The 55720-nt window shown below is 65.4% G+C and carries 57 protein-coding genes and 1 tRNA gene (2 of these 58 only partly in view); 23 read left to right on the top strand and 35 right to left on the bottom strand.

Annotated elements, in window-relative coordinates; all coding sequences use genetic code 11:
• The 5 genes from IVB23_RS26175 to IVB23_RS26155 form a co-directional block, all read left to right on the top strand.
• Positions 1 to 338, top strand: the final stretch of a protein-coding gene (locus tag IVB23_RS26175; RefSeq protein ID WP_028178742.1) for a LysR family transcriptional regulator. Its footprint begins 586 nt before the window's first position; only the last 338 of its 924 coding nucleotides appear in the window; its start codon lies beyond the left edge, outside the window; its stop codon occupies positions 336 to 338.
• A 398-nt stretch (positions 339 to 736) separates the two neighbouring features.
• Positions 737 to 1488 (top strand): IS5 family transposase gene (locus IVB23_RS26170; protein ID WP_247800519.1). Its coding sequence is split into 2 segments (ribosomal slippage): positions 737 to 1067 and positions 1067 to 1488, totalling 753 coding nucleotides; the frame shifts between segments, so codons are not numbered across the junction.
• A 118-nt stretch (positions 1489 to 1606) separates the two neighbouring features.
• Positions 1607 to 2515: a 4-hydroxy-tetrahydrodipicolinate synthase gene (locus tag IVB23_RS26165; RefSeq protein ID WP_247800518.1), complete on the top strand. Its 909-nt coding sequence runs from the start codon at positions 1607 to 1609 to the stop codon at positions 2513 to 2515.
• A 170-nt stretch (positions 2516 to 2685) separates the two neighbouring features.
• Positions 2686 to 2835 (top strand): hypothetical protein, encoded by a 150-nt coding sequence (locus tag IVB23_RS26160; protein WP_247800517.1) that lies wholly within the window; start codon positions 2686 to 2688, stop codon positions 2833 to 2835.
• Between the two features lie 129 nt (positions 2836 to 2964).
• Positions 2965 to 3111, top strand: a complete 147-nt coding sequence (locus tag IVB23_RS26155) for a hypothetical protein (RefSeq protein WP_197488731.1) — start codon at positions 2965 to 2967, stop codon at positions 3109 to 3111.
• A 159-nt stretch (positions 3112 to 3270) separates the two neighbouring features.
• Here the strand turns inward: IVB23_RS26155 and IVB23_RS26150 are convergent, their stop codons facing one another.
• Positions 3271 to 3948 carry a ParA family protein gene (locus tag IVB23_RS26150; RefSeq protein WP_061880428.1) on the bottom strand — a complete coding sequence of 226 codons (678 nt, stop codon included), beginning with the start codon at positions 3946 to 3948 and terminating at the stop codon, positions 3271 to 3273.
• 339 nt (positions 3949 to 4287) lie between these two features.
• Positions 4288 to 4623 (bottom strand): hypothetical protein, encoded by a 336-nt coding sequence (locus tag IVB23_RS26145; protein WP_247800516.1) that lies wholly within the window; start codon positions 4621 to 4623, stop codon positions 4288 to 4290.
• A 493-nt stretch (positions 4624 to 5116) separates the two neighbouring features.
• On the opposite strand from IVB23_RS26145, the gene IVB23_RS26140 reads away from it, so the two are divergent.
• The 3 genes from IVB23_RS26140 to IVB23_RS26130 all read left to right on the top strand — a co-directional run bounded on the left by IVB23_RS26140 (position 5117) and on the right by IVB23_RS26130 (position 8197).
• The gene (locus IVB23_RS26140; protein WP_247800515.1) at positions 5117 to 6283 is read left to right on the top strand and encodes a CaiB/BaiF CoA-transferase family protein; all 1167 of its coding nucleotides are present in this window, start codon (positions 5117 to 5119) and stop codon (positions 6281 to 6283) included.
• Between the two features lie 2 nt (positions 6284 to 6285).
• On the top strand, positions 6286 to 7209 hold the full coding sequence (locus tag IVB23_RS26135; protein WP_247800514.1) for a CoA ester lyase: 924 nt from the start codon (positions 6286 to 6288) through the stop codon (positions 7207 to 7209).
• 583 nt (positions 7210 to 7792) lie between these two features.
• Positions 7793 to 8197, top strand: a complete 405-nt coding sequence (locus tag IVB23_RS26130) for a nuclear transport factor 2 family protein (protein WP_247800513.1) — start codon at positions 7793 to 7795, stop codon at positions 8195 to 8197.
• Positions 8198 to 8313: 116 nt separating this feature from the next.
• On the opposite strand, the gene IVB23_RS39360 is transcribed toward IVB23_RS26130, so the two are convergent.
• The 7 genes from IVB23_RS39360 to IVB23_RS26100 all read right to left on the bottom strand — a co-directional run bounded on the left by IVB23_RS39360 (position 8314) and on the right by IVB23_RS26100 (position 12774).
• Positions 8314 to 8448 (bottom strand): hypothetical protein, encoded by a 135-nt coding sequence (locus tag IVB23_RS39360; protein WP_256456200.1) that lies wholly within the window; start codon positions 8446 to 8448, stop codon positions 8314 to 8316.
• Between the two features lie 231 nt (positions 8449 to 8679).
• Complete coding sequence (gene tenA / locus IVB23_RS26125) at positions 8680 to 9354, bottom strand: thiaminase II (protein WP_247800512.1); 675 nt, start codon at positions 9352 to 9354, stop codon at positions 8680 to 8682.
• 451 nt (positions 9355 to 9805) lie between these two features.
• Complete coding sequence (locus IVB23_RS26120; protein WP_247800511.1) at positions 9806 to 10264, bottom strand: GNAT family N-acetyltransferase; 459 nt, start codon at positions 10262 to 10264, stop codon at positions 9806 to 9808.
• 63 nt (positions 10265 to 10327) lie between these two features.
• A complete protein-coding gene (locus IVB23_RS26115; protein WP_210343448.1) occupies positions 10328 to 10750 on the bottom strand; it encodes an RES family NAD+ phosphorylase in 423 nt (140 codons plus the stop codon).
• Between the two features lie 60 nt (positions 10751 to 10810).
• On the bottom strand, positions 10811 to 11527 hold the full coding sequence (locus tag IVB23_RS26110; RefSeq protein ID WP_247800510.1) for an antitoxin Xre/MbcA/ParS toxin-binding domain-containing protein: 717 nt from the start codon (positions 11525 to 11527) through the stop codon (positions 10811 to 10813).
• A 433-nt stretch (positions 11528 to 11960) separates the two neighbouring features.
• Positions 11961 to 12037, bottom strand: a tRNA-His gene (locus IVB23_RS26105).
• A gap of 302 nt (positions 12038 to 12339) precedes the next feature.
• Positions 12340 to 12774 (bottom strand): phasin, encoded by a 435-nt coding sequence (locus IVB23_RS26100; RefSeq protein ID WP_061877483.1) that lies wholly within the window; start codon positions 12772 to 12774, stop codon positions 12340 to 12342.
• Between the two features lie 650 nt (positions 12775 to 13424).
• On the opposite strand from IVB23_RS26100, the gene IVB23_RS26095 reads away from it, so the two are divergent.
• Positions 13425 to 16898, top strand: coding sequence for a PAS domain S-box protein (locus IVB23_RS26095; RefSeq protein ID WP_247800509.1), 3474 nt, complete (start codon positions 13425 to 13427; stop codon positions 16896 to 16898).
• Between the two features lie 5 nt (positions 16899 to 16903).
• Here the strand turns inward: IVB23_RS26095 and IVB23_RS26090 are convergent, their stop codons facing one another.
• Positions 16904 to 17464 (bottom strand): nuclear transport factor 2 family protein, encoded by a 561-nt coding sequence (locus IVB23_RS26090; RefSeq protein ID WP_247800508.1) that lies wholly within the window; start codon positions 17462 to 17464, stop codon positions 16904 to 16906.
• Positions 17465 to 17556: 92 nt separating this feature from the next.
• Here IVB23_RS26090 and IVB23_RS26085 point away from each other — a divergent pair, with 92 nt between their 5' ends.
• Entirely contained in the window at positions 17557 to 18537 is a 981-nt protein-coding gene (locus IVB23_RS26085) for a LysR family transcriptional regulator (protein ID WP_247800507.1), read from the top strand.
• Between the two features lie 66 nt (positions 18538 to 18603).
• On the opposite strand, the gene IVB23_RS26080 is transcribed toward IVB23_RS26085, so the two are convergent.
• The 11 genes from IVB23_RS26080 to IVB23_RS26030 form a co-directional block, all read right to left on the bottom strand.
• Positions 18604 to 19776 (bottom strand): acetyl-CoA C-acyltransferase, encoded by a 1173-nt coding sequence (locus IVB23_RS26080; RefSeq protein ID WP_197967554.1) that lies wholly within the window; start codon positions 19774 to 19776, stop codon positions 18604 to 18606.
• A gap of 303 nt (positions 19777 to 20079) precedes the next feature.
• Positions 20080 to 21669, bottom strand: coding sequence for a phosphoglycerate dehydrogenase (serA, locus tag IVB23_RS26075; protein WP_247800506.1), 1590 nt, complete (start codon positions 21667 to 21669; stop codon positions 20080 to 20082).
• A gap of 219 nt (positions 21670 to 21888) precedes the next feature.
• Positions 21889 to 23061 carry a phosphoserine transaminase gene (locus IVB23_RS26070; RefSeq protein ID WP_197967552.1) on the bottom strand — a complete coding sequence of 391 codons (1173 nt, stop codon included), beginning with the start codon at positions 23059 to 23061 and terminating at the stop codon, positions 21889 to 21891.
• A gap of 79 nt (positions 23062 to 23140) precedes the next feature.
• On the bottom strand, positions 23141 to 23332 hold the full coding sequence (locus IVB23_RS26065) for a hypothetical protein (protein WP_247800505.1): 192 nt from the start codon (positions 23330 to 23332) through the stop codon (positions 23141 to 23143).
• A gap of 173 nt (positions 23333 to 23505) precedes the next feature.
• Complete coding sequence (locus IVB23_RS26060; RefSeq protein ID WP_061877477.1) at positions 23506 to 23970, bottom strand: GNAT family N-acetyltransferase; 465 nt, start codon at positions 23968 to 23970, stop codon at positions 23506 to 23508.
• Positions 23971 to 23988: 18 nt separating this feature from the next.
• Positions 23989 to 24579 carry a glutathione S-transferase family protein gene (locus IVB23_RS26055; RefSeq protein WP_247800504.1) on the bottom strand — a complete coding sequence of 197 codons (591 nt, stop codon included), beginning with the start codon at positions 24577 to 24579 and terminating at the stop codon, positions 23989 to 23991.
• Positions 24580 to 24648: 69 nt separating this feature from the next.
• A complete protein-coding gene (locus tag IVB23_RS26050) occupies positions 24649 to 25530 on the bottom strand; it encodes an outer membrane beta-barrel protein (protein WP_061877475.1) in 882 nt (293 codons plus the stop codon).
• 167 nt (positions 25531 to 25697) lie between these two features.
• Positions 25698 to 26528 (bottom strand): outer membrane beta-barrel protein, encoded by an 831-nt coding sequence (locus IVB23_RS26045; RefSeq protein WP_061877474.1) that lies wholly within the window; start codon positions 26526 to 26528, stop codon positions 25698 to 25700.
• A 227-nt stretch (positions 26529 to 26755) separates the two neighbouring features.
• Complete coding sequence (locus IVB23_RS26040; protein WP_247800503.1) at positions 26756 to 28006, bottom strand: MFS transporter; 1251 nt, start codon at positions 28004 to 28006, stop codon at positions 26756 to 26758.
• 156 nt (positions 28007 to 28162) lie between these two features.
• Positions 28163 to 29506: a phosphoglucosamine mutase gene (gene glmM / locus IVB23_RS26035; protein WP_061877473.1), complete on the bottom strand. Its 1344-nt coding sequence runs from the start codon at positions 29504 to 29506 to the stop codon at positions 28163 to 28165.
• A 224-nt stretch (positions 29507 to 29730) separates the two neighbouring features.
• On the bottom strand, positions 29731 to 29898 hold the full coding sequence (locus tag IVB23_RS26030; protein ID WP_165935878.1) for a hypothetical protein: 168 nt from the start codon (positions 29896 to 29898) through the stop codon (positions 29731 to 29733).
• 114 nt (positions 29899 to 30012) lie between these two features.
• Between IVB23_RS26030 and IVB23_RS26025 the strand changes: the two genes are divergently transcribed.
• Positions 30013 to 31149, top strand: a complete 1137-nt coding sequence (locus tag IVB23_RS26025; protein ID WP_247800502.1) for an alpha-hydroxy acid oxidase — start codon at positions 30013 to 30015, stop codon at positions 31147 to 31149.
• Between the two features lie 261 nt (positions 31150 to 31410).
• Here IVB23_RS26025 and IVB23_RS26020 read toward each other — a convergent pair whose 3' ends face one another.
• From IVB23_RS26020 to IVB23_RS25990, 7 genes are all read right to left on the bottom strand, one after another.
• Complete coding sequence (locus IVB23_RS26020; protein WP_061877502.1) at positions 31411 to 32037, bottom strand: hypothetical protein; 627 nt, start codon at positions 32035 to 32037, stop codon at positions 31411 to 31413.
• A gap of 65 nt (positions 32038 to 32102) precedes the next feature.
• A complete protein-coding gene (locus IVB23_RS26015) occupies positions 32103 to 32942 on the bottom strand; it encodes a shikimate dehydrogenase (protein ID WP_247800501.1) in 840 nt (279 codons plus the stop codon).
• Positions 32943 to 33008: 66 nt separating this feature from the next.
• A complete protein-coding gene (locus IVB23_RS26010) occupies positions 33009 to 34751 on the bottom strand; it encodes a SulP family inorganic anion transporter (RefSeq protein WP_247800500.1) in 1743 nt (580 codons plus the stop codon).
• 93 nt (positions 34752 to 34844) lie between these two features.
• Complete coding sequence (locus IVB23_RS26005) at positions 34845 to 35117, bottom strand: helix-turn-helix transcriptional regulator (protein ID WP_124160417.1); 273 nt, start codon at positions 35115 to 35117, stop codon at positions 34845 to 34847.
• A gap of 332 nt (positions 35118 to 35449) precedes the next feature.
• Entirely contained in the window at positions 35450 to 37498 is a 2049-nt protein-coding gene (locus IVB23_RS26000) for an elongation factor G (protein ID WP_247800499.1), read from the bottom strand.
• A gap of 154 nt (positions 37499 to 37652) precedes the next feature.
• Complete coding sequence (locus IVB23_RS25995; RefSeq protein WP_061877466.1) at positions 37653 to 38132, bottom strand: DUF992 domain-containing protein; 480 nt, start codon at positions 38130 to 38132, stop codon at positions 37653 to 37655.
• Positions 38133 to 38468: 336 nt separating this feature from the next.
• On the bottom strand, positions 38469 to 39671 hold the full coding sequence (locus IVB23_RS25990; RefSeq protein ID WP_247800498.1) for a pyridoxal phosphate-dependent aminotransferase: 1203 nt from the start codon (positions 39669 to 39671) through the stop codon (positions 38469 to 38471).
• A gap of 566 nt (positions 39672 to 40237) precedes the next feature.
• Here IVB23_RS25990 and IVB23_RS25985 point away from each other — a divergent pair.
• The 6 genes from IVB23_RS25985 to IVB23_RS25960 all read left to right on the top strand — a co-directional run bounded on the left by IVB23_RS25985 (position 40238) and on the right by IVB23_RS25960 (position 44117).
• Positions 40238 to 40888 carry a glutathione S-transferase family protein gene (locus IVB23_RS25985; RefSeq protein WP_197967545.1) on the top strand — a complete coding sequence of 217 codons (651 nt, stop codon included), beginning with the start codon at positions 40238 to 40240 and terminating at the stop codon, positions 40886 to 40888.
• A gap of 152 nt (positions 40889 to 41040) precedes the next feature.
• Positions 41041 to 41217: a hypothetical protein gene (locus IVB23_RS25980; protein ID WP_162832045.1), complete on the top strand. Its 177-nt coding sequence runs from the start codon at positions 41041 to 41043 to the stop codon at positions 41215 to 41217.
• 73 nt (positions 41218 to 41290) lie between these two features.
• Complete coding sequence (locus IVB23_RS25975; protein ID WP_061877464.1) at positions 41291 to 41449, top strand: hypothetical protein; 159 nt, start codon at positions 41291 to 41293, stop codon at positions 41447 to 41449.
• 128 nt (positions 41450 to 41577) lie between these two features.
• Positions 41578 to 42390: a PAS-domain containing protein gene (locus IVB23_RS25970; RefSeq protein WP_061877463.1), complete on the top strand. Its 813-nt coding sequence runs from the start codon at positions 41578 to 41580 to the stop codon at positions 42388 to 42390.
• 72 nt (positions 42391 to 42462) lie between these two features.
• Positions 42463 to 42918, top strand: a complete 456-nt coding sequence (locus IVB23_RS25965; protein WP_247800497.1) for a GNAT family N-acetyltransferase — start codon at positions 42463 to 42465, stop codon at positions 42916 to 42918.
• A gap of 257 nt (positions 42919 to 43175) precedes the next feature.
• Positions 43176 to 44117, top strand: coding sequence for an aldo/keto reductase (locus IVB23_RS25960; RefSeq protein ID WP_247800496.1), 942 nt, complete (start codon positions 43176 to 43178; stop codon positions 44115 to 44117).
• A gap of 12 nt (positions 44118 to 44129) precedes the next feature.
• On the opposite strand, the gene IVB23_RS25955 is transcribed toward IVB23_RS25960, so the two are convergent.
• From IVB23_RS25955 to IVB23_RS25945, 3 genes are all read right to left on the bottom strand, one after another.
• Positions 44130 to 44453 carry an antibiotic biosynthesis monooxygenase gene (locus IVB23_RS25955; RefSeq protein ID WP_024340421.1) on the bottom strand — a complete coding sequence of 108 codons (324 nt, stop codon included), beginning with the start codon at positions 44451 to 44453 and terminating at the stop codon, positions 44130 to 44132.
• Between the two features lie 176 nt (positions 44454 to 44629).
• Positions 44630 to 45847, bottom strand: coding sequence for a DUF1501 domain-containing protein (locus IVB23_RS25950; protein WP_247800495.1), 1218 nt, complete (start codon positions 45845 to 45847; stop codon positions 44630 to 44632).
• A 2-nt stretch (positions 45848 to 45849) separates the two neighbouring features.
• Positions 45850 to 47394 carry a DUF1800 family protein gene (locus IVB23_RS25945; protein ID WP_247800494.1) on the bottom strand — a complete coding sequence of 515 codons (1545 nt, stop codon included), beginning with the start codon at positions 47392 to 47394 and terminating at the stop codon, positions 45850 to 45852.
• 113 nt (positions 47395 to 47507) lie between these two features.
• Here IVB23_RS25945 and IVB23_RS25940 point away from each other — a divergent pair, with 113 nt between their 5' ends.
• Positions 47508 to 47708, top strand: a complete 201-nt coding sequence (locus IVB23_RS25940) for a cysteine-rich CWC family protein (RefSeq protein WP_061877459.1) — start codon at positions 47508 to 47510, stop codon at positions 47706 to 47708.
• Positions 47709 to 47899: 191 nt separating this feature from the next.
• On the opposite strand, the gene IVB23_RS25935 is transcribed toward IVB23_RS25940, so the two are convergent.
• The 3 genes from IVB23_RS25935 to IVB23_RS25925 all read right to left on the bottom strand — a co-directional run bounded on the left by IVB23_RS25935 (position 47900) and on the right by IVB23_RS25925 (position 49726).
• A complete protein-coding gene (locus IVB23_RS25935; RefSeq protein WP_247800493.1) occupies positions 47900 to 48598 on the bottom strand; it encodes a glutathione S-transferase family protein in 699 nt (232 codons plus the stop codon).
• 121 nt (positions 48599 to 48719) lie between these two features.
• Positions 48720 to 48950 (bottom strand): hypothetical protein, encoded by a 231-nt coding sequence (locus tag IVB23_RS25930; protein ID WP_028176669.1) that lies wholly within the window; start codon positions 48948 to 48950, stop codon positions 48720 to 48722.
• Positions 48947 to 49726, bottom strand: coding sequence for a sulfite exporter TauE/SafE family protein (locus tag IVB23_RS25925; RefSeq protein ID WP_197967537.1), 780 nt, complete (start codon positions 49724 to 49726; stop codon positions 48947 to 48949). Before IVB23_RS25925 ends, IVB23_RS25930 begins: the two co-directional genes overlap by 4 nt.
• Positions 49727 to 50052: 326 nt before the next feature.
• Here IVB23_RS25925 and IVB23_RS25920 point away from each other — a divergent pair, with 326 nt between their 5' ends.
• The 4 genes from IVB23_RS25920 (at position 50053) to uvrB (ending at position 54643) form a co-directional block, all read left to right on the top strand.
• The gene (locus tag IVB23_RS25920) at positions 50053 to 50967 is read left to right on the top strand and encodes a LysR substrate-binding domain-containing protein (RefSeq protein ID WP_061877455.1); all 915 of its coding nucleotides are present in this window, start codon (positions 50053 to 50055) and stop codon (positions 50965 to 50967) included.
• 114 nt (positions 50968 to 51081) lie between these two features.
• The gene (locus IVB23_RS25915) at positions 51082 to 51303 is read left to right on the top strand and encodes a hypothetical protein (RefSeq protein WP_061877454.1); all 222 of its coding nucleotides are present in this window, start codon (positions 51082 to 51084) and stop codon (positions 51301 to 51303) included.
• A gap of 54 nt (positions 51304 to 51357) precedes the next feature.
• Positions 51358 to 51585 (top strand): hypothetical protein, encoded by a 228-nt coding sequence (locus IVB23_RS25910; RefSeq protein WP_247800492.1) that lies wholly within the window; start codon positions 51358 to 51360, stop codon positions 51583 to 51585.
• Between the two features lie 94 nt (positions 51586 to 51679).
• Positions 51680 to 54643 carry an excinuclease ABC subunit UvrB gene (uvrB, locus tag IVB23_RS25905; RefSeq protein WP_247800491.1) on the top strand — a complete coding sequence of 988 codons (2964 nt, stop codon included), beginning with the start codon at positions 51680 to 51682 and terminating at the stop codon, positions 54641 to 54643.
• 104 nt (positions 54644 to 54747) lie between these two features.
• Here uvrB and IVB23_RS25900 read toward each other — a convergent pair whose 3' ends face one another.
• Positions 54748 to 54897 (bottom strand): hypothetical protein, encoded by a 150-nt coding sequence (locus IVB23_RS25900; protein WP_197488641.1) that lies wholly within the window; start codon positions 54895 to 54897, stop codon positions 54748 to 54750.
• 400 nt (positions 54898 to 55297) lie between these two features.
• On the opposite strand from IVB23_RS25900, the gene IVB23_RS25895 reads away from it, so the two are divergent.
• A protein-coding gene (locus tag IVB23_RS25895; protein ID WP_247800490.1) for a nuclear transport factor 2 family protein crosses the window boundary here: on the top strand, positions 55298 to 55720 show its 5' portion. 24 nt of this gene lie beyond the right edge of the window; only the first 423 of its 447 coding nucleotides appear in the window; its start codon is at positions 55298 to 55300; the stop codon falls past the right edge of the window.

Here is a 55720-nt window from a genome sequence, read left to right as displayed (position 1 = left end):
ACCGCATCATCACGCTCAGCGACGGCAGCTTCGCGCCGCATCTTCAGAACCGCAATTGGCTGATCGAAGCCGGGCGCAACGGCTCGGGCCCGCGCGAAGCCTATTTCAAGGTCAACAACATCCTCGGTCTCGTGCGCGCCTGTCAGCAGGGCCTCGGCATCGCCGCGCTGCCGGACTATCTCGTCGAGGAGCAGAACAAACTCGTGCAGCTGTTCGGCGAGTCGGATTCGATCCAGCTCGACACCTACTTCGTCTATCCCGAGGAATTGAAGACGGTCGCGCGCGTGCAGGTGTTCCGCGACTTCGTGGTGAGCAAGGCGCAGCGCTGGCCGTCCTGATTTCCGCATGACTGACATGCGGCCTCGGCTGTTGCTGCATGACGCTGGCCAAGCCCATAATGTTTGCACGCTGAGCCTTCGCGTTGCGCATTTGTCCCCCTCCTCCAGTGGCGCGGGAGTTCAGTAATCCCTCTTGGAAGGTGATTGTGTCGGCCTCACGTGGCCAATACCTAAGCCGGGCCCTTCGGGTCCGGCTTTTTTTCTGTCGCATCCGGCCTTCGCCCTCCGCGTGTATTGACAGTTCCAGGCATACCTCGCATCATTTGCGCGTGATCACGAAGTCGTGCGCAGTCGTCTCGAAAAAAGGTCCCCATCCGGGGACCTCGGATTTTTGCGCGCACTAGGGCCTGTTTGGATTCAGGATTCTCATTTGGGCTTGGCTGTGATTCAAGCTTGGGATGAACCGATTCGTTTTGACTGACGCCCAATGGGCGAAGATGGAACCACATTGTCTTGGCAAGCCGGCTGATCCCGGCCGGAGCGGCAAGAACAACCGGCTATTTGTCGAAGCAGTCTTGTGGATCGCCCGGACAGGCAGCCCATGGCGCGATCTGCCGCGCGCCTTCGGCAACTGGATAACCGTATACACGCGTTTCCGCGACTGGGCGAAGGCAGGTGTCTGGAAGCGTCTGTTCGATGCGGTCTCGGACGAGCCGGACATGGAATACGTCATGGTCGATGCCACCATCGTCAAAGTCCACCGCCACGGACAGGGCGCAAAAGGGGGACGCAAAACCAAGCCATCGGCCGCTCGAAAGGCGGTATGACCACCAAAATCCTGGCACTTACCGACGCGCTCGGTAATCTCGTGCGTTTCGTGCTGCTGCCCGGCCAGCGCTTCGACACGGTCGGCGTCTCGCCGCTTATCGAAGGGCTGGCCTTCGATGCGCTGATCGCAGACAAGGCGTTCGACAGCAATGCCATCATCGCCGACCTCGACAAGCGCGGCGCCAAGGTGGTCATTTCCCAGCACCCACGTCGCGCCAAGCCTCTCGCCATCGACAAGGAAATGTACAAATGGCGGCATCTGATCGAAAATTTCTTCTGCAAGCTCAAGGAATTCAAGCGGATCGCCATGCGCGCCGACAAAACCGATTTGAGCTTCGAAGCAATGATCAATCTGACCGCCGCCGTGACAAACTCAAGATGAATCCAAACAGACCCTAGCTGACTTCGTCATCGCTGCAAATCCCGAAACCCCGCCGCCTGGACGGGGTTTTTTTCATGTGCCCTCCGTCTCAGGCTTTTTCCCCGGAAGGAGATGGAACATGACCGGACTTGAAGATCACTTGCACGGGCTGTGGCTGCCGCTGGTGACGCCGTTTCAGGACGGCGCGCTCGACGAGAGATCGCTGCGGCGGCTGACACGGCACTACGGCGCGGGAGCCATCGACGGCTTCATCCTCGGCGCGACCTCAGGCGAAGGCATGACGCTGCGCGAGGCCGAGCTCGAACGCCTCGTCGCCGTCGTGCGCGACGAGATGGCGGCGAGCGGCCGCACCACACCGATCTGCCTCGGGCTCTCGGGCGCCGACACCTCCCGGCTGAAGGAGCGCCTCGACGAGACCGCGGACTGGCCGATCGACGGCTACCTGATCGCGAGCCCCTATTACGTGCGGCCGTCGCAGCGCGGCTTGCTGGCGCATTTCGAGGCGCTCGCCGATCACGCGGCATGGCCGATTGTGCTCTACAACATCCCCTATCGCACCGCCGTGAACATCACCAACCAGACGCTGCTGCGGCTCGCCGAGCACAGGAACATCGTCGGCCTGAAGGATTGCGGCGCGAGCCGCGAGCAGTCGATCGCGCTGCTGCGCGATCGTCCGAAGGCATTCCGCGTGCTCACCGGCGAGGATGCCCATTATTTCGAGGCGCTCGGCGACGGCGCCGACGGCGGCATCGTGCTGTCGGCTCATGTCGAGACCGCGACGTTCGCAGCCGTCCATGCCGAGCTGAAGCGCGGCAATCATGATGCTGCGCTGGCGCGCTGGGACGAGGTCGCCGAGCTGACGCGTCTCTTGTTCGCCGAGCCGAGCCCCGCGCCGGCGAAGTACTGGCTGTGGCGCAGCGGCCTGATCGACAGTCCCGAAGTGCGCCTGCCGATGGTCGAAGTGAGCAGCGAGCTCGCAGCCGCGATCGATCGCGAGATCGAGCGACGGACGAAGGTCGCGGCGTAGCGGCTCTCTCTCAACGCGCTCGCTGCGCTGCCCTCTCCGCTTGTTGGAGAGGGCAAGAGGAGACTGTGGTTAACCGCGCATCAACGGCCTTCGCTGTTGCCGCATGGCGCATCCACGGCTCGTTTACACAATCGCGCCTACCCTCCGGGACCTACAGAGGGGGAATGACCATGGGACATCGCATCCGGCCGACGGCCGCGCGGCAATTCGCGCCGACCGATCTCTTGCAGGGAATTCTGGTGGTGTCGTCGTTCGGATTCTGGGCGGTGATGCTCGGCCTGATGCCGGTGCTGCTGTTTCGCCTCTGGCTGGTCGGCTGACGGACGCGGCGCGGGATGGTTAACCCGCGGTAGCGCCTGTGTTCAAAAAGCAGGGACAGCTGCGATCCGGATCTTAAAACATCCCCGCTAACACGGACGCCCATAAGCGAAGAAATCGCGGAGGCGTTTGTGAATAATCATAATGAACTGGCGTCGCATTACGACGCCGGACAGCAGGCCTTTACCACCGAGGACATTCTCTGGGCCGCCGGCATCTGGTCGGTGATCCTGACCCTGTCGCCGGTCATCGTGTTCTACATGCTGATGGTGGCGTGAGGTTTCATCCCGTCATTCCGGAGCGCCCGAAGGGCGAATCCGGAATCTCGAGATTCCGGGTCTGGCGCGTGCGCGCCATCCCGGAATGACGGGCCAGGCAGAAACGCAAAACGCGCGGCTTGTCCGCGCGTTTGTCGTCCGGGGAATGAACAATGAAAATTAAGCTGCCTGCTTGTGCATTGCGCCGGAAGCCGACGCCGTGCCGCGAATAGCCTTGACCGAACGCTCGATCGCCGCCCACAGCCTTGCAATCTCCTGGGCTGCACGGCTCTCGGCCTGATACTCGCGCGCACCCTCGCCGTGGCTCAGCGCCATCAGCAGGTCCGAACGATTGGTGATCTGGCCGCCCCACACCGGAGCACGGAATTTCGCCAGCGCTTCGCGGGCGATGGTGACGATCGGGCTTTCGGATTCGTCGCGCTTGGCCGGCGCACCGTTGAGCACGACCGCATAGGGCTTGCGCGCGGCGCGGCACATCTGGATGGTTTCCTGCACCGCGTTGACGTCGAACACGCCGGGACGGGCGGGGATCACCACCATGGTGGCGTTCTTGATCGCGTCGTCGACGACGGCCGACAGGTTCGGCGGCGTGTCGATCAACACCCATTCGTAGCCGTCGCGCTTGGCGGCGGAGACGATGCCGCTGACGGAGTTCACGGCAGCCTTGATCGGCGGCTCGTTGGTGCCACGCAGCTTGTGCCACAGCGTGAGCGAGCCCTGCGGATCCGCATCCACGAGCATGACCTGCTTGCTCGCCTTGATCTGCGCGGCGAGATGTGCAGCCAGGGTACTCTTGCCCGAGCCGCCCTTACGCGATGCAAAAACAATAACGTTCATACCTTCGGCCTCCAGATTGACCCCAGGCCGCGAAAATGAATCAGCGCGCTGATTCGGGAAAGAAAAATTTATCAGGGGTTGCGTTACGGCCACGAAATAACAAGGCGTGTTGGCTTTTGAGTCACACTGCATCGCCGGACGGAGACGCGGACCCAGGCGAAACACCGCTCGCGCGGGCATTTGTGCGTTATTTGAGCAACAAGCGGGACAACGCAACCTTGCCGGGCAAACCTGCGGGCGCCTCTTTTCCGTCGCCCGGGGCTGTCATGGCCGCACGCCTCGCGCGGCCTCGCGTGAACAAAAGGAGTCCGGTGGCTGTCGCGAAGCCGGCGTCCGCGCTCAGCCTTCGCTGGATTTCTTCCTGGCCACCTTCGGCGCCGGCTTCTTCTTGGGCGCGATGTTGGTCGGCTTGCCGGCGCGGGCCTCGCCCGGCTCGGGACCGGGGCGGAAGAACACCCGGCATTGTGGCGAGAGCTGCGACTTCTTCTTGATCATGCAGGCGGTGATGGCATCGACGTTCGGAACGAACTCGCTGCACAGCCGCATCGCATCCGGCGAGCAGGCCTGCTGCTCCTCCTGGGTGTAGGCGAAGCCGGGGCGCGGCAGGGCCAGGACGGCCAGGGCAAGCGAGAGGCTTGCAGCGGCCAATGACGTCTTGAAGCGAAATGCCGGCATCGATGTCCCCATGTGATGAGTCCTTGGGAATAGTGGGTGAACGGCGGTGCGTTGGCAACGAGGGCAGATGCGAAAGCCGCGACGTGTGCGGTCTCGGCAACAGGGGCGTCAGCTTGCCGTTCTCCGCTGTCGTCGCCCGGCCTTGTGCGCAATCGCGCACTGGACCGGGCGACCCAGTATTCCAGAGACGCCTGAAGTTCCTCGATAGGCCGCGGCGTACTGGATCCCCGCCCCCAGTGCGCACTTGCGCACAAGGCGGGGATGACAGTTGTGGGTGGGGAAGCGCCAAACACAAACTGCGAAAACAACCCCATGCACAGTAGCCAAGTGACGGCAATCCCTCGGCATTTTCATTCTTAGGATTTAGCGAATCCGAATTTGACTTGTCGGGCAAAACAGGGGCATGATGGCATCATCAAAAAAGCATGCGCGTGGGGTGGTCGGCCTGTCTCCTGCGCCGGTCGAAAGCGTTGGCGGGAGTGGAGACGATCGCATGGAGGGGAATGAGGCGGAACTGCCGCTCGCGGGCGTAACGGTTGTCTCGCTCGAACAGGCCATCGCCGCGCCGCTGGCCAGCCGGCATCTGGCGGACTGGGGCGCGCGTGTCATCAAGATCGAGCGCCCCGGAAGCGGCGATTTCTGCCGGGACTACGATCATGTCATGAACGGCCTATCGAGCCAGTTCGTCTGGACCAACCGTTCCAAGGAAAGCCTCGCCATCGACCTCAAGAGCGAGGGCGGCCGCAAGGTGCTCGACGCGCTGCTGCCGCGCGCCGACGTGTTCATCCAGAACCTCGCGCCCGGCGCGGCGGAGCGGCTCGGCCTCGATGCGGCATCGCTGGTGCGAAAATTTCCGCGCCTCATCGCCTGCGACGTTTCGGGCTATGGCACCGGCGGCCCCTACAGCAGCAAGAAGGCCTATGATCTGCTGGTGCAGTGCGAGGCCGGCGTGCTCGCGGTCAACGGCACCGAGGCGGAGCCCGCCAAGGTCGGGCTATCGGTGGTCGACATCGCAACCGGCATGTACATCCTGAACGGCGTGCTGATGGCGCTGTACGCCCGCGAGCGGACCGGCAAGGGCACGGCCTTTCAGGCCTCGCTGTTCGATTCCATCACGGACTGGATGAGCTATCCCGCGTTCTACACCGAGAGCACCGGCCGGCCGCTGCCGCGCACCGGCGCAAAGCATGCGACGATCGCGCCTTACGGCCCGTTCCGGGTCGGCGACGGCAACACCATCTTCTTCGGCATCCAGAACGACCGGGAATGGCGGTCGCTGTGCCGCATCGTCCTCGGCGATGCCGGCTTTGCCGACGACCTGCGCTTCCGCACCAATCCGCTGCGCATGCAGAACCGCGACGAGCTGCAGGCGCATATCGAGCAGCGCTTCGCCTCCATGACCAGCGAAGAGGTGCTGCGGCTGCTGGATGACGCCGCGATCGCCAATGCGCATCTGAACTCGGTCGAGGCCTTCCTGAAGCACGAGCAGCTTCATGCACGCGGGCGCGTGCAGAGCGTGGGATCGCCGAGCGGGCCGGTGATGAGCTTCCTGCCGGCGCTGACCCTTCCCGGCGTGACGCCGCGGATGGATCCGGTGCCCGATGTCGGCGAGCACAACGAGGCCATCCTCGCCGAACTCGGCCTGGCCAGGGAGACGTGACGATGGCTTTGCAGCGCCCGAGCCGGGCCTATCTGGCTGTTCCCGCGCATCGCGCCCGCCTCGTCGCCAAGGCGGCGGCGTCAGGCGCGGATGCCGTGTTCATGGACCTCGAGGACGCGGTGCCGCCCGCCGAGAAAGGCGTTGCGCTGGGGGAAGCCGCCGGCGCGCTGTCCTCGCTCGACTGGGGCAACAAGCGCGTTACGGTCAGGCTCAACGCCGTCGACAGCCCGTTCATCGCAGAGGAGATCCGCACGCTGGCGGCACTGCCGCGGCTGGATGCGGTGATCGTGCCGAAGGCGGAGCGCGCCGGCGACATCGCCGCCATCGCCGAGCAGCTGCGCGCCGCCGCGCCGGATCGCGCTGCGCCTGTTACGCTCGAACTGCTGATCGAGACGGCGCTCGGCCTCGTCAATGTCGACACGCTCGCAGCCGCGCACGACAGCGTCGTCGCGCTGCATCTCGGCGTCGGCGACTTCGCGGCCTCGCTCGGCGCCCGCACCTCCGACGTCGGCATTTCGCCGGACGGCTACCGCCACGTTGGCTCGGCGCAGAGCGGCTACGCCACAGCGCCGCTCGACCTGTTCGCCTATCCCATGATGCGCCTGCTCGTGGCCGCCCGCGCGTGCGGCCTGCGCGCGATCGACGGCCCCTGCGGCGCATTCCGTGACGCCAGGCTGACTGAGGCCAGCGCGCAGAAGGCCGCCGCGATGGGCTTTGACGGCAAGCAGGTCATCCATCCCGACCAGATCGACCCGACGCTGCGCGCGTTCACGCCGTCGGCCGAGGAACTGGCCCAGGCGCGGCGGGTGGTCGAGGCGATGGAGCAAGCCGAGGCGCAGGGCCAGGGCGCGGTGACGTTGGATGGCAAGATGATCGACTATGCCAATGTGCGGATGGCGCGGAGGATTATTGGGTTGGGGTCGTAAGGCTCATAGGAGGTTGAGTCCCTTGCGGCGCATCCTTCGAGACGCCCGCTTCAAGCGGGCCCTCAGGACGAGGGCGGAGTGCGCGGCGGCAATTTCGCGGGCGCACTGCCGCTTAGCCTCACCCTGAGGAGGCCGCCACCGGGTCCGCGAAGCGCGGCCCGATGACAGGCTCCGCGGGTCATCTCGAAGGGCGAGGCGCTGGGCACGCCGCGCGAAGGTAACAGCGCTGATCGTTACGAAGTAACGCGACCAAGGCGCGGGCGATGCCGCGCGGCCTCGGATATCATTGCCCCGATCAGCGCAGACCCAGGAACGAGAGCACCGCACCAATCACGACAACCAGCCCGATGATATAGATGATACCGTTCATAGCTCAGCTCCTCAGCGTTGTCCGTCCTGCCGCTGCTACAAACAGCCGGGGGCCCGAAAAGGTTCGCCGGTAAAACTCGCCATTTTCTGTCCAAAGCGGGGAACGAAAACGCGCCATCTGCTCCGCCGCGCCGGGGGCCGTGCCACCTCCAGATGATTTTGCCTTTGCACGCAAAGGTCGCTAGTCTCTCCTGATACGTTCAGGGAGGGTAGCATGGCACAACGCGAAGAGTTGCTCGCACTGGTCCGGCGCGCCTATGCCGCACGCGACAACGATGACGCCGAGAGTCTGGTCGCCGCTTTTCATCCCAAGGGTCTGTTCGCCTTGATGGGCGACAAGACCGCACTCGAATTGACAGGAAGCGTGGAGGGACACCCAAGCCTGCGTGGGGCCTTCAGCAAATTGATCGAAGACTTCGGTTTCGAAGGCCGCGAGATTCTGGCTGAGCTGGTTGACGGAGATAGAGTCGCCATCCATTCCCGCGTCGACGTTCGATATCGTCCGACCGGCCAGGTTTCCAGCACCGAGATCCTGGACCTGTTCAGGCTTCAGGACGGCAAGATCGTCGAGCTGATTGAGTTTGCGGATACGGCGCAGGTCAAGATGATGATTTCGTGAGGACGACTTCGTAAAGTTCAGTGCACTGTCGCGGTAATCTCGCGCCGACAGAAACTCAGCTGCTGGGGTTACGGTGCTCGGCATGACCAATCGAAGGCGAGCATTTTGACTTTAGCCTAGGCAGCCCAGTCCATGATCGCGTCGATGAAGGTCTGAGCCTGGCGGATCGCGTCGAGCCTCGTCGCACAGACACCGACCGACACTGTTCGGCCCTTTCCGACAGTCCACTTCCAACCAGCCGGGTAGCTCATTTCAACGATCGAGAAGCTTACGCCGCGATGTTCCACGGAGAACCTCCGCTAACATGTTGCTGTGTCCGAAAAGGCTACTCCAAATGGCGAATTTGTCCAGCCGAACGCAGGCCCACAATTCGCTCGCGCGGCTTGGATATAAGCGTTCAGGAGAGCGCATGGAGACTTATCGCGGTGGTGGTGTTGATGGTGGCGGGAGGAAGTAGGGCCGCCTGACGATTGCCGACACCGCTATTCAACACGTTGGCCCGCGCGCCAGGCCATCTCCCAGAAGTCTGCCTCGAGGCGGGTGGCTTCCTTGAAGATCGCAATCAGCTCGGCCTCGCGGGCCGGCGTGGCGTAGAGATCGGCGAGCTGCTCCATATGCGCCCGCGCCTTGGCAGCGACCTCCTGGTACGGCGCGCCGGCGTACTCGGCGATCCAGACGCGATAGGTGTTCCTCGCGGTGTCAGCGTCGGGGCGCGAAGCGAGCCGCGTTGCGATCTCCGCGTACCCGATCACGCAAGGCGCGAGCGCCACCTTGAGCGCCAGCAGATCGCCGCGCATTCCCGCATCTAACACGTAGCGCGTATAGGCCAGCATCTCGGCCGCCGGAGGGGCTTGTTCAAGGTCGCTCGGGGACAAGCCCCATTCGGCACAGAGCTTCACATGCAGATTCATCTCGACATCAAGGATGGCGGAAAGGCCGGCCGCGGCTTCACGCATGTCGGCAAGTCTGGGCGACTTGTAGACCGCGAGCGCGTAGGCGCGCGCAAACTCGATCAGGAACAAATAGTCCTGAACGAGGTAGTGACGAAACGCCGCTTCGGGGAGCGAGCCGTCTGCCAATCCGTTCGTGAAGGGATGCTCGGTATAAGCCCGCCACTCAACGGATGCTTCTGTCTTGAGACGCTCGAAGAAACTCACGATGTTTTTCGCCTAGCTTGCTTGTCCATGAACGTCCGTGGCCCGCTACCGATAGCGCATTGCGAACCGAGGAGCTACGGTGACTGTGCGTAAAATTGGCTGACCAGCGCTTCAGATGGCGCGCCGTGCAGATTAGTGCACTGTCACCGTAATTCAGGATGGCAAGATCGTCGAGCTGATCGAGTTTGCGGATACGGCGCAGGTCAAGGCCATGGTCTCCGCGTGATGAAGCTGGGTCGAATCGTCTCCGCGGTTGGTGAGGAGCGCGGCGTTCGCGATGCCGGCGGCGGTGACGTTGCCGGTGGCAGTGTGGGTGTGGCGGGGTGAGCACTTGCACATGGGGCCCGACGGGTTTGCATTCACACGCGGACACGGCGCAGATTGAGGCGATAAATCCCTGACGGGCGATACGATGGGGCGGGACGACCTCGCGCTTAAGGCGGCGAGAAGCTCAACCTGACGAAGGACGGCGCACTTCGAAATACGTCTTGCCGCCACGAAGAAAGCCCGCCCCCTCATAAAAGCGCAGCGTCGTCTCCCGTTTCGAACCTGTCGCCAGCAGAACCTTGTAGCAGTCGGCTTGCCAGGCAAGATCGAGCGCGTGCGCGAGAACCCGTCGGCCAAGGCCGAGCCTGCGGTAGTCGGCATGGGTAACGACATTCTCAATCACCCCGTATGACCGCGCGCCGCGAGACAGGTTGGGTACGATCGCGAGCGTGCACGAAGCTACAAGCGCTTCGGCTGCCTGCGCCACGATCACGGTCATGAAGCTGGAGGACAGCAGCGTCGTCCAGACGCGCTCGGCAGTGGCGGCCTCCAGCGGGGGATCGTGCGGGTGAAGATGCAGGTAAAGGTTCAACACCTCGGGCAGATCGCGTTCCGCCGCAGAGCGGACAATGGCTTCGGTCATGGGGTCGACATCCGGGGGCATTCCTTTACCTGGCATGTTATCAGATGCTACGGCCAGATACACTCAGACGCCGGTCCTTTGCCCGAAAAGCCGCAGGTCGTGGGGATAGCGCCCGACATGTGCGATGCGGATGTGCGATGCGTCCTTGTGTTTGGGATTGATGAGATAGTTTTGCGCGAACGGCACAATGACCGATGGCACCGACGCCACCGCGGTGCGCGCCTCGTCAAACCAGGGCCGCAACATACCACGTGTCATCCTGGGATCATCGGCCCAATCCTGTGAAATCTTCTCGATGTCGACCAGGCTTACCGTTTCGACGGCGAGGTCATCTGGCACGTCGATGCCAAGCAGCTGGTAGCTCGTCGGCAAATCCTCGAAATCGATTTCCAGATGCACCATCACTTCGAGCAGCGCCGAAGCCGGATGATCCGCGGCGTAGACCACATGTCGGCCGCGATCATGCCAGCGTCCGTCGGCCTTCAAACCGCCGATGCCCGATAGATCGTCGAAATTGGAGATTCGCCAGATCCTCACACCAGATCCTCAACTGAGGATGCCGTGATCGATCCGTTGCAACATCTCCTCGACGACACGCGCGCCTGCCTCCGTCGCGAGGTAGGCAAGCGGCGTCTCCCCGCGAAGCGCTTTCTTGGGCTTGCGGAGCCAGCGGTGCGCCTTCTGGGGCTCGCCGAACACGTTGGCGGCGAGACGATCGACCCTCGCCAGCCGCACCGCCTTGTCGGTCTCCTCGACCGTCAGTGGCTCGCCATCCGATAGTCGCCGCGCGAGCGTCCGCTTCGGCACGACGAGCGCGAAAATTTCGTCGTCGCTGTAGTTGGCGAGACGCTTCAGCGCGGCGGGCTCGATGCGAAACAGATGGTTGGCGTCGATGACGACATTGAACAACTCGGCCGAGGGCCCCGTTTCATCCGCACGACCGGCAAACTGGAGCGAAGGCGCATCCGTGACGGTCGAGAGGCCGGTCACCGCATCGAAATGCCCACGCACGACGGTGGCGCCGGGCTGCGCTTGATAGGTCTGCTCCGGCTCGGCGGCGGACAGACGTGCGGGCTTTGCCAGCTGGCGCTTGCCGGGAGGGGATTTGTGCGCAGGCCTTGACGACGACGTGCGGCCAGGTCGCTGCGGCAGGGCCGATGCCGCAATCGACTTAATTTGCTTGTCGGTTGACGAGCCGGGGGCACGAGGTCCTCGCGAAACGATTGAACCAACGCCTTTGCCGGTACGTTCATTCTTTCTCATCGGAGCCCGCTCAATAGCGCTGTGCCAAGTGCCTGAAGAGTGCAGCCAAGTGGCATTTAAGCATATGGGCCAGTGGCTTCAAGCAGGATTTCCGAGGAACTGAGGGCTCCTGCCCCGGGGTTCGTGCACTGTCATCGTAGCCGGCGATGCCAGGGTCTTACGCTTTGAAAACTGATGACGAAAAGATCGGAATGATGCGGGCGATGGTCCCTGCTGCCGCTCACTGTTGCTGCAATTCCGAGGCGGCAAAAGCGCGCTTAATCTTCCAGATACAGCCAGCGCGAAGCCTATCGCCATGACTGTTCTCATGCTCCCCCCGATGCAGCAGAACGGGTTCGAACCTGGCGGTAGAGCCAAGGAATTCAAATCTTCCTTCGAGCTAAGTCAAAGAAAGAGCCAAGATTCTCGGTTGGCCGGCTTACCAATGAGAAGCTGGTACAGTTGGGTGGGCTCGAACCACCGACCTCCTGTTCCACAGACAGGCGCTCTAACCAACTGAGCTACAACTGCATCCTGGCGAGCCGCCGCTTCGGGCGCCCTTGATAAGGGCCGATCACCGAGGGGGCTGGACGGGGCGGAAACTAGGTGCAACAGGCGTTTTTGGCAAGGCCGCAAAACCCGATATTTGCCCGTCTCCGGCGCAAGAAAATGAGGTTGATCGGCTCCGTTCTTCACCTCTCCCTTTGGGAGAGGTGGTCGGAGGTCTTGGCGAGCGTCGATTGAACCCCAGGCGAATTCGCCCGCAGCGCTATTTCCAAAGAAAAAACCCGGGCGCCAGGCCCGGGTTTCGTCGTCAATGCCAGTCCGATCGCTCAGGCGGCGGACGGATAGTACTTCGAGGCGCTGGCCTTGATCGGCTCGGCGGTCTCATTGGCGACGCGCTGGCTGAGCTCGACCAGCTCCTTGGCCTGGGCCTGGAAGGTCTCCAGCTGCTTGCGGGCGTGGCCGGTCCACAGCTCCATCGCTTCGGTCGGCGACTTGGCGCCGAACAGCTGCTGGGCGAAGTCGAGCTGGGCGCTCGAATTGGCCTTCATGAACTCGACCAGCTTGGCGGTGTACTCGCTCGCGCCCTTGGAGGCGCAGGTGAAGACGGCCTCGACGGTGCCGTTGTGGGTCTCGGCGGCGTCCTTGAACTTGGCGTAGTTCTCACGGGCCTGCGACACGCCCTTCTCGGCGAACGCACGCATCTGCTCGGGAACCTCGAACGGGATGATCGAGGCAGAAAACGGATCAGTCGCACCTGTCATGGTTGTCCCTCACGCTAATGAAAAAATCGAGTGAGCCTTCTGGCGCGCCCGCCGGCCCCGATCGCGGGCCCTCGCATTCAGCGGGTACGAAAGTCTGGAAACGCGAAACGAATGAGATGGCTCGCCCAGCGCCCAGCACTGTAATTGCCTATCATGTCAACATTGTGCATCGCAATGCGTCACGACGGTGCGCCGCGAAATTTAATCTAGGTTAGGGCGAGGTTCCCGGTCAGGGGAACCGTGGGTTGAGGTAGTCGGGTGTGTTGGGCAGGTGGCTCTTCACCTCTTCCGCTTGCTTGCGGGAGAGGCGGATCGCACAAGCGATCCGGGTGAGGGCTCTTTTCTCTGGGGGAGTCTTCGCTGTCGAGACACCCTCCCCAACCCTCCCCCGCAAGCGTGGGAGGGAGCGCACCTTCGTCGGGGCTCTCAGCGAATCTCACTCGTCAGGCCGGCCTGACCCGCTGCTCTTCGAATCCCTTGGATGCAGCGGCGCTGCGGCTTGCGGGGTTGGCACCATTAAGGTTATCGCCGCTTGGGGCGCCCTTCCGGGCTTGCGGCCGTGGACCTGCCCGCGCCTCTCGGGCGATAACTCTTTCTTAAGGCTGCCATTCCGGCAGCCGCCACCTGATGCGTGAGCGACAGCCGGCCTCATGAAGCGTTCGGATTTCCAGTTGCGAGGTGTGGGCGATCCGCGGCTGGCCGTGCATGCGACCTCGCCGCTGGCCACCTGGCTGTGGTCGGTCGACGGCTCGCGCGTGCTGTGGGCCAACCCGGTCGGCGCGAGCCTGTTCGGCGCGGCGACCAGCGCCGGCCTCTCCGACAAGGTGTTCGGCCCGGCGGACAGCCATCGCCGCCAGGTCGCCCGGCTCGCGGGCCAATTGCCGGCGAACGGCACGGTGCGGCTCGAACGGCTGCGCGGCTTCGGCGCCCGGCTCGGCACGCTGATGACCTGCGCCTGCGCGCGGCTCGACTTCGCCGATGGCGGCCATGCCCTGCTGGTCACCGCCATGGATCCCACGTCGCGTCCGATGCCGCTGGTCGAGCGGCTGTCTCGCCTGGTCGCAGGCGCCAAGGTGCCGATGGCCGCGTTCGCGCCGGACGGATTGTTCGTCGGCGCCAGCGAGGCCGCCCGCTCCCTGCTCGGCTTCCGCGATCTCTTCGAGGCCGGCCTCGACCGGGCACGCAGCGATGCGCTGGCAACCGGCCGCGCCGCGACGCCGATCGGCATCGGCCAGATGGTGCTGCAACGGGTCGGCACGGGGGCCGATGTCGGCCTGGTCGCGCTGATCGAGCCGGCCGCCCGGACAGCGGCGGCGCGCGAGGCCGCGCCCGAGGTGGCGCCCGATATCGCACAGAGCCAGCCGGCTCCGCCCGCGCCCGAAGTCACCCCCGTCGAGCCTGCGGCAGCGTCGAACGCGGCGCCGTCCGCGTTCGCGCTGTTCGACGCCGTCACCGAACCGGCCGAAACAGCTGCGCCAGGCGAGACGATCGCGCACACGCCCGCGCAGCCCGGCTGCGGGGCGGCACCGGAGGCCGCGCCGGTCCGGACCATTGAAGAGCCGATCGTCCCCGCCGCGGCCGACGCCGCGCCCGAAGCCACGCCCGAAGCCACGTCCAAGACTCCGGTTGAAAACCCGGCAGGGGCCATTGTGTCGCCGCAGGTTGTGCCGATCACTCGAGGCATGGTCGAGCCGGAGTCGGAGTCCTCGGGCCAGCAGGAGCCGCCCGCACCGCGTCAGCATCCGCTGCGCTTCCTCTGGCAGATGGATGCAGAGGGCCGCTTTGTGCTTCTCTCCGATGAATTCATCCGCCTGATCGGCCCGCACACGGCCGCCGGCTTCGGCCGGCCCTGGCGCGAGATCGCCGAAACATTCTCGCTCGACCCGGACGGGCGCGTCGCGCAGGCGCTTGCGAGCCACGATACGTGGGCCGGCATCACCGTGAACTGGCCGGCCGACGGCGGCGAACGTCTTCCGGTCGAGCTCGCGGGCCTGCCGGTCTACGACCACGAGCGTAACTTTGCCGGCTTCAGGGGATTCGGCGTCTGCCGCGATCTCGACGGCCTCAACCGGCTCGAGGCGCTCCGCCGCTTCGAGCTGCTCGCCGCGCCGCCGGCGCAGCAGGATCACGCCGCTGACGCCGCCGAGCCCGAGGTTGAGCCCGAAGCCAAGCTCGAGACAGAGCCCGCAGCCGAGCCGGAAGCGACGGCAGCGCCTCCGCCGATCGAGCCGCCCGAGCCCGAGCCGACACCCGAGCCTGAACCTGCAGCCGCCACAGCCGATGCGAATTCACACCCAACCGATCTGGAAACGCCCGTGGAAACGCCCCCCAATGTCGTGCCGTTCCGACCGCCCGGCGACACGCGACCGCCGACGCTGACGCCGGTCGAGAACAGCGCGTTCAACGAGCTCGCGCGGCAATTGTCCGAGCGGCTCGAACGCGATCGCGAGACGATCGCGGCCGACGCGGCCGAGCCGGCGGCGGAGATCGCGGCCGAGCCATCGGCGCCGGAGCCCGAGGTGCCGCACACCGCGGCCGAATGGCTGAGCGAGCCCGCAGCCCCGGCGCGCGGCATCAGCGCGCGCGACCGCACGCTGCTCGATCTGTTGCCGACGGGAATCCTGATCTACCGGCTCGACCGCCTGCTCTACGCCAATCCCGCCTTCCTCGCGCGCATGGGCTATGCCGGCCTCGGCGCGCTGGAGAATGCCGGCGGGCTCGACGCGCTCTATGTCGAGCCGGGCGTGTCGTCGGCGAGCAGCACCTCGCAAGGCGGCACGCCCGTCACGATCAGCGCGACGGTCGCGAACGGCGAAGCGCCGCTTGCGACGACCGACGCGCATCTGCACACGATCGACTGGGACGGCGAGAGCGCGCACGCTCTGATCTGCGCGCTGCCGCAGGCGACACCGGTCGCCGCGGCGCCTGTCATCGCAGAGACCGTGATTGCCGAATCCGTCGTCACCGAATCCGTCGTCGCAGCGTCCTACACCTACGAACCCGAGTCCGCGGCCGGCGAAGCCGAGGCCGAGGATCTCGCCGCCATCCTCGACACCACGGCCGAGGGCATCGTCATGTTCGATGCCGAGGGCAACATCCACGCCTGCAACCGCAGCGCCGAGGCGCTGTTCGGTTATGACGGCGAAGCGCTGCTCGAGCAGAACCTCTCGACGCTGTTCGCGCCGGAAAGCCAGCAGATCGTCGCCGACTATCTCGAAAGCCTGAAGAGCCAGGACATTGCCAGCCTGCTCGATCACGGGCGCGAGGTGCTGGGACGCGAGAAGAAGGGCGGCGTCATTCCGCTCGCGATGATCATGGGCCGCACGCGGCCCGACGGCCCGAACTTCTTCGCCGTGTTCCGCGACCTCTCGCAGAGCAAGAAGGGCGAGAGCGAGCTGACGCTGGCCCGCCGCCTCGTCGATGGCGCGGCCAATGCCAAGGCCGACATGCTGGCGCGGATCAGCCACGAGATCCGCACGCCGCTCAACGCCATCATCGGCTTTGCCGAGGTGATGATCTCCGAACGCTTCGGCGCGCTCGGCAACGAGCGCTATGGCGAATACATGAAGGACATCCGCGCCTCCGGCGAGCGCGTCATCGCCATCATCGACGACCTGCTCGAACTGTCGCGGATCGAGACCGGCAAGCTCGACCTCACCTTCGACAACCTCAACCTCAACGACCTCGTCGAAGCCTGCGTCGCGGTGATGCAGCCGCAGGCCAACCGCGAGCGCATCATCATCCGTACCTCGCTCGCCCATGCGCTGCCGCAGGTGAACGTGGATGCGCGCGCGATGCGGCAGATCACCATGAATCTGATCTCGAACTCGATCCGGCTCGCCAGCGCCGGCGGCCAGGTCATCGTCTCGACCGCGCTGACCGACCACGGCGAGATTGCCTTGCGCATCCGCGACACCGGCCATGGCCTGTCCGAGCGCGAGGTCGCCGCCGCGATGGAGCCGTTCCGCACCCCGCCGCCCGGCGATGCCGCGGACAGCTCGGCGCTGAGCCTGTCGCTGACCAAAGCGCTGGTCGAAGCCAACCGCGCGCGGTTCAACATCAAGAGCGCGGGCCACGGCACGCTGATCGAGGTGGTGTTCGCACCAGCGCTGGCGGGGGCGTGAGGCGCTCACTGGCTTGCGGGCAGACCGCGCGCAAGCGCCGCCGCCTGCTGCAGGCTGATGCCGTTGGCCAGCGGGTCGGCATGACGATGCGCCAGGTGCCACTCGGTGCCCACGCGCCGGTAGACGAGCGTCACGCGCAAGGCCCATTCCTGCGCCGGCAGCCCTCCGACCTCGACGCTGTCCCGCTCGATCAGCGCCAGAACGACCATGTCCTGCGAACCGTAGGTCTGGACGACCTCCTGCCTGTGCGTGCCGTTCCTGAAGAACCGGCCCATCCGCTCCCACCTTTCGGGCGTGTACTCCGCGGCCTTTGACGGCACCCCGCCGAACGGCGACATCAGCACGAAGTCGTCGGTGAGGGAGACCATCTGCCGGTAGGTGCCGGCGTCGCCGCGCATCAGCGCCGCGTTCGCCTGCTGGGTATGGTCGATCAGTTTCGCGATGACGTCGTCGGCCGTGGCCGCCTCGGCGACGACGAGCGGCATGCATGCCATTCCTGCGAGCGTGTGACGCCTGGACACCGCCGCGGGCGCGGCTGCGCGATGCAGATCTTGATCGTTCTTCATCCGAGGGCTCCGGTGTTGACGGTTCATGCGGTTGCACAAGATGCTGCATGCCGCTTTGACCGTGATGAAGCCAGTGATAAGATCTCAGGATCATGCTGAATCCTGCTCAGCTTGCCCGGATCGACGTCAGCCTCCTCGTCGTGTTCAGCACCGTGCTGGAGGAGCGCCAGGTCTCGCGCGCGGCGGACAAGCTCAAGCTCACGCCTTCGGCGGTGAGCCACGGATTGGCCCGGCTGCGGCGCATCTTCCACGATCCGTTGTTCCTGAAGACGCCGAGCGGCGTGAAGCCGACGGAGCGTGCGCTCGCGCTTGCAGGTCCCGTCGCCGAACTCCTGTCGCGCCTCGATGCGATCGTGTCGGCCGCCGAGCCCTTTGACGCGCGAACGGCGAGGCGATCGTTCACGATCGGCACACCGGATGCGTTGGCCGCGGTGTTTCTCGCGTCTCTCCTCGAGACCCTCGTCCGGGAAGGCCCGGGGATCGACATCCGGCTGCTGCAGCTGATGCCGCAACGTCATGGCAAGGCGTCGAGTCAGGTCTGGCAGGACACGCTCTCCGAGCTTGATTCGCACCGGCTCGACCTCGCCGTGCTGCCGGTCGGTCCGCTGCCGTCACGTTACGCCGAACGGCTGCTGTTCGAGGAGGACTTCGTCGTCGCCATGCGCAAGGGCCACACGATGGCCCGCAAGGTCACGCTCGCGACCTATCTGGCAGCACGGCACATGCTGGTGTCGGCGACCGGTGATGCGCTCGGGATCGTCGACGTCAGGCTTGCCGAACGGGGCCATTCCCGGCGCGTGGCGCTGACCGTGCCCAACTTCATGTTGGCGCTGGCGCAGCTCGCCGAGAGCGATTTCATTGCGACCCTGCCGCGCCATCTGGTCGAACGCCATGCCGCGCGATTCGACCTGGTGATACGTCCCGTGCCGTTTCCGTGGACGCCCGACCCGGTGCGTGTCGTCGCCTCGCAAGCCGCGATGGCGGATGCCGGTGTCGCCTGGCTGTTCGAGACAGTGGCGCGCTGCTTGGGTCCGCCGACGCCGACAGCGCCCAGGCGTCGCGTCTCCTCCTGATGCCCGAATGACAAAAAGGGCACGGCGCTTGCGGCGCCGTGCCCTTTCGCATTCCTGTCGCTGGCCTCAGCTGTAGATCTCGAACAGGCCGGCGCCGCCCTGGCCGCCGCCGATGCACATCGTCACCACGCCCCACTTCGCCTTGCGGCGGGCGCCTTCCTGCAAGAGGTGGCCGGTGAGACGGGCGCCGGTCATGCCGAAGGGATGGCCGATCGCGATCGAGCCGCCGTTGACGTTGTACTTGGCGGGATCGATGCCGAGCTGGTCGCGGCAATACAGGCACTGGCTGGCGAAGGCCTCGTTGAGCTCCCACAGATCGATGTCGTCGATCTTGAGGCCGGTGCGCTTCAAGAGCTTCGGAATCGCGAACACCGGGCCGATGCCCATCTCGTCGGGCTCGCAGCCGGCGGTCGCCCACGCGACGAAGCGGCCGAGCGGCTTCAGCCCGCGCTTCTCCGCATCCTTGGCTTCCATCAGCACCACGGCGGCGGCGCCGTCCGAGAGCTGGCTGGCATTGCCGGCGGTGACGAACTTGCCGGGACCCTTCACCGGCTCGAGTTTTGCCAATCCTTCCATCGTGGTGTCAGGGCGATTGCACTCGTCGCGATCGACGACGTAGTCGACGATGCTCTCGGCCTTGGTCTGCTTGTCGACGACCTTCATCTTCGTCTTCATCGGGACGATTTCGTCCTTGAACTTGCCGGCCTGCTGCGCCGAGGCCATGCGGCGCTGCGATTCCAGCGAGAACTCGTCCTGATATTCGCGGCTGAGCTTGTAGCGCTCCGCGACGATGTCGGCGGTGTCGATCATGGCCATGAAGATGTCGGGGGCGACCTTGAGCAGCTCCGGATCGACCGATTCCTTCGGCGTGGCACCGCCCGGAATCGAGATGCTCTCGACGCCGCCAGCGACGATGCAGTCCGCGCCATCCGAGCGGATCGAGTTGGCGGCCATCGCGATGGTCTGAAGCCCCGAGGAACAGAAGCGGTTCACCGAGACGCCGGCGGTGGTCTTCGGCAGCCCGGCGAGCAGCGCGGCCTGGCGGCCGATGTTCGGCGCGCCATGGGCGCAATTGCCGAGATAGCAGTCCTCGACATAATCCTTCTCGACGCCGGCGCGATCGACGGCGTGCTGGATGGCGTGGGCAGCCAGCGACATCGGCGGGGTGATGTTGAACCCGCCGCGGCCGGATTTTGCCAGGCCCGTGCGCGCATAGGAAACGATGACGGCTTCACGCATTGTTTTCTCCCTTGTCGAACGATTTGAACGGAACGTAGTTACGAGGCGTTCTGGGCGCCATTGGTACACAAAGTCAGCAGATCGCGGGAAAATAAAAATGCCGCCCCCGGTGACGGAGGCGGCGTTGTTCCGCGGGTCGGAATATCAATGTGAGCGTCACTCTATCCACACGTCATGCCCGGGCTTGTCCCGGGCATCCACGATCTTGGTCATGCGTGGGAAGGCGTGGATGGCCGGGACATAGGCGAGCGAAGCGACGCCGTCCTTTGGACGGCTATGCCCGGCCATGACGACGGTGAGAGTTCAGAACGTCAGCGCCTTGGCCTGCTTGACCTGCGGCAGGGCCTGCACCTTGGCGAGCAGGTCCGCCGGCACCGCGCCGTCGACCTCGACCAGCGCGATGGCATCGCTGCCGGGCGCGACGCGGCCGAGATGGAAGGTGGCGATGTTGATCTTGGCGTCGCCGAGCAGGCTTGCGAACTTGCCGATGAAGCCCGGCTTGTCCTCGTTGGTGACGTAGATCATCGACTTGCCGAACTCGGCATCGACGCGGATGCCCTTGACATCGACGAGGCGCGGCTTGCCGTCGTGATAGACGGTGCCGGAGACCGAGCGCTCCTGGCGTTCGGTCGCGACGGTGACGGTGATCAGGCTCTCATAGTCGCTCTGGGCGGCGCGCACGATCTCGTCCACCACCATGCCGCGCTCCTTGGCGACGACGGGTGCGGAGACGACATTGACCTCGCCCAGCATCGGCCGCAGCATGCCGGACAGCACGGCGGAGGTGATCGCCTTGATCTTCATCTCGGCGACATGGCCCTCATAGGTGATCTCGACCTTGAGGATGCCGGTCTCGGTGAGCTGGCCGGCGAAGGAGCCGAGCTTCTCGGCAAGCGCGATGAACGGCTTCAGCTTCGGCGCTTCTTCGGCCGTGATCGAGGGGAAGTTGACGGCGTTCGAGATTGCGCCGGTGAGCAGGTAATCCGACATCTGCTCGGCGACCTGGAGCGCGACGTTCTCCTGCGCTTCGGTCGTGGACGCACCGAGATGCGGCGTGCAGATCACGTTGGGATGTCCGAACAGCACGTTCTTGGTCGCGGGCTCCTCGACGAACACGTCGAAGGCGGCGCCCGCGATCTGCTTCGCGTTGAGCGCATCGACCACCGCCTGCTCGTCGACGAGGCCGCCGCGGGCGCAGTTGATCAGGCGCACGCCCTTCTTCATCCTGGCGATCGCGGCCGCGTCGATGATGTTCCTGGTCTTGTCGGTGAGCGGGGTATGCAGCGTGATGAAATCGGAGCGCTTCAGCAGGTCGTCAAGCTCGACCTTCTCGACACCGATGTCCTTGGCGCGCTCCGGCGAGAGGAAGGGATCGAACGCGACCACCTTCATGCGCAGGCCGAGCGCGCGGTCGGCGACGATCGAGCCGATATTGCCGCAGCCGACGACACCGAGCACCTTGCCGGTGATCTCGACGCCCATGAAGCGGTTCTTCTCCCACTTGCCGGCCTGGGTCGAGGCGTCCGCCTGCGGGATCTCGCGGGCCAGTGCCAGCATCAGGGTGATGGCGTGCTCGGCGGTCGTGATCGAATTGCCGAACGGCGTGTTCATCACGATGATGCCCTTGGCCGTGGCGGCGGGGATCTCGACATTGTCGACGCCGATGCCGGCGCGGCCGATCACCTTCAGCTTCGCCGCCTTCTCGAGGATCTTGGCGGTTGCCTTGGTCGCCGACCGGATCGCAAGGCCGTCGTAGTTGCCGATGATCTCGGCCAGCTTGTCCTTGTCCTTGCCGAGGTTCGGCTGGAAGTCGACCTCGATGCCGCGATCCCTAAAGATCTGTACGGCGGCGGGCGAGAGCGCGTCGGAAATGAGAACTTTGGGTTTGGTCATGGGGATGTGTCCTTCACCGTCCCTGAGGGAGGATCGGCCCCGAGGGCCGGAATGAGGAATTGCGCAGAAGCACTTTGCTCTCCCTCTCCCCGTTCTTACGGGGAGAGGGTTGGGGTGAGGGGCAGCCACAGGCGAGGTGCTCGTGGAGAGAGTCCCTCACCCGGATCGCTGCGCGACCCGGCCTCTCCCCGTAAGAACGGGGAGAGGCGAAGAAAGCAATCACGCTGCCTTGGGCAGAGCGGCCTTGGTCTCGGCAAAAGCCCAGTCGATCCACTGCGTCAGCAGCTCGACGTCCCTGGCTTCGACGGTGGCGCCGCACCAGATGCGCAGGCCGGCCGGCGCGTCGCGGTAATAGGCGAAGTCGTAGCCCGCGCCTTCCTTCTCGACGAGAGCCACCAACTTCTTCGAGAACTCCGCTTGCGCGTCCTCGGACAGCGACGTGATCGCGGGATCGGTGAACTTGAGGCACACCGAGGTGTTGGAGCGGATCGAAGCGTCCTTGGCGAGGAAGTCGATCCAGGGCGTCTTCGCCTTCCAGTCGGCGAGCACCTTGGTGTTGGCGTCCGCACGCGCGATCAGCGCCTTGAGGCCGCCGATCGACTTGGCCCAGTTCAGCGCATCGAGATAATCCTCGACGCAGAGCATCGAGGGCGTGTTGATGGTCTCGCCGACGAAGATGCCCTCGTTGATCTTGCCGCCCTTGGTCATGCGGAAGATCTTCGGCAGCGGCCAGGCCGGCTTGTAGGTCTCGAGCCGCTCCACCGCGCGGGGCGACAGGATCAGCATGCCATGCGCGGCCTCGCCGCCGAGCGCCTTCTGCCAGGAGAAGGTGACGACGTCGAGCTTCGGCCAATCAAGAGCCTGCGCGAATGCGGCAGACGTCGCGTCGCAAATGGTTAGGCCTTCGCGGGTTGCGCTGATCCAGTTGGCATCAGGCACGCGCACGCCCGAGGTGGTGCCGTTCCAGGTGAAGACGACGTCGCTCTTGGGATCGACCTTCGACAGATCGGGGATCTCACCGTAAGCCGCGTTCAGCTTGGTGACGTCCTTGAGCTTCAATTCCTTGACGATGTCGCTGACCCAGCCCTCGCCGAAGGATTCCCAGGCGAGCGTGGTGACGGGGCGCGCACCGAGCAGCGACCACAGCGCCATCTCGACCGCGCCGGTATCGGAGGCCGGCACGATTCCGATGCGGTAATCGGCGGGGACCTCGAGCACTTCGCGCGTCAGGTCGATGGCGAGCTTGAGCTTGGTCTTGCCGATCTTCGCGCGATGCGAGCGGCCGAGCGCTGCGTCCTTGAGATTTTGGGCGTTCCAGCCGGGGCGCTTGGCGCAGGGACCGGAGGAGAAATGCGGCACGGTCGGCCGCGAAGCGGGCTTCGCTACAGTCATGATCTACCCTTCCAGATAGTAAGCCTCCCGTTGGGGGGAGGTGTCCCGCCGCGGCTGATACGGGAATCGGGAAGACCAGTCAAGGAAGTTCCGGGGCCTCACGTGCGAGTGATGGCGCCTCGGGTGCGATCTCCGGGGATTGGACGACGGCGAGCGCATTCAGCAAGTCCGTGGCATCGCTGATCAATTGCGCGGCCCTGCGCCGGCTGCCGACCTTCAAAATGCATTTGTCATGGACCTGCACGACGTAATCGTTGCCGACCTTGATCATTGAATAGCTTGTCATCGAAATCCCCGAACCAACCGAGCCCGGTGCCAGAAGCTGCCGTAGCACTGTTCGTTCCCGATTCAACGTGAACGACGGACGGGTAGTTTACCGCCCATTAAGATGAACGAATGCGCGATCCGAATTTGCTGATCGTGCAAGGCTCGCGGGAAGCTGCCTCAAAAGCGGACAGTCATGCCCACATGACTCGCGGCAAATCCGAGCCGCTTGTAGAAGCGCTGCGCGTCGACGCGGGTCTGATGCGTCAGCAGCTCGACGAGATTGCAATTGCGCGCCTTCGCTTCCGCGACCGCCCATTGCACCAATTGCTCGCCGATGCCGCGGCTGCGACAATCGGAAGCAACGCGAACGTCCTCGAGCAGGCCGCGCACGCCGCCTTGGGAACTCAGGCCCGGCAGGATCGCGAGTTGCAGGCAGCCGACCACCCTGCCCGCGCTCTCGGCAACGACGAGCGTGAGATTCGGATCGCGCTCGACCCGCGCGAATGCGTCGTAATAGGACGCGGGCAACGGATCCTCCACGCGCTCGCGCGCGCGGCCGAGATGATCGTCGGCGAGCATCGCCACGATCGCGGCGACGTCCTCGCGGCGCGCGGGACGGATGGAAACGGTTTCGGCATTCATGTCAGACAACTCCGCACCTCAGCGCGCCGGCGCAAGGCCGAGAAACGCTTCGACTTCGCCGATCCAGCGGCGGACGGACGCATGGCGGCCGAGATCGAAGCCGCCTTCATGCGCGAGGCGCGTATAGGCGAGCAGCGACACGTCGGCGAGCGAAACCTCATCGCCGGCGAAGAAGCGGCTGCCGGAGAGATGCTGCTCCATGCGGTCGAGCGCCGCATAGCCGCGCTTGACCTTCTCGGGATCGAGCTCGGATGCGTCCTTGCCCAGGTAGACCAGGAGGAAGCGGCACACCGCGATATAGGGCTCGTGGCTGTACTGCTCCCAGAACAGCCATTCGTCCATCTTGGCCGCGGCAAAGGCGTCGCGCGGAATGAGCGTACTGTCGCGGGCGAGATAGCGGATGATGGCGTTGGACTGTGCGAGCGTGCGGCCGTCGTCGAATTCAATGGTCGGCACCTGGCCGGCGCCGTTCATCCTGAGGAATTGCGGCGTGCGCGTCTCGCCCTTGCGCGTGTCGATCTCGATCCACCGGTAGGGCACTGCGAGCTTGTCGCAGACCCACTTCACCTTCAGGCAGTTTCCGGAATTGCCGTCGCCATAGATCTTCATCGCTGCCGCCCCGCCTTCGGGCGACAGAGCATCAGGACAGAGGGAATCTGTCAACAGGAAGCGGACGGCTCAGAACTTGTATCCGAGCCCGACGCGCGCGTTGTTCAGCGTGACCTGCGTGTTCATGACGGGCGAGAATCTCACATACTCGTATTCCACGCGCGCGAACAACCCGTCCCAAATGCAATATTCGAGCCCGAGGCCCGCGGTCCAACCCACAGCGAAAGTGTTGGTCCTGTGCTGGCTCTGAGTCTGCGACTGCACCGGAACAGCATACGTATTGCTCGTGGTCGTCGTAACGCCGCCGATCGTTGTCGATACGACCTGCGTGAGCGTCACGTCGCTCGTCACCGTGCGGGAGACGTCCATTCGGCCAACCGCGGCGCCGAAGAAGGCGTACGGCATGAAATCGCCGCCATCCCAGCCTACGCGGCCACGGAGCGAAATCATGTCCTTGACCTTCGCCGCGGCGGTGCCGATCAAGGTCACGTTGTAATTGTTGGTCGTGCCCTCTGGCGGGTTATCCCCGGGCGGGTTGGTGATAACGAGCGAGTTGTAACCGCTGGTCTGCGTGTAGAGAGTGTCGAAGTAGCTGTAGGTGCCTTCAAGACCGAGAATGGCATCGTACCATTGCCAATTGCGGCCAATGAAGCCGCCGAAATTGACGCCTTGCGTGTTGGCCTTGTTCAGGAGCGACCAGTTCGCGGTTGGTTGCTGCAGGACGCTGTCGCGGAAGATGTAGTTGGTCAGGCCGACCACGCTCTGGCTGAAATCGGTCGCGTCGGTCGTGTAGCCGGCGTTGCCGCCGATATAGACGCCATCCCAATTGCGGGTCGTCTTCGACAGGCCCTCGGTGTAGCCGCCGCGCAGGACGGGCAGATCCGGCATGTCGGCCGCGTGCGCGGCAGACACCGTCCCCAACATCGCCGCCCCCAACAAAAGCCCACGCATCGCAACGCTCCATCGACACTAACTTTCGCCCGTGATCATGGCTCGTTAACCTTAACCAATGGTTGCGGTAGGCAATTTCGTCAGTGCGAGCCGTGAAAAATACGCAAAGCAAAACGGCGCGGGATGATCCCGCGCCGTTAAGAGACGTTAAGCGATGAGGCCGACGATCAGCCCTTGGTGACGAGCGGCGGCGGCATGTAGGCCGGCGGGCTGCTGAGATCCCAGCGCACGCCGAGCTTGATGTCGTGCGAGGTGATGTCCTTGATCTTGATCGAGGTCGGGCCGGAGGCACTGTTGTCGAACAGGCGGTAGTTGCCGGGCGCGGCGTCGCCGAGGTCCATGTAGCTGTAGGCCAGTTCGACCGTGAAGCCGGGGTTGACCTTGTAGGCGAGACCGGCGTGAGCGGCCCAGGCGAAGTTCCACTTTCCGTTGTCGGCGAAGTAAGCAACGCTGTTGTTGAGCCCCGGGCTGTACGAGACGCCGTCGTCGCGGAAGCCGCTGATCTTGTTGTAGGAGCCGCCGACACCGGCGCCGATGAACGGCGTAATGCACCACCAGGTGCCGAGGTCGACATAGGCGTTGGCCATGACGACCCACTCGGACTTGCTGCCGCTGTAGTTGTTGGAGCCGACGAAGCCCGGCCCGATGACGTTATCGGCACCATGCAGGGTGGCCTTGCCGCGGTACTGGCCGATCACGTCTGCACGGAACCAGTTGTTGAAGCGATAGCCGACGCCGAGACCGAACAGCGGCGACGAGTCGAAGCCGAACCCCTCCGTCGTCTTCTGATACCCGGCCGGCAAGGCGGCGTCGATGCTCTTGGCGCGCTGGTTGGTCATGCCGATGTCGCCGCGCAGATACCAGCCGCCGAAATCGGCGGGCGGGGCGGGCGGCGCGTACATGGGAGGGGGCGCCGCGATCGGCATATCGGCGGCGAACGCCATCGACGAGATCAGGGTTGCCGCACCCGCGGCAAGGAAAGACTTAACGCTACGCATTGCTTCGTCCTTTTGGCCGGTGAGGCAAAGACGGGCGCCCCACGTTCTGGAAACTCACGACCCGGACGATGGCAGCAAATGTTTAAGCGCCACTTAACCCTAATTTTTAAGGTTGATTTTTTCTGTACCCACACGCCGATGCGGCGGCAGCGTTGCAAAAATGCGGCGCGGGGCTGGCCGCATTTCCTAACGATGTATGAAGCTGCAATGCAGCGAATAGTAATGCGTTAACGCGCGTGCCGCGGCAGCTTGGGCAGGAACACCGCGAGCAGCCCGATCGCCGGCAGCCAGGCGCAGACCTGGTAGACGAACTCGATCGAAGTATGGTCGGCGAGCTTGCCCAGCACGGCTGCCCCGAGACCGCCGATGCCGAACGCGACGCCGAAGAACACGCCGGAGATCATGCCGAAGCGGTGCGGCACCAGCTCCTGCGCGAACACGATGATCGACGAGGTCGTCGAGGAGATGATCAGGCCGATGACGACGCTGAGCACGGCGCTGGCAACGAGCCCGGCGTAGGGCAGCGCCAGCGTGAACGGCAGCGCGCCCAGGATCGAGATCCAGATCACGATCTTGCGGCCGAAGCGGTCGCCCAGGGGGCCGCCGAGAAACGCACCCACGGCGTTCGCGGCGAGGAAGATGAAGAGATAGATCTGGGCTGCCTGCGTCGACACGCCGAAACGATCGATCAGGTAGAAGATGTAGTAGCTCGACAGGCTCGAGACGTAGAGCTGCTTCGAAAACAGCAGTCCGACCAGCACCGCCAGCGCCACTGCGACGCGGCGCGAGCTCGGCGCGTCGGGATGGGCCTGAACCGTGGCCGACTTCCTCGCCTTGATCTGCGGCGCATACCAGTTGCCGATGCGCCAGAGGATGAGGATCGCGAGGAACGCGATCGAGGAGAACCAGGCGATGCTGCCCTGACCGAACGGCACCACGATCAGCGCGGCGAGCACCGGTCCCATCGAGGTGCCGAAACTGCCGCCGAGCTGGAACACCGACTGCGCAAAACCGTAGCGGCCGCCGGACGCGAGCCGCGCGATGCGCGCCGACTCGGGGTGAAACACCGCCGAGCCGAGGCCGACCAGGGCGGCAGCGACGAGGATGACGAGATACTGGTGCGCGGCGCTGAGCAGCAGCAGGCCGAAGAAGGTCGAGGCCATGCCGATCGCCAGCGAATAGGGCTGTGCCTTCTTGTCGGTGTAGTGCCCGACCACCGGCTGGAGCAGCGAGGCCGTGAACTGGAAGGCCAGCGTGATCATGCCGATCTGCGCGAAGTCGAGCGCATAGGTGTCCTTCAGGATCGGATAGACCGAGGCGATCAGCGACTGCATGGTGTCGTTGAGGAAGTGCGAGACGCTGATGCCGGCGAGCACGACGTAAGCCGGCCCTGCCGCCTTGGCGGCGGCGGGCGACACGTCGCTGACGACGACGGGCTCGGTCAGCGTTGCCTCGGAGACGACGACAGGCTTGTTCAATGGAGCGATCCCGGCGGGCGCGGCGAACCGCCGCATCCGCTAGTTACGACGCAAGCGGCGGTCGAACCACCGTCAATCGTCGATGGCTGGGATGCGCGGGTGTTCCCGCCGCTTACCCTCCCCTGGAGGGCCCTCCAGGGGAGGGTAAGAAAAACATCAAGCCGCGGCCTGGCCGAGCGCCAGGACGATGGTGTCGACGACGTCCTCGACCAGGATGCGGTCCTCGCCCTCGCCCATGACGCGGATCACGGGCTCGGTGCCGGAAGAACGGATCAGCAGACGGCCGTGGCCGTTGAGGCGCATCTCTCCGTCGGAGATCGCCGACTTGACGTCGGAATCGTCGAGCGGCTTGCCGCCCTTGTGACGGACGTTCTTGAGGATCTGCGGCAGCGGGTCGAATCGGTGGCAGACCTCCGAGACCGGCCGGCGCAGCTTCTGCACCACGGCCAGCACCTGCAAGGCAGCCACGAAACCGTCGCCGGTGGTGGCGTAGTCGGAGAGGATGATGTGGCCGGACTGCTCGCCGCCGAGATTGTAGCCGCCGTTCAGCATCTGCTCGAGCACGTAGCGATCGCCGACCGGCGTACGCACGAGATCGAGCCCCTGCCCTTTCAGGAAGCGCTCCAGGCCGAGATTGGACATCACGGTGGCGACGATGCCCGGGCGCGACAGGCGTCCGTCCTCCTTCCAGCTCTGCGCGATCACCGCGAGCAACTGGTCGCCGTCGACGATGTGGCCGCGCTCGTCGACCAGGATGACGCGATCGGCGTCGCCGTCCAACGCGATGCCGATGTCGGCGCGCATCTCGCGCACCTTCTTCGACAGCGCTTCCGGCGAGGTCGAGCCGCATTCCTTGTTGATGTTGAAGCCGTCGGGCTCGACGCCGATCGGCACGACGTCGGCGCCCAGCTCCCACAGCGCCTCCGGCACCACCTTGTAGGCGGCACCGTTGGCGCAATCGATCACGACGCGCAGGCCGTCGAGCGACAGATCGCGAGGCAGCGTGCGCTTGGCGAATTCGATGTAGCGGTCGTGCACACCGTCGATGCGGCGGGCGCGGCCCAGGCTCGCACTTTGTGCCAGCCTCCTGTCGAGAGATTCGTCGAGCAGCTGCTCGATCTGCTTCTCGACGTCGTCGGAAAGCTTGAAGCCCTGCGGGCCGAACAGCTTGATGCCGTTGTCCTCGAACAGATTGTGCGAGGCCGAGATCATCACGCCGAGATCGGCGCGCATCGACTTGGTCAGCATCGCGACCGCCGGCGTCGGCATCGGGCCGACCAGCAGCACGTCCATGCCGACCGAGGTGAAGCCTGCGACCATCGCGTATTCGATCATGTAGCCGGACAGGCGGGTGTCCTTGCCGATCACGACCCTGTGGCGGTGGTCACCGCGCTGAAACGCAAGGCCTGCGGCCTGGCCGACCTTGAGCGCGAGCTCCGGCGTGATCAGTCCGTTGGCGCGGCCCCGAATCCCGTCCGTCCCGAAATATTTGCGGCTCATATCGTCCCCCAAAGGCAACAACCAGGGGATCCCCTCTACAACCACGGGATGCCCGAAAGGGCCCCGCATCCCTGATTTGCTGGGGTTCTTATAATGCTATCGCGGCTAACTTGGCTTCAAGAAATATGATGAATCATTACGGAACCGGGCGCGGTACCGGCTCAGTAAGATCTTGTTAACACTATATTTCCGGCCGAAGCGCGGTGCCGAGGCGGAACCCGCCCCTACCGGGTGCGCTTCACATGGCCGTCCTCGCGGCTCGGCGCCGGCTGGGTGACATTGACGGGATCCGAGCCCGGAAACGTTTCTTCCAATCCCTCTTCCAGCGCCTCCTCGAGATCGTGCTTCTCCTTGATCTCTTCCGGCGAAGGTCCAGCGTGCGGCCTCGTCATCGCGCCCTCCTGCAAAACGTCCTGCAAACGACTTGGCTATGCATCCAACCATGCTAGATGACCCCGAAATCTTCCGATGCAAGACTTCCAAGCAAGACGGGCCGGGGAAAAGACATGAAGCACATCACCTGTATCGATGATCTTCGCGCGCTGCATCAGCGCCGCGTGCCGAAGGCGTTCTTCGATTATTGCGACCGCGGCTCCTATGCGGAGGAAACGCTGCGCGCCAACCGCGAGGACATGCAGGCGATCAAATTCCGCCAGCGCATCCTGGTCGACGTCTCCAAGCGCGACACCTCGACCACGATCCTGGGCGAGCCCGCGACCATGCCGCTGATGCTCGCGCCCGTCGGCCTTCTCGGCATGCAGCACGGCGACGGCGAGATCCACGCCTGCCGCGCCGCACAGGCCGCCGGCATCCCGTTCACGCAATCGACCATGTCGATCTGCTCGATCGAGGACATCGCCGCCAATGTCGAGAAGCCGTTCTGGTTCCAGCTCTACGTGATGAAGGACCGCGGCTTCATCAAGGCGTTGATCGAGCGCGCGATCGCGGCCAAGTGCAGCGCATTGGTGCTGACCGTCGACCTGCAGGTGATCGGCCAACGCCATGCCGACATCAAGAACGGCATGACGGTGCCGCCGGAATGGTCGCTGTCGAAGCTGCTGGACTTCGCCAGCAAGCCCGCCTGGGTCTCCGGCGTGCTGCAAGGCAAGCGCCGCACCTTCGGCAATCTCGCCGGTCATCTGAAGGTCAGCGACGACATCACCTCGCTATCGACCTGGATCAGCTCGCAATTCGACACCTCGCTGAACTGGAACGACATCGACTGGATCCGCTCGATCTGGCCGGGCAAGCTGATCCTGAAGGGCATCCTCGACGTCGAGGACGCCGAGCTCGCCGCAAAGACCGGTGCGCAGGCGATTGTGGTCTCCAACCATGGCGGCCGCCAGCTCGACGGCGCGCCGTCCTCGATCGAGGTCCTGCCCGAAATCGTCGACATCGTCGGTGACAAGATGGAGATCATGTTCGACGGCGGCATCCGCTCCGGCCAGGACGTGATGCGCGCGCTCGCGCTGGGTGCAAAATCCTGCATGATCGGCCGCGCCTATGCGTATGGCCTCGGTGCCGGCGGCCAGGCCGGCGTCGCCAAGGCGATCGACATCATCCAGAAGGAGCTGCTCACGACCATGGGCCTGTGCGGCGTCAACCGGATCGACGAGATCGACGATCATATCATTGCGATGTGAGCATCGAGGCGCGGAAGCCGCGCCTCAATCACCGCTGTCGTCCCGGACAAGCGTAGCTTCTGGCGACGCGTAGCGTTGTCGGGAGCGGAGCGCAGATCCGGGACCCATAGCCACAGGCAGGTGTGGTGACGGGGGCTCGGAGTGAACTGCTTCGCGCGACAACTTCATCCTGGGGTTATGGGTCCCGGATCTGCGCGCGCCTTCGGGCGCGCTTGTCCGGGACGACGAGGGAATTTGTGGCGGTAGCTGCGTGCACCCCCCTCACATCGGCGGCGCCAGGCCGTCGCGGCCGACGCTGACGCGGTTGGTCTCGAACGAGCCGTCGGGCAATTGCTTCATGAAGGCGATGACCTTCGCACCCGGCTTCAACTCGGATTTGTCGCTCGGCACGAAGGTCACCACCGGCGTGTTGTCGGCGACGAACACCTTCTTCTCGCCGTCCTTGTACTTGACCAGCAGCGTGTGACCGTCATTGCCGACGACGCTTTCGGCCACGGTCGCATTGGTCATGCTGGAGTTCGGCTTGAGGTCCCAGGGCCGGGAGCCCTCGCCGGTGCCGCGCATGCTCTCCGGAAACACGTGAACCTCGACCGCGTTCTGGCCGCCGTCCGGTCCCGGCACGGTGGTCGCACCGATGAACGAACCCGGCTTGATGTCGGCGAGTGAGATCCTGGTGATCCCCGAGACGTTCACGTCGGAGGCGATATGAAGCTTGACGTCTTCACCGCTGCGCGACTTGACCTGCATGGTGTCGCCATTGACGCTCTCGATCGTGCCGCGCACGCGCGTCGGCACCGGCGCCCTCTGGGCAAAGGCGCAGTAGGTTGAGACGGCCACCATCGCGACGGCGATCAGCGGACGTGTGAAAGTTGCACGTTGAACAGGCATGACGATCTCCGATTGCCCCACGACGGTAGAACTCCAGAGATGGTGTGCTATTCGCCGAGCCCCTCTCAAGTCTTTGTGAGATCGGCCTCGACCAATGCGCGCAGCTCGGCCGTGACCTCGGGCCGGCGGCCGAACCACAGCTCGAAGCCGCGCACCGCCTGATGCAGCAGCATGCCGAGCCCGTCGGCGGTCTTCAGGCCGCGCGCCGTTGCTGCGGCCAGCAGCGGCGTCACCAGGGGAACATAGACGAGGTCGGCGACGACCGCCGCCTGCGGCAGGCGCGCGACGTCAACATCGAGCGGAGGCTGGCCATGCATGCCGAGCGAGGTCGTGTTCACGAGAAGTTTCACGCGCGGCAGCACGTCGCCGATCGCGTCCCAGGACAGCGGACGCACGTTCGGCCCGAACTGCCTTGCCAGCGCCTCGGCCCGTTCGACGGTGCGGTTGGCGACATGCACGCATCTGATGCCGCGTTCCAGCAGGCCGAACACCACCGCGCGCGAGGAGCCGCCGGCGCCCAGCACCAGCGCCTGCTCGGCCGCGCCCCAGCCGGGCGCGCCGGCGTCGAGATTGTTGATGAAACCTTCGACATCGGTGTTGGTCGAACGCAGCTCGCCGTCGGCAAACCACAGCGTGTTCGCGGCGCCGACCGCCTTTGCGCGGGCGTCAGGCGTCGACAGCGCCAGCACGGCTTCCTTGTGCGGGATGGTAACGTTGGCCCCGACGAAGCCGCGGAGCGACAGCCGCAGCACGAAATCGCGCAGATTCTCGGGAGGCACCGCCTCGATGACGTAGCCGCCTGCAATGCCGAGCGTGCGCAGCCAGTAATGATGGATCAGCGGCGAGCGCGAATGCGCGGCCGGCCATCCGATCAGACAGGCTGCGGGAGTTCTTGGCGCGGTCATCTTTCCCTCGGGTCGTTTCCGAGGCGATCCATTTCGCGTCGCGCCCGCTCTGTCAAGCGTACGTCGTCAGCTCGCAGCGGCCTCGTCGGCGGCCCGGCTCTTGATGTCGGCGATGGCGCGCTCGAGGCTCGTGCGATAGCGCGCGCGCGGCGGCGTCACGCCATGGGTGAGCAGCGCGCGGCGGACCGTGGGCGAGGCTCCCGTGATGAACAGCTTGATGCCCTGGCGGTGCGCCTTGGCGGCGACGCGGCCAAGCACGTTGGCCGCGGTCGAATCCAGGAACGGCACCGCGGCGAAATCGACCACGAAGGCCTTGCGCTTGTCGGCGATGCCATCGAGCACGCCGCCGATCGCCGAGGCCGCGCCGAAGAAGAACGCACCGGTGATGCGATAGACCAGCACGTCGCGGTCGACCGCGAGGGCGGAATCGTAGGGAACGCGATCGCCATTGCCATCGTCGGGGCGATCGGCCGCCACCAGCGGCGTGCGCTCCTCGATGCCGGTCATCTCCGCCATGCGGTGGATGAACAGCACCGCGCCGAGCGCGAAGCCGACCAGGATGCCCTCGGTGAGATCGCGGAAGACCGTGAGCAGGAAGGTCGCGAGCAGCACCACGGCATCGCCCCATGACGAACGCAGGAGCGTGGCGAATTCGTGCTTCTCCGCCATGGTCCAGGCCACCACGACCAGCACCGAGGCGAGCGCGGCCAGCGGAATGTAGCTCGCCAGCGGCGCCGCGATCAGCATGAACAGCAGCAGGAACACGGAGTGCAGCATGCCCGCCATCGGTCCGTGCGCGCCGGCGCGGATGTTGGTGGCGGTGCGTGCGATCAGGCCGGTGACGCAGATGCCGCCGAACAGCGCCGAGCCGATATTGGCCGCGCCTTGCGCCACCAGTTCGCAATTGGAGCGGTGACGGCGGCCGGTCATGCCGTCGGCGACCACCGCCGACAGCAGCGATTCGATGGCGGCCAGCAGCGCGAAGGCGATCGCATCCGGCAGCACGGCCCGGGCCTTCTCCAACGAGAACGCGGGCAGCGCCGGCGAGGGCAACTCGCGCGGAATGCCGCCGAAGCGAGAGCCGATGGTCTCGACCGGGAGCGACAGCACGCTACTGGCGACCGCCGCAAACACGACCGCGATCAGAATGCCGGGCCAAGACGGCCGCCAGCGGCGCAAGCCGGCGATGATGGCGATGCTGACGATGGCGACTGCGACGGCGGACGGATTAACGGTGTCGAGGCCGCCGGCGAGCGCGACGAGCTTTGGCACGAACTCGCTGGGCTCCCTCCCTGCGAGCGTGATGCCTGAGAGATCGCGGAGCTGGCTGGCGAAGATGATCACGGCGATGCCGGCGGTGAAGCCGACCGTCACTGGATAGGGAATGAACTTGATGTAGGTGCCGACCCGCAACAGGCCCGCAGCGACCAGGAACAGGCCCGCCATCATGGTGGCGAGGATGACGCCATCGACGCCGTGCCGCTCCGCGGTCGCCGCGACCAATACGATGAACGCGCCCGCAGGCCCGCCGATCTGGAAGCGGCTGCCGCCGAGCAGGGAGGCGATCAAGCCGCCGACAACGGCGGTATAGAGACCGCGGTCCGGCGTCACGCCCGAGGCGATCGCGATCGCCATCGACAGTGGCAGCGCGACGATCGCAACCGTCAGGCCGGCGAAGACGTCGGCACGGAAATCCGCGATGCCGTAGCCTTCGCGCCAGACGGTGACGAGTTTCGGCAAGTACAGTTCGGCAAAGGTCGGCTGACGCAGCTGGTGCAGCCGGCTTGCCTGGTCGGTCGTGATGCTCATGCCCACAATGCTCCACAGCACCGTGCGCCCCTTCGTTGCCGAGGTGCGACGATGCGCTAGCCCATCCTGATCCCGGGCACGATCAACGCGCGATCATGCTCCGACGCGGCGCGGCTGCCCCGGCTCCTTCAGGCGAACGCCACGCCCGCCGCCGTCGCTGCGGGCCTGCTCGCCGATCAGCTCGACGCCGGCCCGGTCGAACGCCTCGACCACCTTGATCAGGGTTTCGACTACGCCACGAACATTGCCGGTGCTGGCCTCCATCCGCTGGATGGTCGGCAGCGAAACGCCGGCGAGCTCGGCCAAGGTTTTCTGGTCAATGCCGAGCAGCGCGCGGGCTGCCCGCATCTGGAATGACGTGATCACCTTGGCCTCACTTACCAGAACGCATAAATGATATCTAGTGCATATACAATGATATAAAATACATCATCCCGCGGCGAGCGCAAGTGGCTGCCCGTCTGTCTCCTCCGTCATTGCGAGGAGCTCTTGCGACGAAGCGATCCAGGCTATTTCCGTAGAGACAGCCTGGATTGCTTCGCTTCGCTCGCAATGACGGTGGTTTGGGCGCCGGCCTGAATGAGACGCCGAACTCGCGGAGGCAGCCCCAACCCGCCCTCGCCCCGTAAGAACGGGAAGAGGGCGTGAGAGAGCGGTGCCTCCCTTACTGTCCGTCTGTCACCGCGCGAGCGGCAGATTCACGCCGCGTGCTGATGCGCGGCGATGATCTGGTCGGCGGCGCGGCCGGTGACCTCGGCCATGTGGTCGAACTGGCGGGTGAAGCTGCCGGCGCCGGCGGTGGCCGAGCGCAGCTCGACGATCAGTTCCCCGATTTCGGCTTCGGGCATCATGGCGCGGACGCAGTCCCAGCCGCTCCAGCCCTCGCGGGTATCGAAGCCGAGAATCTGGCCGCGCCGCGCCGACAGGATCGCGTTGATCTTGGCTGTGGCGTCGGTCGGGCAGACGATCTCGACCATGTGGATCGGCTCCAGCAAGACCGGCTGGCATTGCGGCAGGCCTTCGTTGAGCCCGATCCGCGCGGCCGTGCGGAAGGCGAGATCGGAGGAGTCGACGCTGTGATAGGAGCCGTCGGTCAGCGTCACCTCCACGTCGGTAACGGGGAAGCCGAGCGGGCCGCGGGCCAATCCGTCGACGACGCCTTCTTCCACCGCCGGGATGTAGTTGCGCGGCACCGCGCCGCCCACGACCTTCTCGCCGAACCTGAAGCCGTCGCCGCGCGGCAGCGGCCTGATGTCGAGCACGACGTCGCCGAACTGACCGTGGCCGCCGGACTGCTTCTTGTGCCGCCCGCGCTGGGTGATCGGCTTGCGGATGGTCTCCTGGTAGCCGATCCCCGGCGGATGCGAGGTGACCTTGACGCCGAAGCGGTCGCGCAGCCGCTCACCCGCCACGCGCAGGTGCATCTCGCCCTGCCCCCACAGCACGGTGTCATGGGTCTTGGCGTTCTGCACGACGACGAGTGACGGATCCTCCTCATGCAGCCGCGCCATCGCCTGGCCGAGCTTGACGTCGTCCTTGCGATCGACGGCGGCAATCGAGATCGCGAGCACCGGCGGCGTCGGCTCGATCGTGATCAAGGCCGCGGGCGGCGTCTTGCCGTTCGACGCCGTATCGCCGGTCTTGATCGCATCGAGCTTGGCGAGCGCCACCGTGTCGCCGGCTTCGGCCGAGGCACGCTTGGTGTCGTAGGCGCCGTTGACGGCGAGGACGCCGGAGACGCGCCCCAGGCCCCCGGAGGCGGATTGCAGCGTCGCTCCGTCGTCGAGATGGCCGGCAAGCAGGCGTGTCAGCGACAGCTTGCCGCCGTGCTGCGAATGCACTGTCTTGAAGACGTAGCCGAGCGCGTCCTTGGACTCGGGGACGCCGAGACGCTTCGCCGTCTCCGCGATGCCGGGCGCCTCGTGGCGCAGCGCCTTCATCAGGCGCAGCACGCCGTTTTCGCGCGCAGCCGAGCCCAGCAGCACCGGGCAGATCAAGCCTTCGCGCAATTCGCGGGCGAGATCGTCGAACACGGCATCGCGCGGCGGCTGGATGTCCTCGAGAAGTTGCTCCATCAGCGCATCGTCGTGATCGGCAAGCTTCTCCAGCATCGAGAAGCGGGCTTCCTTCTCGCGATCGAGATCGCCGCCTTCGAGCGCCATCACCTCGGACGCCTTGTGCTCGCGATAGATGAAGGCGCGTTCCAGCGCGAGATCGACGAAGCCCTCGATCAACTCGTCCTTCCAGATCGGGATCTGGCGCAGCACCAGCGGCACGCGCGAGGCGGGCTGCAGCATGGCGAGCGTCTCGCGGATGCGCTGGCTGGCGCGATCGATCTTGTTCAGGAACAGGAAACGCGGGATCTTCAGCTCCTCCAGCTCGCGCAGGATGATCTGAAGCTGCGGCAGCTTCTTCTCGTCGGCCTCACAGACCACGATTGCGGCATCGACCGCGGGCAACGCGGCGCGCATGTCGTGGGCAAACTCGACGGAACCGGGACAATCGAGGAAGGTGTAGCTGTCGCCCATGAAATTCGTGGTCGCGGCGGTCAGCCCGACGGTCATCTTGTGCTGACGGGCCTCTGGCGTGGCGTCGCCGACGGAGGTTCCGGCATCGACGCTGCCGGCACGCGGGATCGCGCCCGTTCGCGCCAGGATTGCGTCTAAAAGTGTGGTTTTACCGCTTTGGAAAGGGCCCACCAGCGCGATGCACCGTGGACCTCGGGGACTTCTGACGTCTTGTCCCATTCGCCGCCTCCTTGGTGTGGAGCTCGGCCCATGATTGGGTCGGCAAGCGCCGATGCTCTGCCCGTCCCCGAGATTTGGCAAGCGTCAAAAGTCGCTGCGGTGCGTCGTCAGTAAAATCGCGCCGCTTCGCGCGGCGCGATCACACGCGAAAGTGTTACCGCCCCGGACGCAGTTCCAGGCTTTCGAGTCCGGCGGCGATGTTGAGGCCGACCTGGCCCTGCACGCTGAGCGGCTGGAGCGCGATCGAGTTGTTGGAGCCGCCGACCAGAACGTTGCCGCCGAGACCGACGCCGACCGAGGCGCTGCCCTGCGCACCCGCGTAATTGCCGGAGAGGTCGCCGGGGCCGAGCCGGTCGACCGGTGCGAACACACCCCAGGCCAGGGCCGTCTCCTGGGTAATGCCGATGTCGAGGCCGACCTTGCGGATGGTCGCGACATAGCGGTCATCGGGCAAGCCGTCGGCGCGCAGCACGCAGCCGAGATGGGTCACCGAACCCACGATGAAGCCGACACTGGCGCCGCCGCGGCACTCGAGCACGCCGACCCGCGTCATCCGCTGCTGCGCGCTGCCGCTCGCGACGGTGGCAAGAAGGCTGGCGGCAGTGAGCCCTGCGAGGAGGAATGAACGGCGCATGAATGTCTCCGGCGATGATGTGATGCGAGCAGAGAGAGCGCCCCACCCGTGTTGCGTGATGGTCTATGCCACAACAGCCGTGGTGGTGCCAGATCGCGCACGACGAATTGGTGCGCTGTCTTCCTTCTCCCCTTGTGGGAGAAGGTGGCATAGGCGGCCTTCGGCCGCCGTTCAACAACGCCGAAGCGGAGCTTCGGCTATGGCGCCGGATGAGGGGTTGTCTCCGCGAATTGAACTGGCAGACGGACTCGCGGAGAGAGAACCCCGTCTCGCCGCTTCGCGGCGATCCGCCCTCTCCCACAAGGGGAGAGGGGTTCACCGCATTCCGCGAGAGCCTCAGCGCAGATTGCCGCAGAAGCGCTGGATGCGCTTGCAGGCGTCTTCGAGGTCCGAGGTCTTGGTCGCGTAGGAGATGCGGAACGCAGGTCCCAGGCCGAAGGCCGAACCCTGCACCACGGCGACGCCTTCGGTCTCCAGGAGCTCCGTGACGAACTGCTCGTCGTTGGAGATCACATTGCCCGACGGCGTTTTCTTGCCAATGGTGCCGGCGCAGGACGGATAGACGTAGAACGCGCCTTCGGGGCGCGGGCACTCGATGCCGCTCGCCTGGTTGAGCATGGAAACGACGAGGTCGCGGCGCTCCTTGAAGACCTTGTTGTTGGCGGGAATGAACTCCTGCGGACCGTTCAGCGCCTCGACCGAGGCCCATTGCGCGATCGAGCACGGGTTCGAGGTCGATTGCGACTGGATCGTCGCCATCGCCTTGATGAGATGCGCCGGACCGCCGGCATAGCCGATACGCCAGCCGGTCATGCAATAGGCCTTGGAGACACCGTTCACGGTCAGCGTGCGGTCGTACAGACCCGGCTCGACCTGCGCGACGGTGGTGAACTGGAAGTCGTCATAGACGAGATGCTCGTACATGTCGTCGGTCATCACCCAGACATGGGGATGCTTCACCAGCACGTCGGTGAGCGCCTTCAGTTCCGAACGCGTGTAGGCAGCTCCCGTCGGGTTCGACGGCGAGCACAGGATGACCCATTTGGTCTTCGGCGTGATCGCGCGCTCGAGCGCCTCTGCCTGGAGCTTGAAGCCGGTCGCCGCGGTGCAGACCACCGGCACCGGCTCGCCGCCGGCGAGCGCGACCATCTCGGGATAGCTGACCCAATAGGGCGCGGGAATGATCACCTCGTCGCCCGGATTGATGGTCGCCATCAGCGCGTTGTAGAGCACCTGCTTGCCGCCGGTGCCGACGATGATCTGGTTCGGCTTGTAGGCGACGCCGTTCTCGCGCTGAAACTTGGCGATGATGGCTTCCTTCAGCTCGGGGATGCCATCCACCGCGGTGTACTTGGTCTTGCCGGCCTCGATGGCGTGGATCGCCGCCAGCTTGATGTTGGCGGGCGTGTCGAAGTCGGGCTCGCCGGCGCCGAGGCCGATGACGTTGCGGCCAGCCGCTTTCAGCGCGCGTGCTTTATCCGTGACCGCGATGGTCGCGGACGGCTTCACACGGTCGAGCGCAGCGGCAAGGAAGGACATCATCATCTCCTGGCGAGCGTCGTGAAGCCTTTCGCCTCACGACTCCAATTGTGGGAATGAGCCACCCTAAAACGTGTGCCGCTGCGCCGCAAGAAACTTCGGCCCGATCTCGAAAAAGATTGCCGATTTCCGGCGTTTCGGAGCGCCCCGACCGCAATGTTCCGTAACTTTGCCGGCCAAATTCCTCATATCCGGCAAGGCCTGTCCTCGGAGCAATTTTGCATGACCGGGCTTGTCCGCCCAGTCACGTACTTCTTGCCATGTGGCAACACGTGAATGGCCGGGACAAGCCCGGCCATGGCGATGCGTGGGCACTGGTCCGTCCGATCGTCGATACGATCCCTACCCACTTGATGATCTCGCCGAGCAATGCCCGCGTTGACGCAAGCGTGAGCTGAATTGCATGCTCGCGCGGAAATGATCTTCCGCAACGTTGCAGTGCGGCAGGGTTTTCGAGTTTTTCTATTGGCCGGCTCTTGCGGCGGATTCGCATCGGCATCATTGTTTAGCCGCCTCGCGGGGGCAACGATCGCCGCGTCTTCACGTCCTCGGATTCGAACTGCAGAATGTACAAGCTCTATTCGATGCAACGCTCGGGCAACAGCTACAAGGTCCGCCTTGCGCTGGCGCTGCTCAACCTGCCTTACGAAGCGGTGGAGGTGGACATCCTGCGCGGCGAGAGCCGCACGCCGGACTTTCTCAGCAAGAACCCGTCGGGACAGGTGCCGCTGCTCGAGGTCGGCGAGGGCCGCCATCTCGCCGAGTCCAATGCCATTCTCTGGTACGTCGCCGTCGGCACGCCGCTTGCGCCGGAAAACCGCATCGATCGCGCCGAGGCGCTGCAATGGATGTTCTTCGAGCAGCACGCGCTCGAACCGAACATCGGCGCCGCCTATTTCTGGCTGTCGCTGGTCAAGGGTGGCCGCGATCTCCAGACCCATTCGCTGGAGGACTGGATGGAGCGCGGCTATGGCGCGCTCCAGGTGATGGAGAACCATCTCAAGACCAACGCCTATTTCGCCGCGCGCCAGCTCACGGTCGCCGACATCGCGCTGTATGGCTACACCCACCTCGCCGACCGTTGCGACTTCGATCTTTCCACCTTCCCGGCGATCCGGGACTGGCTCGCGCGCGTCGAAGCCGCGCCCGGCTTCGTGACCATGGACTGGCGCCCAGCCGACATCGACGACCCCGCCAGCATCGCGGCGGGCGCCTGACGGCGCCGCGCCTGCGCGAATAGCGGGCACAAGGGCCCGTTTGCCGCAATCTCGCCATTTTTGGCGCGATGGCCGCCGCAATATTGCCGGTTGAAACTGGGAAATTCCGGAAAGTCGCGGGTGATTCGCTCGCGTGTTGAAGGATTTAGACCATGATGCGGGCGTCCGGCACGGCAGGCTTTCAGAGCCCATCCGCTACCGTCGCGTCTTCCCGGCTCACCCATGCGGTCGCGGCCTCGCTCGCCGTCGCCGCGCTCTCGCTGTGCCTGATCGTCACCCTGACGGTGCTGTCGACCAAGGCGACCATGGCGATGGGCCTGCCGGTCTGATTCCCGTTTCATCCTGGACCTGCCTTCAGGGCGCCGCGCGGCCCGCGCCGACCGGCATCGCGACAGGACGTCGATGAAATCACCTGTGGTAGTCGTTGCAATCACCCTGACCGCGGCCATCCTGGTCGCGGCGTCGCTGTTGATCATCGTCGGCACGCGCAAGGGCACGGGGACGTCGACCCTGAATGCGCCCACGCTGCAACAGCGCGTCAAGCACGCGCACATGGTCTAAAATCATCGGAAAGCTTGAGGGTTGCACGCAAGCGCGCCTTAAGCACGCCTCACGAAACCGCATCGCAGTCACGCAACAATCAGTCAGTGTTGCGGCCTGACCTCGTTCGGAAGGAGCGAGACTGGCCCATGCGGCTCGGATGGCGTGCGATCTCCGGTCCGGTGCTGACGGCAGCCGCCCTGCTGCTGGCGACGCTGTTCGATCGCTTCATCCCAACCCCCTCGCCCGCGCCGCTGCTGGTCTGCATCGTGGCTCTCGCCGGCGCGCTCGCGGGGCTCGCCTCCGCCATGACGACGGCCGTTGTCGCAGTGATCGGCGCGGCGCTGTTCTTCCTCAACCGCCACGGCGTTTCCGGCTATGGCGCCGCCGATCTGGTCCGGCTCGGTCTCCTGACCGTCACGGCTGTCGGCACCGCCGGCATCACCGGCCTGATGCGCGAGCGGCTGCTCGGCACGGTCGCGGCCGAGCGCCGGAGCCACGCCACGGCCGCGCGGCTGTCGGCCGCGCTCGACCAGGTGGATATCGGCATCGTGCTGCTCGATGCCGAGACCCGGGCCGAATTCATCAACCGCGCGTTCCGCGATTATTTTGCACTGCCCGACCAGATCGCCGAACGTAAGCCGCCCTTCATCGCGCTGATGTATCACGGCCGCGACATCGGCGCGTTCGAGCTGCCGGAGGACGAACTCGGCACCTTCATCGCGCGCCGCATGGAGATGGTGCGGGGCGGCGATGCCACGCCGATCAACATCAAATTGAGCAACGGCGAGGTGCTGCGCTTCGTCTGCACCGCGCTGCCCGACGGTGGACGCATGCTGAGCTACACCCCGGTGACCGACCTCGTGCGCCACACCGACGAGCCATCACGCGCCGACTACTACCGCTCGCTGCGCGACCCCGCAAACCGCAAGCTGACCCGCTACCTGCGCATCGCGGAGTGACGCGACGGCGCGATTGATCGGCAGTGCGACCATCACGTATGAAGGACGCTTCATCGATCGCGGGAATTTCACATGTCGCTCACCATTCGCGCCGTCACGAGGCAGGATTACGATCAATGGCTGCCGCTGTGGGACGGCTACAACGCCTTCTACGGCCGCTCGGGCCCGACCGCCCTGGCGCCCGAGATTACGAAGATGACGTGGCAGCGCTTCTTCGATGCCTATGAGCCGATGCATGCGCTGGTGGCCGAGGAGGACGGCCGCCTGCTCGGGCTGACGCATTATCTGTTTCATCGCAGCACCACCGCGATCGAGCCGTCCTGCTATTTGCAGGACCTGTTCACGCTCGAGGCAGCGCGCGGCAAGGGCGTTGCCTCGGCGCTGATCCATGGCGTCTATGAGCGGGCAAAGCTCGCGGGATCGCCGCGCGTGTACTGGCAGACGCACGAGACCAATCTGACGGCGCAGCGCCTGTACGACAAGGTCGCGGAGCGGTCCGGCTTCATCGTCTATCGCAAGATCTTCTGAGTCCTGCGCCCTGAAGCCTTGTGGATAACTCCGCCTGTCACCCGGGCGTAACACAGCAAGACTACGCTGCGCCTGCGTCTGGTCAGGCCCCCCGTCACCGATCAAGCGCCCCAAAGCGGCCCCCGTCAGTCGCCGCGTCTGACAGGGGCCGCATTTTTTTGTCCGGGATTGTCTGCATGGCAGCAGCGCAGGCATCGGCTTGCTGATGCGGCGCACGGTGGTCACAATGTGCCGCTGCTCATCTGACAGGATCTCCCATGGAAATTCGCAATCTCGGCGCCTCCGGCCTTCGCGTGTCTGCGGTCGGGCTCGGCTGCAACAATTTCGGCCAGCGCACGGATCTTGAGACCTCGCGCAAGGTGATCCATCGCGCGCTCGATCACGGCATCACCCTGTTCGACACCGCCGACATCTATGCCGGGATGGGCGGCTCGGAGACGGTGCTCGGCACCGTGCTCGGCGACCGCCGCAAGGACATCGTGCTCGCCACCAAATATGCCAAGCCGATGGCGACCGACGGCACCAGGCAGGGCGCCTCGCGCCGCTACATCATGGATGCGGTCGAGGCGAGCCTGAGGCGGCTCAAGACCGACTACATCGACCTCTACCAGCAGCACGATTACGATCCGCTGACGCCGATGGAGGAGACGTTGCGTGCGCTCGACGATCTCATCCGGCAAGGCAAGGTGCGCTACATCGGCAACTCCAACTTCCCGGCCTGGCGGATCGCGGAAGCCGAGTTCACCGCGCGCGCGATGAATGTCAGCCGCTTCGTCTCCTGCCAGGACGAATACTCACTGCTGGTGCGCGATATCGAGAAGGATCTGCTGCCGGCGGCGCAGGAGTACAGGCTCGGCCTGCTGCCGTTCTTCCCGCTGGCGAGCGGCCTGCTGACGGGCAAGTACCAGCGCGGCGCGGCGGCACCCGCCGACACGCGCTTTGCCAAGGCGCCGGCGCTGCGCGACCGTTACGTCACGCCGCGCAACGAGGACATGGTCGAGAAGCTCCAGGCCTTCGCCAAGGCGCACGGCCGCTCGATGCTGGAGCTCGCCTTCTCCTGGCTCGCCGCGCGCCCGCAGGTGTCGAGTGTGATCGCAGGCGCCACGCGCGTCGAGCAGATCGAGGAGAACGTGAAGGCGATCGCCTGGAAACTCAGCGCGGATGAGATGGCGGAGATCGACAGGATCACTCTGGGCTGAGCTCTGCGCGCGCTACTTGGCGCCGCGGCCGACCGTCTGCACCACCTCGAAGCCCTCGAACTGGGGATGGCCGAGATAAAGCGGCTTGTTGTCTCCCGCCTTGTGATGCGCCGCGCGAAACGCCTCCGACTTGGTCCAGGCCTCGAACGCGGCGTGGTTCGCCCACACGGTGTGGGAGGCGTAGAGCGTGTGGTCCTCGAGCTCGGGGCCCCTCAGCAGATGGAATTCGACGAAGCCCGGCACCTTGTCGAGATGGGTGTCGCGCGAAAGCCAGACCTGCTCGAAAGCAGCCTCGGAGCCCTTGGCGACGCGGAAGCGGTTCATGGCGATGTACATTGGGTGGTCTCTCCTGATGCTCGGCCCATCATGTCGTCATTCCGGGATGCGCCGCAAGGCGCAGGCCCGGAATCCATTTCGCCACAGAACAAGTCGATGAATGGATTTCCGGGTTCGCGCTTCCGCCTTCGCTCTTCGAGCTTCGGCGGACAAGCCGCGCGCCCCGGAATGACGGCCTAAGCCACCAGCCCCTTCATCGGCCTTGCGCTTGCGCTATCCGGAAACACCGTCTCCGCCAGCACGCGGTCGGACAGCCCGAACCGGTCCTGCAGCACGCCCTTGATCACGGAGCGCAGGTCCGTCGTCGGCTTGAGGTCGCGGGCCTCGTGGAGGTTGGCGAGCTTGAGGCCGGGCCAGTCGGCGATGACGCGGCCGCCCTTCACCGCGCCGCCTGCGAGCAGCGCGATCGTTCCCGTGCCGTGATCGGTGCCGTCGGTGCCGTTGATGCGCGCGGTGCGGCCGAACTCGGTGGCGACGACGACGACGGTCTCGCGCCAGCGATCCCCCAGGCCGCTTTCGAACTCGGCGAGCGCGCCGTCGAGGCCTCCGAGCAGGAAGGCGAGACGCCCCACAGGGCCGCCTTCATTGGCATGCGTGTCCCAGCCGTCGAAGGCGAGCGCGGCGATGCGCGGGCCATCGTCGGCCGCCATCAGCTTCGCCGCGCCGCGCGCGACCTGCCGCATCTGTGCGACGGCGTTGCCGCGCGTCGCTTTCATGTCGTCGCCACTCGCGGCCTTGTCGAGCTGGAGGCCTTGCGACAAGGCCGAGGCCAGTGCGGGATCGCGGTGACGGTAGAGCCCCATGAGGCGCATCGCGGTGTCGTCGTCGGCCTGCGGCAGCGCCACCGGCGCCCAGCCGACGGTGGGCGCGTTGCCACGCAGCACCAGCGGCGTGGTCGGCCCGACGGCCAGACCGCTCGACACGCGCTCGCCGCGCGGCAGCGCTTCCAGCGCGCGGTTGAGCCAGCCGGACTGCACGCGGCCCGGGCCGGCAAAGCCGCTTTCGAGCACGTCCTGGCCGTCGAAATGCGAGCGGTCGCGATAGGGCGTCGCCACCGCATGGATCACCGCCGCATGCCTGTCGCGATACATGCGCGCAAATTCCGGCATCGCCGGATGCAGCGCGAAGAAGGAATCGAGCATGATCGCGGGATGCGCACCATCAGCGGTGAGCGCTATCGAGCCGTGCAGGCCGGCATAGTCGGGGTCGCCGATCGGACCGACCGTCGAGAGACCGTCGAGCGCGCCGCGCAGGATCACCACGATCAATCGTGGATCGCGCCCATCGGCGGCGCGGGCGAATTTCGGCAGGTAGGCCCAGGCCGCGAAGGAAGCGCCGCCGAGCAGCAGGCCGCGGCGCGAGGTGAGGAGCCGGTTTTCGACGCAGTCGATCATCTTCATCTCCTCTGCATTTCCGGCGACATCAACAGCAGCGCCAGCGCCTGCTGTCGCGACTCCGCGCGCTCGATGGTTTTGCGCGTTTCGATCGAGGCCGCGTCGGCGGCTGCGAACTCCAGGAGGTCGAGCGGATCGATGTTGTTGCCGAGCCGCGCGCCGATCTGCGCCGCGATGTCCAGCCTGAGCTTGATGCCTTCAGGCGCGGCCCAGGCGGCATTGGTGTCGGGAAAGCCGTTGGGGCCGGGCGGCGACCATAGCGGCTGACCGAGCAGGTTGAGGCCGCTGAGATAGCGGCTCGGGTCCTCCGGCACCTGCGCGAGCAGCCGGCCGCTCGCGACCAGGAAATCGTAAGGCGAGCGCATCTTGGTCAGCGGCGCCTTCCACGCTTCATCGGAATCGACCAGCGCCATGGCAAGCGCCTTGAGATCGCCGTCGGACTTGACGAAGACATCGCGCAGGCGCCCGACGAGCGCCGGCGGCGGATCATCTGCGACGAAGTGACAGACGAATTTGGTGGCGATGAAATTCGCGGTCGACGGATGCCGCGCGAGGTCGGCGAGCGCTGCTTCGCCCTGTGCGAGCCCGGTGGCCTCGTAGCTCCTGCCGAGCAGGACTTGCGGCCCGGGCTGATGCGCATTGACGCTGAAGACGAAGGAGCCGGGCGACCCTAGCTGCCCCTGCCGGCCCGCGAAGGTCCAGCCGGTGATGATGCGCGCGAGCGAGGTGACGTCGCCTTGCGTGTAGCCGCCGCCAACGCCGAGCGTATGCAGCTCCATGATCTCCCGCGCGAGATTTTCGTTCAGCCCGCGCTTGCGATTCTGCCCGGCGCGAGAATCCGGTCCGAGCGATTGCTGGTTGTCGAGAAAGAACAGCATCGCGGGATGCTGCTCGACCGCCCTCAGCATGTCGGGGAAGCGCCCGAGCACGTGCGGCCTGATCGCCTCGCGCTCGAACGCGCCGGCCCAGATCCGCGCCAATTCGCCTTTGCTGGCGGAGATGCAGAAATGGTTGGACCAGAAGGCGACGAGGCGCTCGGTGAAGCCGCACTCGGCCAGCGTCGCGCGCTGCAACCGCGCCAGCGCTTCGGCGCGAAAGGTCTTCTGGATCACGTTGAGCGGCTGCGGCGCGGGCTTTGCGGCCGGCGGTGCCGCCGCGTTGGGCTGCATGGCGTCCGGCTTTGCCGCATTGTCCGCAGGCTTCGCCTCCGCCATCTGGCCTGCGATCTCCGTCGCCGCCGCGTTCAGGGAGGGATTGCGGCGGAGTTCGGTCGGTGCGGCCGGCGGCGTCTCAGCGGGCGCGGCAGCCTTCGCAGCCTCGCGCGCCTGCTTGACCTGGTCCTGATAGGCAAAGACGGCCTGCCCGAGTTGCGGCGTCGATTGCAGTCCCGGCGCTTCCAGCAGCACGCCGTTGGGACGCGCAAGCTCGGCCTTCACGAAACCGCGCGGGTCGGAGCTTGCGTTGATGAGATCGCCCGACGCGCCGCCGCGGGCGCCGAAGCCAAAGCGGTTGAGCGCGACGAGGGCAGCTTGCATATCGCGGGCCATCGATCTGTCCTTCGCGCGTTGGAGCCGCTTTCCTGATACGTGCGCGGCGCGTAATATACCGCAGCGACAGATGAACTCGACATGAAAATGACGGCGAAGCTTCGGCGTAGATCATGACAAATCCGAAAGAATCCGCGTTGCAGGAACCGCGCCGCCTCGCCTGCTCCCGCTGCGGCGCCGAGTTCGGCTGCGACCTCTCGGGCACGTGCTGGTGCGCGGAGGAGACGGCGAAACTGCCGATGCCGCTCGCGGGCGAGGATTGTCTGTGCCGGGAGTGTTTGCGCAAGGCGGCAGCGGCGAGCGCTGCTCGTTAGATGCGAGAGCGCGCGACACACGCGAGTGTCGTCCCCGCGCACGCGGGGACCCATAACCCCAGGCAGAATTTTGGCGAAGACTGGACGTTCGGGACGAGTACCATCAGCAACCGATAGATCACGCGGTATGGGTCCCCGCGCCCCGTGCGCAATTGCGCACTAGGCGGGGACGACAGTGGAAAGAGTGTGCCCTACGCCGCAAACCCCGGCGATGTCCGCGCCATGCCGTCGAACGCGTCGAGCAGTCTTTCGCGCCAAGCATGGACCGGATCGTCCACCTCCAGCAGCTTGAACGGACTGACCACGCGCGCCCACTGAAAACCGCCGAACACGATGTAGTCGGCGTAGTTCGGCGCGTTGCCGCCAAGATAGGGCTGCTTCTTCAAGGTCTGCCGCATCACCTCCAGCGATTTGCGGAACGCGACCACGCCGGTGTCGCGGCTCGCCATCACCTCTTCCAGGCTCTTGCCGCCGAAGCGCGCCTCGCGCGACTTGCGGAAATAGGCGGCGTCGACCTCGGCGAGGTTGTTCGGGATGTCGGCGACTACAAGCGGAAAGATGCCGCCGACGATGGCGATGTCGCCGAAGGCATTGATCATGCGCGCCATGGCGCGGCCGCCCTCGCCGCCGAACAACGACGGACGATCGGGAAACTTGTCCTCCAGATAATTCGCGATGGTCCAGGAATCGACCACGGGCTTGTCGTCGTGCAACAGCACCGGCACCTTCTCCGAGCCATGCGGCGCGATCGCGCTCTTCTCGGTGAAACGCCAGGGCAGCGATTCCGCCGCCAGCCCCTTGTGCGCCAGCGCCATCCGCGTGCGCCAGCAATACGGGCTGAACGGACGCGACGCATCGGTGCCAACGAGCTCGTAGAGTTTGAGTGACATGGGCTGGCGCCTCCTCATGCTCCGTCCTTGCGAGGAGCTCCTGCGACGAAGCAATCCAGACTGTCGCCGCGGAAGCATTCTGGATTGGTTCGCTGGCGCTCGCAATGACGATGTGGAGAGATCACCGCCCGTTGGTGCGCAGCAGCCTCTCGCCGTCCTCCGTCACCGCGATGACCAGCCCCACGCCGGCTATCGTCTCGCGGGCGACGTAGCCGCGATCCGCGGCGTCTTCCCAGATGGTGAGGCGCGGGCAGGAGGTCTTCCAGGTCGCGATTACCTCGGCATAGGCGCGCGGCTCGCGCGCGACCCATTCGACGAAGTCCAGCACCAGCGGATCGGCGTTGCGGCTCATTGCAAACCTCCCTTGTCGAAGGCAGCCAGCACCGGGGTACGGACTAGGAGCCAGCCGCCATAGGCGATGTAGTAGCAGGCAATGGTGGTGATCAGCTTGTTCGACCATGCCAGGAATTGCTGGTCGGTCATGGCTTCGAGGATGCGCCGCGCCAGCGTGGTGCCGAGCATCGAGGCCGCAATCGCAACGCCGGCGAGAACGGGATCGAGGCTCGCCGCCTGGTCGATGATGCCGCCGAAATAGACCAGCTTGGTGAAATGGCTGACGAGCTGGCACATCGCCTTGGTCGCGACCTTCTCGCGCCGGCCGAAATTGCCGCCGAGGAAGAAGGTGTCGAGCAGCGGGCCGGAGACGCCGGTCATCAGCATCAGGCCCATGCAGATCGTGCCGTAGACCGTGCCCTGCCAGAGACGGTCGGGATCGGGCTTGATGTTCGCCGGCAGGAGTCGCGCCATGAACGGCGTGGCACCCAACATCAGCAGCGCCACCGGCTTGTCCGGCACGTAGCGGGTGAGCGACCAGGCTACGAGCGCGACGGCAGCGCCAACCATATAGTTCGCGACCGGCCGCCAGCGGATATGCGCCCGCCACAAGAAAGCGCGCCAGCCGTTCGAGGCCATCTGCGTGATCGCATGCAGCACCATCGCGGTCGGCAGCGGCATCAGGGCCAGCAGCACACCGATCAGAATCAGCCCGCCCGCCATGCCGAACAGCCCGGACAGGAATGCGGTGGCGACCATCAGCAATCCGAGGGCCGCGATCATGAGGGGCGTCACGAAAGGAATCTCCTGAGGGCGAGTGAGGGACGCAAACTGTTTCACTCCCTCGCCCCGCTTGCGGGGAGAGGGTTGGGGTGAGGGGGACCCTCCGCAAGGGAAGTGGCAGTTGGACTCGCGGAAAGTCCCCCTCACCCGGAATCCAAGCTCTGCTTGGATTCCAGCCTCTCCCCGCAAGCGGGGAGAGGCGAAGAGGCCGCGCCCGCGCTCCAACAAATCAGCAGGAATTGCGCTCATTCTAGTGCCTCGCTTGCTCGCCTCGCGCAAACTGAGTTATCTTGCCCTGGCATCAGCTTTCCTGAGGGTCTTGCATAAGGGTCTTGCATTTGCGGCGACTGCTGTTTCTCAACGGCATCAAGGCGTTCGAGGCGGCGGCGCGGACCGGCAGCTTTGCTGCGGCCGGGCTGGAGCTGAGCGTGTCGGCGGCCGCCGTCAGCCGCATGGTGCATCTGCTCGAAGAGCGGCTCGGCGTCGCGTTGTTCGAGCGCAAGGCCAACCGTCTGGTGCTGACGCAGGCCGGCCGCGCCTATCAGAGCGGGCTGACCCCGATCTTCGATGCGCTGGCGAGCCTCACCGCGCAGGTGACGGCGCCTTCGAGCGTGCGCGTGCTCACCATCGGCGTCGGCCACACCTTTGCGATGCGCTGGCTGATCCCGCGCCTGTCCGAGTTTCGCAACGAGGAGCCCGACATCGAGGTGCGCTTCACCACCGGCGGCGCGTCGGTGCCGTTCGGCGAGGACTGGAGCTGTGGCATCAAGCTCGGCACCGGCGACTGGCCCGGCCTCGTCGCCGAGCCGCTGTTTGCCGGCGACCTGACGCCGGTCTGCGTGCCACGCCTCGCGGGCGGGCTGAAGCGTCCGGCCGACCTGAAGGGACCGAGCCTGATCCGCGTCGCGCACTCGCCCGAGGACTGGCCGATCTGGCTGAAGGCCGCGGGCGTTGCGCGGATCAACGCGCGGGGGCCCGAGTTCCAGTTCTACGGCCAGGCGCTGCAGGCCGCCGCCGACGGGCTCGGCATCGCCATGGGCATCCGGCCCTATATCGACGACGATCTCGCGGCCGGCCGGCTGGTGGCGCCTCTCGACCTCTCGGTGCCCAAGGGCATGCGCTGGTACCTGCTCTATCGCAGCTTTCAGACCGAGCAGCGCGACTTTGCCGCCTTCCGCCGCTGGATCATGCGCGCGGCCTCGGAACCCGCCGCCCGCCCCCGCCGGATCGGCCGCGCCGGCGCGCGGAACTGAAGTCTTTTCGACAAGCTTGAGCAAAAAAGCCACGTCGCTTGTGAACCGCTTCACATTCTGAAACCCGTAATCGTGGTCCCCTGACCCTCCGAAAAAAAGTGGGACCTTACACTCATGACGACCCTTTACGACGGCTTTGACATCGAATCCTTCGAAGCTGGCAAGGGGCTGTGGCACGCGCGGATCCGCCGGGCCGATTTCAGCCCGGTAGCCATCGACGGCGTGCTGTTTCCTGCCATGGAAGTCGGCTTCGCCTGGCCCGATCCCGATGCGGCGATCGCCGATGCCAAGCACCACATCGATCGTTTTCGCCGGCGGGCCGAAGGCGACGAATAGCCCAGCGGGTCCGCGGGCGGACCAGAGAAAAAGCGCGCAGGGGGAACACCGGTCATGTCCATCATCGAAACCGACGCAGCGCGGCCGCGGATCTACATCCGTGCGGTGCTGTCCAACTGCCTGGAATGCGACGGCGATCTCGCGGTGCTCCGCGTGATCCCCGGCCGCGCCGGATGCGAGTACTGGGCCATGCGCTGCAGCGATTGCGGCGGCATCCATCTCGACATCCTCGAGCCGCATGTCCCGGCCGAAGACGACGGCGGGCCGCTGCCGGCGGCCTGAAGGTCCCGGCCTGCTGCCAACCTGCTGTCAGCAGCCTGCATGGAGGCGGCCAATCGCCCTTTATTGCGGGGCGGACTCGTCCCATATTCGCCTGATGGCGAAGAAACCTGCTCCCCCCGCAAAATCCCCGAAAACCAAGGCTCCGAACTCGAAGGCACACCGCCCCGACGTGCAGCCGATCGGGCCGGCGCTGGCCGAGTTGCTCAATCCCGCGATCAATCGCGGCGATGCGGGCCTCGGATCCGGTACGGGGCTGCAGCCGCCGCCGGACAATTCGCGCGACCGCCGCGCCGGAGGCGAGGCCGCCGCGCATCGGGCGCGGGCTTCGACGCCGAAGGAGTTCCCGCAGGATGCCGCACGGCCGATGCCGCTGCGGCCCAATCCGCAGCCGCCGGGCGCCCGTCAGTCCAGTGAGCTTGCAGGATTGGACGAAGCGCCGCAGGCCAATTACGGCACCGCGGCTACGATCCCGACGCTCGATCCGGAACTGGCGCGGCAGCTTGGACTGCCGACCGAGGAGGACGATGCCGAGGCATTGGCCCGCCCGCCGCGTAGCAAGATGGAGGCGCTCGGCGTCAAGGCCACCGCGGATGCGCTGGAGTCGTTGATCCGCGAGGGCCGGCCGGAGTTCCGCAAGGGCGACGGCTCCATGAAGGTGTGGACGCCGCACCGGCCGCCGCGCCCGGAGAAGTCCGAAGGCGGCGTGCGCTTCGAGATCAAGTCGTCCTACGAGCCCAAGGGCGACCAGCCGACCGCGATCGCCGAACTGGTCGAGGGCATCAACCGCAACGACCGCTCGCAGGTGCTGCTCGGCGTCACCGGCTCGGGCAAGACCTACACCATGGCCAAGGTGATCGAGGCGACGCAGCGCCCGGCCCTGATCCTGGCGCCGAACAAGACGCTGGCCGCCCAGCTCTACGGCGAGTTCAGGAACTTCTTCCCGGACAACGCGGTCGAGTATTTCGTCTCGTACTACGACTATTACCAGCCGGAGGCCTACGTCCCCCGCACCGACACCTATATCGAGAAGGATTCCTCGATCAACGAGCAGATCGACCGCATGCGCCACTCGGCGACGCGCGCGCTGCTCGAGCGCGACGACGTCATCATCGTGGCGTCGGTGTCCTGCATCTACGGTATCGGTTCGGTCGAGACCTACACCGCGATGACGTTCGCGCTGAAGAAGGGCGAGCGCATCGACCAGCGCCAGCTCATCGCCGACCTCGTCGCGCTGCAATACAAGCGCACCCAGGCGGATTTCACCCGCGGCACCTTCCGTGTCCGCGGCGACGTCATCGACATCTTCCCGGCGCACTATGAAGACCGCGCCTGGCGCGTGAACCTGTTCGGCGACACCATCGAGACCATCGAGGAGTTCGATCCGCTCACCGGCCACAAGCAGGACGAGCTCGAATTCATCAAGATGTACGCCAATTCGCACTATGTGACGCCGCGCCCGACCCTGGTGCAGGCGATCAAGTCGATCAAGTTCGAGCTGAAGCAGCGGCTCGACCAGTTGCACGACCAGGGACGCCTGCTGGAGGCGCAGCGGCTGGAGCAGCGCACCACCTTCGACCTCGAGATGATGGAAGCGACCGGAAGCTGCGCCGGCATCGAGAACTATTCGCGCTATCTCACGGGACGCCGCCCCGGCGAGCCGCCGCCGACGCTGTTCGAATACGTCCCCGACAACGCGCTGATCTTCGCCGACGAGAGCCACGTCACCATCCCGCAGATCGGCGCCATGTTCCGCGGCGACTTCCGCCGCAAGGCGACGCTGGCCGAATACGGCTTCCGCCTGCCCTCCTGCATGGACAACCGCCCCTTGCGCTTCGAGGAGTGGGACATGATGCGGCCGCAGACCGTCGCGGTGTCGGCGACGCCCGGCAGCTGGGAGCTGAACGAGAGCGGCGGCGTCTTCGTCGAGCAGGTCATTCGCCCGACGGGCCTGATCGATCCGCCCGTCGACATCCGCCCGGCGCGTACGCAGGTCGACGATCTCGTCGGCGAGGTGCGCGCCACCGCGCAGGCCGGCTATCGCTCGCTGATCACGGTGCTGACCAAGCGCATGGCGGAGGATCTCACCGAATACCTGCATGAGCAGGGCATACGCGTCCGCTACATGCACAGCGATATCGACACCATCGAGCGTATCGAGATCATCCGCGACCTGCGACTCGGCGCGTTCGACGCGCTGGTCGGCATCAACCTGCTCCGCGAAGGCCTCGACATTCCCGAATGCGCCCTGGTCGCGATCCTCGACGCCGACAAGGAAGGTTTTTTGCGCAGCGAGACCTCGCTGATCCAGACCATCGGCCGCGCCGCGCGCAATGTCGACGGCAAGGTGATCCTCTATGCCGACCAGATGACCGGGTCGATGGAGCGCGCCATCGCCGAGACCAACCGCCGCCGCGAGAAGCAGGTCGAGTACAACACCGCCAACGGCATCACGCCGGAGAGCGTGAAGAAGCAGATCGGCGACATCCTCAACTCCGTCTATGAGCGCGACCACGTGCTGGTCGAGGTCGGCGGCCACGACATGACCGACGACGTCATCTCGATCGGCCACAATTTCGAGGCCGTGCTCGCCGATCTCGAAACCCGCATGCGCGAGGCCGCGGCCGACCTGAACTTCGAGGAGGCCGCACGCCTGCGCGACGAGGTCAAGCGCCTGCGCGCGACAGAGCTCGCGGTGGTCGACGACCCCACCGCGAAGCAACGCACCGTGCAGGGCAAGGCCGGCGCCTATGCCGGCGCGAAGAAGTACGGCGACGCCGCGAACTTGCCGGTCAGCGCCATGAAGAAGAAGACCGTGAGCTCCGCGCTGAAAGCCAGCGGCGGCAGCGGCTCGAAGGTGCACAAGCCTCATCTCGACGAGATGCACGGCCCGGAATCCCTGCCCTACCGCGAAAACCGCGCGCTGCCGTCAAAGCCGTTCGGCAGCACCAGCCGGATCATCCAGCCGACGGATTCGCGGCAGTCCGGACCGGAGTTCGGACCCGCGCCGAAGTCGACGGGCGGAATGCCGGGGCGACGGGGTGGGTGGAAGAAGAGGTAGGCGCAACCGCGCGAGTGGTGGCTATGGATTCTCAGATGCGCAATTGCGCATCATAGCTCGCTGCTTCGCAGCGCCCCGGAATGACGAGGAGAGATTTGCTCTCCTCACCCCACGCTCGCCGTCATCACCGGCAGCAGCAGCAAGATCGTCACGAGCTGGAGCGAGGCGACGGGCAGGGTGCGCCAGGCCGTGATCTTGTCGAAGAGCGACAGATGGGCCTCGAAGAATTCTGGTTCATAGACGGTCCTGAACAAGGCCGGGAATTCTCCCTGTTGAGACGGGGATGACGTTGGGCGGGATATCTGGGGTGATGTGAGATGGGTCACGCGGTGCGGCCGCGGACTTCGCCTCTCCCCCGCGGGCGGCAGCACCATCTCACATGACTCTGGCGGCGCCTGAGCGCGCCACGTCCTGCGAGACGGCGCATAGGCGCCTCCACCTGCCCCGAACGCATTACGCCATCCGCGCCACGCAACCGGATGGGCGGAAAATTCCTGCATACCGCAATTCAACCCGCAATTGCATGCCATGAACCAGGCATGGCGCTCGCGCGTCATATCGTCTGCAACGTCCCTGTGACCTAGCGGATTGCCGGTGCGCGCGACCGCGCCTTGGCGCTGCGCGACGCCACAGGACCAGACAAGGACGGGCAGGATGACGGTCGAGAAGCTGAATCGCCAACGCATCGTGCATCTGCTCGAGGCTTTCGCGCGGGGCGATATCGAGGCGGCGCTGGCGTGCTGCACCGACGACGTCGACTTCCTCACCCACGCGCCGATCGACGTGCTGCCGCACATGGTGCCGCGCCACGGCAAGGCCGAGCTGCGTGAGCTCTGGCAGACGGTCTGGTCGCGCTATTCGGACATCCGCTACAAGGCGCCGCACATCCTCGCCGAGGGCGAGGCGGTCGCGACCTACCTGCACACCTATTTCAGGAAGCGCAGCAACGACCGCATCGTGCAGTTCGACATGGCGGTGTTCTACACCTTCCGCGGCGGGCTGGTGGCGGAGATCCGCGAAATCATCGATTCCTACGACCTGGTACAGCAGGTGCTGGAGCGGGAGATCGGGCCGCTG

Source organism: Bradyrhizobium sp. 191, assembly GCF_023100985.1.
Taxonomy (GTDB): domain Bacteria; phylum Pseudomonadota; class Alphaproteobacteria; order Rhizobiales; family Xanthobacteraceae; genus Bradyrhizobium; species Bradyrhizobium diversitatis.
The sequence above is the reverse complement of the archived record's forward strand: the minus strand, read 5'-3'. Positions and strand labels throughout refer to the sequence as shown.

Coding starts and splice junctions, on each gene's coding strand:
- IVB23_RS26165 (WP_247800518.1), top strand. CDS start 1,607: ATGACCGGACTTGAAGATCACTTGCACGGGCTGTGGCTGCCGCTGGTG.
- IVB23_RS26160 (WP_247800517.1), top strand. CDS start 2,686: ATGGGACATCGCATCCGGCCGACGGCCGCGCGGCAATTCGCGCCGACC.
- IVB23_RS26150 (WP_061880428.1), bottom strand. CDS start 3,948: ATGAACGTTATTGTTTTTGCATCGCGTAAGGGCGGCTCGGGCAAGAGT.
- IVB23_RS26145 (WP_247800516.1), bottom strand. CDS start 4,623: ATGCCGGCATTTCGCTTCAAGACGTCATTGGCCGCTGCAAGCCTCTCG.
- IVB23_RS26140 (WP_247800515.1), top strand. CDS start 5,117: ATGGAGGGGAATGAGGCGGAACTGCCGCTCGCGGGCGTAACGGTTGTC.
- IVB23_RS26135 (WP_247800514.1), top strand. CDS start 6,286: ATGGCTTTGCAGCGCCCGAGCCGGGCCTATCTGGCTGTTCCCGCGCAT.
- IVB23_RS26130 (WP_247800513.1), top strand. CDS start 7,793: ATGGCACAACGCGAAGAGTTGCTCGCACTGGTCCGGCGCGCCTATGCC.
- IVB23_RS39360 (WP_256456200.1), bottom strand. CDS start 8,448: ATGAGCTACCCGGCTGGTTGGAAGTGGACTGTCGGAAAGGGCCGAACA.
- IVB23_RS26120 (WP_247800511.1), bottom strand. CDS start 10,264: ATGACCGAAGCCATTGTCCGCTCTGCGGCGGAACGCGATCTGCCCGAG.
- IVB23_RS26110 (WP_247800510.1), bottom strand. CDS start 11,527: ATGAGAAAGAATGAACGTACCGGCAAAGGCGTTGGTTCAATCGTTTCG.
- IVB23_RS26100 (WP_061877483.1), bottom strand. CDS start 12,774: ATGACAGGTGCGACTGATCCGTTTTCTGCCTCGATCATCCCGTTCGAG.
- IVB23_RS26095 (WP_247800509.1), top strand. CDS start 13,425: ATGAAGCGTTCGGATTTCCAGTTGCGAGGTGTGGGCGATCCGCGGCTG.
- IVB23_RS26090 (WP_247800508.1), bottom strand. CDS start 17,464: ATGAAGAACGATCAAGATCTGCATCGCGCAGCCGCGCCCGCGGCGGTG.
- IVB23_RS26085 (WP_247800507.1), top strand. CDS start 17,557: ATGCTGAATCCTGCTCAGCTTGCCCGGATCGACGTCAGCCTCCTCGTC.
- IVB23_RS26080 (WP_197967554.1), bottom strand. CDS start 19,776: ATGCGTGAAGCCGTCATCGTTTCCTATGCGCGCACGGGCCTGGCAAAA.
- serA (WP_247800506.1), bottom strand. CDS start 21,669: ATGACCAAACCCAAAGTTCTCATTTCCGACGCGCTCTCGCCCGCCGCC.
- IVB23_RS26070 (WP_197967552.1), bottom strand. CDS start 23,061: ATGACTGTAGCGAAGCCCGCTTCGCGGCCGACCGTGCCGCATTTCTCC.
- IVB23_RS26065 (WP_247800505.1), bottom strand. CDS start 23,332: ATGATCAAGGTCGGCAACGATTACGTCGTGCAGGTCCATGACAAATGC.
- IVB23_RS26060 (WP_061877477.1), bottom strand. CDS start 23,970: ATGAATGCCGAAACCGTTTCCATCCGTCCCGCGCGCCGCGAGGACGTC.
- IVB23_RS26055 (WP_247800504.1), bottom strand. CDS start 24,579: ATGAAGATCTATGGCGACGGCAATTCCGGAAACTGCCTGAAGGTGAAG.
- IVB23_RS26050 (WP_061877475.1), bottom strand. CDS start 25,530: ATGCGTGGGCTTTTGTTGGGGGCGGCGATGTTGGGGACGGTGTCTGCC.
- IVB23_RS26045 (WP_061877474.1), bottom strand. CDS start 26,528: ATGCGTAGCGTTAAGTCTTTCCTTGCCGCGGGTGCGGCAACCCTGATC.
- glmM (WP_061877473.1), bottom strand. CDS start 29,506: ATGAGCCGCAAATATTTCGGGACGGACGGGATTCGGGGCCGCGCCAAC.
- IVB23_RS26030 (WP_165935878.1), bottom strand. CDS start 29,898: ATGACGAGGCCGCACGCTGGACCTTCGCCGGAAGAGATCAAGGAGAAG.
- IVB23_RS26025 (WP_247800502.1), top strand. CDS start 30,013: ATGAAGCACATCACCTGTATCGATGATCTTCGCGCGCTGCATCAGCGC.
- IVB23_RS26020 (WP_061877502.1), bottom strand. CDS start 32,037: ATGCCTGTTCAACGTGCAACTTTCACACGTCCGCTGATCGCCGTCGCG.
- IVB23_RS26015 (WP_247800501.1), bottom strand. CDS start 32,942: ATGACCGCGCCAAGAACTCCCGCAGCCTGTCTGATCGGATGGCCGGCC.
- IVB23_RS26010 (WP_247800500.1), bottom strand. CDS start 34,751: ATGAGCATCACGACCGACCAGGCAAGCCGGCTGCACCAGCTGCGTCAG.
- IVB23_RS26000 (WP_247800499.1), bottom strand. CDS start 37,498: ATGGGACAAGACGTCAGAAGTCCCCGAGGTCCACGGTGCATCGCGCTG.
- IVB23_RS25995 (WP_061877466.1), bottom strand. CDS start 38,132: ATGCGCCGTTCATTCCTCCTCGCAGGGCTCACTGCCGCCAGCCTTCTT.
- IVB23_RS25990 (WP_247800498.1), bottom strand. CDS start 39,671: ATGTCCTTCCTTGCCGCTGCGCTCGACCGTGTGAAGCCGTCCGCGACC.
- IVB23_RS25985 (WP_197967545.1), top strand. CDS start 40,238: ATGTACAAGCTCTATTCGATGCAACGCTCGGGCAACAGCTACAAGGTC.
- IVB23_RS25980 (WP_162832045.1), top strand. CDS start 41,041: ATGATGCGGGCGTCCGGCACGGCAGGCTTTCAGAGCCCATCCGCTACC.
- IVB23_RS25975 (WP_061877464.1), top strand. CDS start 41,291: ATGAAATCACCTGTGGTAGTCGTTGCAATCACCCTGACCGCGGCCATC.
- IVB23_RS25970 (WP_061877463.1), top strand. CDS start 41,578: ATGCGGCTCGGATGGCGTGCGATCTCCGGTCCGGTGCTGACGGCAGCC.
- IVB23_RS25965 (WP_247800497.1), top strand. CDS start 42,463: ATGTCGCTCACCATTCGCGCCGTCACGAGGCAGGATTACGATCAATGG.
- IVB23_RS25960 (WP_247800496.1), top strand. CDS start 43,176: ATGGAAATTCGCAATCTCGGCGCCTCCGGCCTTCGCGTGTCTGCGGTC.
- IVB23_RS25955 (WP_024340421.1), bottom strand. CDS start 44,453: ATGTACATCGCCATGAACCGCTTCCGCGTCGCCAAGGGCTCCGAGGCT.
- IVB23_RS25950 (WP_247800495.1), bottom strand. CDS start 45,847: ATGATCGACTGCGTCGAAAACCGGCTCCTCACCTCGCGCCGCGGCCTG.
- IVB23_RS25945 (WP_247800494.1), bottom strand. CDS start 47,394: ATGGCCCGCGATATGCAAGCTGCCCTCGTCGCGCTCAACCGCTTTGGC.
- IVB23_RS25940 (WP_061877459.1), top strand. CDS start 47,508: ATGACAAATCCGAAAGAATCCGCGTTGCAGGAACCGCGCCGCCTCGCC.
- IVB23_RS25935 (WP_247800493.1), bottom strand. CDS start 48,598: ATGTCACTCAAACTCTACGAGCTCGTTGGCACCGATGCGTCGCGTCCG.
- IVB23_RS25930 (WP_028176669.1), bottom strand. CDS start 48,950: ATGAGCCGCAACGCCGATCCGCTGGTGCTGGACTTCGTCGAATGGGTC.
- IVB23_RS25915 (WP_061877454.1), top strand. CDS start 51,082: ATGACGACCCTTTACGACGGCTTTGACATCGAATCCTTCGAAGCTGGC.
- IVB23_RS25910 (WP_247800492.1), top strand. CDS start 51,358: ATGTCCATCATCGAAACCGACGCAGCGCGGCCGCGGATCTACATCCGT.
- uvrB (WP_247800491.1), top strand. CDS start 51,680: ATGGCGAAGAAACCTGCTCCCCCCGCAAAATCCCCGAAAACCAAGGCT.